53 protein-coding genes (2 of these 53 cut by a window edge) are annotated in these 57,671 nt (G+C 51.2%); 22 read left to right on the top strand and 31 right to left on the bottom strand.

Features of this window, described 5'->3' with window-relative positions:
• Window positions 1–860 carry the beginning of a hypothetical protein gene (locus HY394_00305; protein MBI4052460.1) on the bottom strand. 940 nt of this gene lie to the left of the window's left edge, so 860 of the gene's 1,800 nt are visible here — the first part of the coding sequence; its start codon is at window positions 858–860; the stop codon falls past the left edge of the window.
• Entirely contained in the window at window positions 850–5,379 is a 4,530-nt protein-coding gene (locus HY394_00310) for a carboxypeptidase regulatory-like domain-containing protein (protein ID MBI4052461.1), read from the bottom strand. The genes HY394_00305 and HY394_00310 overlap by 11 nt, the downstream gene beginning before the upstream one ends.
• A gap of 124 nt (window positions 5,380–5,503) precedes the next feature.
• On the opposite strand from HY394_00310, the gene HY394_00315 reads away from it, so the two are divergent.
• Entirely contained in the window at window positions 5,504–5,758 is a 255-nt protein-coding gene (locus tag HY394_00315; protein ID MBI4052462.1) for a ferredoxin, read from the top strand.
• A gap of 55 nt (window positions 5,759–5,813) precedes the next feature.
• Here HY394_00315 and HY394_00320 read toward each other — a convergent pair whose 3' ends face one another.
• The 4 genes from HY394_00320 to HY394_00335 form a co-directional block, all read right to left on the bottom strand.
• Window positions 5,814–7,928, bottom strand: coding sequence for a DEAD/DEAH box helicase (locus HY394_00320; protein ID MBI4052463.1), 2,115 nt, complete (start codon window positions 7,926–7,928; stop codon window positions 5,814–5,816).
• A gap of 67 nt (window positions 7,929–7,995) precedes the next feature.
• Window positions 7,996–8,154: a hypothetical protein gene (locus HY394_00325; protein ID MBI4052464.1), complete on the bottom strand. Its 159-nt coding sequence runs from the start codon at window positions 8,152–8,154 to the stop codon at window positions 7,996–7,998.
• 16 nt (window positions 8,155–8,170) lie between these two features.
• Entirely contained in the window at window positions 8,171–8,413 is a 243-nt protein-coding gene (locus HY394_00330) for a hypothetical protein (GenBank protein ID MBI4052465.1), read from the bottom strand.
• 529 nt (window positions 8,414–8,942) lie between these two features.
• Complete coding sequence (locus HY394_00335) at window positions 8,943–9,590, bottom strand: hypothetical protein (protein ID MBI4052466.1); 648 nt, start codon at window positions 9,588–9,590, stop codon at window positions 8,943–8,945.
• A 95-nt stretch (window positions 9,591–9,685) separates the two neighbouring features.
• On the opposite strand from HY394_00335, the gene HY394_00340 reads away from it, so the two are divergent.
• The gene (locus HY394_00340; GenBank protein ID MBI4052467.1) at window positions 9,686–10,033 is read left to right on the top strand and encodes a nascent polypeptide-associated complex protein; all 348 of its coding nucleotides are present in this window, start codon (window positions 9,686–9,688) and stop codon (window positions 10,031–10,033) included.
• A 20-nt stretch (window positions 10,034–10,053) separates the two neighbouring features.
• Here the strand turns inward: HY394_00340 and HY394_00345 are convergent, their stop codons facing one another.
• Window positions 10,054–10,521 carry a hypothetical protein gene (locus tag HY394_00345; GenBank protein MBI4052468.1) on the bottom strand — a complete coding sequence of 156 codons (468 nt, stop codon included), beginning with the start codon at window positions 10,519–10,521 and terminating at the stop codon, window positions 10,054–10,056.
• 95 nt (window positions 10,522–10,616) lie between these two features.
• On the opposite strand from HY394_00345, the gene HY394_00350 reads away from it, so the two are divergent.
• Genes HY394_00350 through HY394_00360 form a run of 3 tightly spaced genes read left to right on the top strand, consistent with a single transcriptional unit; the run spans window position 10,617 to window position 12,973 of the window.
• The gene (locus HY394_00350; protein ID MBI4052469.1) at window positions 10,617–11,231 is read left to right on the top strand and encodes a hypothetical protein; all 615 of its coding nucleotides are present in this window, start codon (window positions 10,617–10,619) and stop codon (window positions 11,229–11,231) included.
• A gap of 5 nt (window positions 11,232–11,236) precedes the next feature.
• On the top strand, window positions 11,237–11,743 hold the full coding sequence (locus HY394_00355; protein ID MBI4052470.1) for an AAA family ATPase: 507 nt from the start codon (window positions 11,237–11,239) through the stop codon (window positions 11,741–11,743).
• 6 nt (window positions 11,744–11,749) lie between these two features.
• Window positions 11,750–12,973: a DUF11 domain-containing protein gene (locus HY394_00360; protein MBI4052471.1), complete on the top strand. Its 1,224-nt coding sequence runs from the start codon at window positions 11,750–11,752 to the stop codon at window positions 12,971–12,973.
• A gap of 66 nt (window positions 12,974–13,039) precedes the next feature.
• Here HY394_00360 and HY394_00365 read toward each other — a convergent pair whose 3' ends face one another.
• The 3 genes from HY394_00365 to HY394_00375 are packed head-to-tail and all read right to left on the bottom strand — an operon-like array spanning window position 13,040 to window position 17,788.
• Entirely contained in the window at window positions 13,040–17,209 is a 4,170-nt protein-coding gene (locus tag HY394_00365; protein ID MBI4052472.1) for a hypothetical protein, read from the bottom strand.
• A gap of 60 nt (window positions 17,210–17,269) precedes the next feature.
• Window positions 17,270–17,533, bottom strand: coding sequence for a type II toxin-antitoxin system RelE/ParE family toxin (locus tag HY394_00370; protein MBI4052473.1), 264 nt, complete (start codon window positions 17,531–17,533; stop codon window positions 17,270–17,272).
• Entirely contained in the window at window positions 17,534–17,788 is a 255-nt protein-coding gene (locus HY394_00375; GenBank protein MBI4052474.1) for a hypothetical protein, read from the bottom strand. It abuts the gene before it with no gap.
• A 266-nt stretch (window positions 17,789–18,054) separates the two neighbouring features.
• Here HY394_00375 and HY394_00380 point away from each other — a divergent pair, with 266 nt between their 5' ends.
• Window positions 18,055–18,399 (top strand): hypothetical protein, encoded by a 345-nt coding sequence (locus tag HY394_00380; protein ID MBI4052475.1) that lies wholly within the window; start codon window positions 18,055–18,057, stop codon window positions 18,397–18,399.
• A 1-nt stretch (window position 18,400) separates the two neighbouring features.
• Here the strand turns inward: HY394_00380 and HY394_00385 are convergent, their stop codons facing one another.
• Window positions 18,401–18,697 (bottom strand): hypothetical protein, encoded by a 297-nt coding sequence (locus tag HY394_00385; GenBank protein ID MBI4052476.1) that lies wholly within the window; start codon window positions 18,695–18,697, stop codon window positions 18,401–18,403.
• Window positions 18,698–18,810: 113 nt separating this feature from the next.
• Window positions 18,811–20,007, bottom strand: a complete 1,197-nt coding sequence (locus tag HY394_00390; protein MBI4052477.1) for a 4-demethylwyosine synthase TYW1 — start codon at window positions 20,005–20,007, stop codon at window positions 18,811–18,813.
• 181 nt (window positions 20,008–20,188) lie between these two features.
• Here HY394_00390 and HY394_00395 point away from each other — a divergent pair, with 181 nt between their 5' ends.
• Window positions 20,189–20,512, top strand: coding sequence for a PRC-barrel domain-containing protein (locus HY394_00395; GenBank protein MBI4052478.1), 324 nt, complete (start codon window positions 20,189–20,191; stop codon window positions 20,510–20,512).
• 54 nt (window positions 20,513–20,566) lie between these two features.
• Here HY394_00395 and HY394_00400 read toward each other — a convergent pair whose 3' ends face one another.
• The 8 genes from HY394_00400 to gcvT form a co-directional block, all read right to left on the bottom strand.
• The gene (locus HY394_00400) at window positions 20,567–21,733 is read right to left on the bottom strand and encodes an NFACT family protein (protein ID MBI4052479.1); all 1,167 of its coding nucleotides are present in this window, start codon (window positions 21,731–21,733) and stop codon (window positions 20,567–20,569) included.
• 64 nt (window positions 21,734–21,797) lie between these two features.
• Window positions 21,798–22,379 carry a hypothetical protein gene (locus HY394_00405; protein ID MBI4052480.1) on the bottom strand — a complete coding sequence of 194 codons (582 nt, stop codon included), beginning with the start codon at window positions 22,377–22,379 and terminating at the stop codon, window positions 21,798–21,800.
• Window positions 22,380–22,527: 148 nt separating this feature from the next.
• Window positions 22,528–23,289, bottom strand: coding sequence for a lipoate--protein ligase family protein (locus HY394_00410; GenBank protein MBI4052481.1), 762 nt, complete (start codon window positions 23,287–23,289; stop codon window positions 22,528–22,530).
• A gap of 1 nt (window position 23,290) precedes the next feature.
• Window positions 23,291–23,587 (bottom strand): biotin--protein ligase, encoded by a 297-nt coding sequence (locus tag HY394_00415; protein ID MBI4052482.1) that lies wholly within the window; start codon window positions 23,585–23,587, stop codon window positions 23,291–23,293.
• A gap of 4 nt (window positions 23,588–23,591) precedes the next feature.
• Entirely contained in the window at window positions 23,592–25,043 is a 1,452-nt protein-coding gene (gcvPB, locus tag HY394_00420; protein MBI4052483.1) for an aminomethyl-transferring glycine dehydrogenase subunit GcvPB, read from the bottom strand.
• Entirely contained in the window at window positions 25,040–26,386 is a 1,347-nt protein-coding gene (gene gcvPA, locus HY394_00425) for an aminomethyl-transferring glycine dehydrogenase subunit GcvPA (GenBank protein MBI4052484.1), read from the bottom strand. The genes gcvPB and gcvPA overlap by 4 nt, the downstream gene beginning before the upstream one ends.
• A gap of 62 nt (window positions 26,387–26,448) precedes the next feature.
• A complete protein-coding gene (gene gcvH / locus HY394_00430; protein MBI4052485.1) occupies window positions 26,449–26,829 on the bottom strand; it encodes a glycine cleavage system protein GcvH in 381 nt (126 codons plus the stop codon).
• Window positions 26,830–26,866: 37 nt separating this feature from the next.
• Window positions 26,867–27,961 carry a glycine cleavage system aminomethyltransferase GcvT gene (gcvT, locus tag HY394_00435; protein MBI4052486.1) on the bottom strand — a complete coding sequence of 365 codons (1,095 nt, stop codon included), beginning with the start codon at window positions 27,959–27,961 and terminating at the stop codon, window positions 26,867–26,869.
• 60 nt (window positions 27,962–28,021) lie between these two features.
• Between gcvT and lipA the strand changes: the two genes are divergently transcribed.
• Both lipA and lpdA read left to right on the top strand, forming a co-directional pair.
• Entirely contained in the window at window positions 28,022–28,936 is a 915-nt protein-coding gene (gene lipA / locus HY394_00440; protein MBI4052487.1) for a lipoyl synthase, read from the top strand.
• Window positions 28,923–30,344 carry a dihydrolipoyl dehydrogenase gene (lpdA, locus tag HY394_00445; protein ID MBI4052488.1) on the top strand — a complete coding sequence of 474 codons (1,422 nt, stop codon included), beginning with the start codon at window positions 28,923–28,925 and terminating at the stop codon, window positions 30,342–30,344. Before lipA ends, lpdA begins: the two co-directional genes overlap by 14 nt.
• Window positions 30,345–30,375: 31 nt before the next feature.
• Here the strand turns inward: lpdA and pgk are convergent, their stop codons facing one another.
• The 4 genes from pgk to HY394_00465 form a co-directional block, all read right to left on the bottom strand.
• On the bottom strand, window positions 30,376–31,815 hold the full coding sequence (gene pgk, locus HY394_00450; protein ID MBI4052489.1) for a phosphoglycerate kinase: 1,440 nt from the start codon (window positions 31,813–31,815) through the stop codon (window positions 30,376–30,378).
• A 39-nt stretch (window positions 31,816–31,854) separates the two neighbouring features.
• Window positions 31,855–32,859, bottom strand: coding sequence for a type I glyceraldehyde-3-phosphate dehydrogenase (gene gap / locus HY394_00455; protein MBI4052490.1), 1,005 nt, complete (start codon window positions 32,857–32,859; stop codon window positions 31,855–31,857).
• A 128-nt stretch (window positions 32,860–32,987) separates the two neighbouring features.
• Window positions 32,988–34,337, bottom strand: coding sequence for a phosphomannomutase/phosphoglucomutase (locus tag HY394_00460; protein MBI4052491.1), 1,350 nt, complete (start codon window positions 34,335–34,337; stop codon window positions 32,988–32,990).
• Between the two features lie 51 nt (window positions 34,338–34,388).
• Window positions 34,389–34,814 (bottom strand): NUDIX domain-containing protein, encoded by a 426-nt coding sequence (locus HY394_00465; GenBank protein MBI4052492.1) that lies wholly within the window; start codon window positions 34,812–34,814, stop codon window positions 34,389–34,391.
• A gap of 131 nt (window positions 34,815–34,945) precedes the next feature.
• Here HY394_00465 and HY394_00470 point away from each other — a divergent pair, with 131 nt between their 5' ends.
• On the top strand, window positions 34,946–35,284 hold the full coding sequence (locus tag HY394_00470; protein ID MBI4052493.1) for a hypothetical protein: 339 nt from the start codon (window positions 34,946–34,948) through the stop codon (window positions 35,282–35,284).
• A gap of 14 nt (window positions 35,285–35,298) precedes the next feature.
• Window positions 35,299–35,601, top strand: a complete 303-nt coding sequence (locus HY394_00475) for an hAT transposon family protein (GenBank protein MBI4052494.1) — start codon at window positions 35,299–35,301, stop codon at window positions 35,599–35,601.
• 447 nt (window positions 35,602–36,048) lie between these two features.
• On the opposite strand, the gene coaD is transcribed toward HY394_00475, so the two are convergent.
• The 3 genes from coaD to HY394_00490 are packed head-to-tail and all read right to left on the bottom strand — an operon-like array spanning window position 36,049 to window position 38,448.
• Window positions 36,049–36,528 carry a pantetheine-phosphate adenylyltransferase gene (gene coaD / locus HY394_00480; GenBank protein ID MBI4052495.1) on the bottom strand — a complete coding sequence of 160 codons (480 nt, stop codon included), beginning with the start codon at window positions 36,526–36,528 and terminating at the stop codon, window positions 36,049–36,051.
• Window positions 36,521–37,093 carry a dephospho-CoA kinase gene (locus tag HY394_00485; GenBank protein MBI4052496.1) on the bottom strand — a complete coding sequence of 191 codons (573 nt, stop codon included), beginning with the start codon at window positions 37,091–37,093 and terminating at the stop codon, window positions 36,521–36,523. The genes coaD and HY394_00485 overlap by 8 nt, the downstream gene beginning before the upstream one ends.
• Window positions 37,094–37,128: 35 nt before the next feature.
• Window positions 37,129–38,448, bottom strand: a complete 1,320-nt coding sequence (locus HY394_00490; GenBank protein MBI4052497.1) for a hypothetical protein — start codon at window positions 38,446–38,448, stop codon at window positions 37,129–37,131.
• A 119-nt stretch (window positions 38,449–38,567) separates the two neighbouring features.
• Here HY394_00490 and HY394_00495 point away from each other — a divergent pair, with 119 nt between their 5' ends.
• Both HY394_00495 and HY394_00500 read left to right on the top strand, forming a co-directional pair.
• Window positions 38,568–40,043: a DHH family phosphoesterase gene (locus HY394_00495; protein ID MBI4052498.1), complete on the top strand. Its 1,476-nt coding sequence runs from the start codon at window positions 38,568–38,570 to the stop codon at window positions 40,041–40,043.
• Window positions 40,044–40,062: 19 nt separating this feature from the next.
• Window positions 40,063–40,779 (top strand): hypothetical protein, encoded by a 717-nt coding sequence (locus HY394_00500; GenBank protein ID MBI4052499.1) that lies wholly within the window; start codon window positions 40,063–40,065, stop codon window positions 40,777–40,779.
• Here the strand turns inward: HY394_00500 and HY394_00505 are convergent.
• The gene (locus HY394_00505; GenBank protein MBI4052500.1) at window positions 40,766–41,875 is read right to left on the bottom strand and encodes an MFS transporter; all 1,110 of its coding nucleotides are present in this window, start codon (window positions 41,873–41,875) and stop codon (window positions 40,766–40,768) included. The two genes, HY394_00500 and HY394_00505, sit on opposite strands and share 14 nt — an antisense overlap.
• Window positions 41,876–41,929: 54 nt before the next feature.
• Here HY394_00505 and HY394_00510 point away from each other — a divergent pair, with 54 nt between their 5' ends.
• From HY394_00510 to HY394_00530, 5 genes are all read left to right on the top strand, one after another.
• Complete coding sequence (locus HY394_00510; GenBank protein ID MBI4052501.1) at window positions 41,930–42,988, top strand: polyprenyl synthetase family protein; 1,059 nt, start codon at window positions 41,930–41,932, stop codon at window positions 42,986–42,988.
• Between the two features lie 38 nt (window positions 42,989–43,026).
• Window positions 43,027–45,399: a hypothetical protein gene (locus HY394_00515; GenBank protein ID MBI4052502.1), complete on the top strand. Its 2,373-nt coding sequence runs from the start codon at window positions 43,027–43,029 to the stop codon at window positions 45,397–45,399.
• 204 nt (window positions 45,400–45,603) lie between these two features.
• Entirely contained in the window at window positions 45,604–46,566 is a 963-nt protein-coding gene (locus HY394_00520) for a hypothetical protein (GenBank protein MBI4052503.1), read from the top strand.
• A 158-nt stretch (window positions 46,567–46,724) separates the two neighbouring features.
• Window positions 46,725–47,981 carry an aminotransferase class I/II-fold pyridoxal phosphate-dependent enzyme gene (locus HY394_00525; GenBank protein ID MBI4052504.1) on the top strand — a complete coding sequence of 419 codons (1,257 nt, stop codon included), beginning with the start codon at window positions 46,725–46,727 and terminating at the stop codon, window positions 47,979–47,981.
• 9 nt (window positions 47,982–47,990) lie between these two features.
• Window positions 47,991–48,545 (top strand): hypothetical protein, encoded by a 555-nt coding sequence (locus tag HY394_00530; protein ID MBI4052505.1) that lies wholly within the window; start codon window positions 47,991–47,993, stop codon window positions 48,543–48,545.
• 2 nt (window positions 48,546–48,547) lie between these two features.
• On the opposite strand, the gene HY394_00535 is transcribed toward HY394_00530, so the two are convergent.
• Complete coding sequence (locus HY394_00535) at window positions 48,548–51,208, bottom strand: pyruvate, phosphate dikinase (GenBank protein MBI4052506.1); 2,661 nt, start codon at window positions 51,206–51,208, stop codon at window positions 48,548–48,550.
• A gap of 223 nt (window positions 51,209–51,431) precedes the next feature.
• On the opposite strand from HY394_00535, the gene HY394_00540 reads away from it, so the two are divergent.
• From HY394_00540 to HY394_00555, 4 genes are all read left to right on the top strand, one after another.
• Window positions 51,432–53,042 carry a right-handed parallel beta-helix repeat-containing protein gene (locus HY394_00540; GenBank protein ID MBI4052507.1) on the top strand — a complete coding sequence of 537 codons (1,611 nt, stop codon included), beginning with the start codon at window positions 51,432–51,434 and terminating at the stop codon, window positions 53,040–53,042.
• Window positions 53,043–53,101: 59 nt separating this feature from the next.
• Window positions 53,102–54,649, top strand: a complete 1,548-nt coding sequence (locus tag HY394_00545) for a hypothetical protein (protein ID MBI4052508.1) — start codon at window positions 53,102–53,104, stop codon at window positions 54,647–54,649.
• A 77-nt stretch (window positions 54,650–54,726) separates the two neighbouring features.
• On the top strand, window positions 54,727–54,975 hold the full coding sequence (locus HY394_00550) for a hypothetical protein (protein ID MBI4052509.1): 249 nt from the start codon (window positions 54,727–54,729) through the stop codon (window positions 54,973–54,975).
• On the top strand, window positions 54,972–55,223 hold the full coding sequence (locus tag HY394_00555; protein ID MBI4052510.1) for a type II toxin-antitoxin system RelE/ParE family toxin: 252 nt from the start codon (window positions 54,972–54,974) through the stop codon (window positions 55,221–55,223). Before HY394_00550 ends, HY394_00555 begins: the two co-directional genes overlap by 4 nt.
• Before the next feature lie 38 nt (window positions 55,224–55,261).
• On the opposite strand, the gene HY394_00560 is transcribed toward HY394_00555, so the two are convergent.
• Both HY394_00560 and HY394_00565 read right to left on the bottom strand, forming a co-directional pair.
• Complete coding sequence (locus HY394_00560; protein MBI4052511.1) at window positions 55,262–56,257, bottom strand: dihydrodipicolinate reductase; 996 nt, start codon at window positions 56,255–56,257, stop codon at window positions 55,262–55,264.
• Between the two features lie 26 nt (window positions 56,258–56,283).
• Window positions 56,284–57,671: the 3' portion of an FAD-dependent thymidylate synthase gene (locus tag HY394_00565; protein MBI4052512.1), read on the bottom strand. It continues 232 nt past the right edge of the window; only the last 1,388 of its 1,620 coding nucleotides appear in the window; the start codon falls outside the window, past its right edge — the gene reads right to left on this strand; the stop codon is at window positions 56,284–56,286.

Consider the following 57,671-nt stretch of genomic DNA (forward strand, 5'->3'; position numbering starts at 1 on the left):
ACCACGCTTCTGTTCCTGTAAATGCTCTGCGTCCTTCCGCCGGAATCAACCAGTTCGAGCCTTATTGCATAAGCTGATGGCAGTTCGGGCGCTGCAAGCGAAACGTTCACTTCGGCGGTTTTTCCAGCGGCAACACTGCCGACCGGAATCTTCTTTTCCTCAAGGAACCTGTCGCAGGCAGTGTCGTCCCAGTCGCATATGCCGACTCTTAGTTCCAGGCCCCTCATTTCAGACGCGGAAGCGTTTTCAACAAAAACCGTGCTCTCTATTTTCTGCCCGGCCGCGATTCCCGGCCCGACAGGCCCCGGCTGGTGGTGGAACTCGGTTTTGGTTCGCACGATTTTCGCCTGCGGAAACGCGCCGTTTCCGCTGACCTTGAAGCGCACTGATTTCGGGGCCGCGAAAATATGCGCTATTCCTACGACGGGCGCACGCCTGTTGCGCAGGTACACGTCCATCCGGTAGTTTCCGGGCGCGGCGTCTTTTGGAATGGCGTATTCGAACGAAACTTTTTTCGCGTAATGCGGCGCAATGCTTATGTTTCCGATTTTTTTCTCGAAGAAAATGTTGTCGACGTCGCTCGACTGCGACGGGTAATAGAATCCGTTTCCCTGCACGATTTCCGATATCACGTCCGCGTCGAAAAGCGGCGAGTCGTCAAGGTTCAGCAGGTTTATTTCCGCCCTGATTGTTTCGCCGGCGGAAAATTCTGTTTTGTTGAGCCGCACTGAAAGGTCTCCGCTGAAATTCTGCAGGGGTTCCGCAACCTTCTGCGTTTCCGCGGCAAAGGCAGGGGCGCAAAGCACGATAAGCGCAAATGCAAGAAATGCAAACACCGCATGATGCGTTTTACCTGTCATTGTTTCTCACCTGGCTTGCGAAGTCTTCCACTGAAATGAGGGCATATGCTGTTTCCGACAGGGAAACATTTGAAAGCGAGACAATAAAAGAGCCGCCTAATGCAATGGGTTCGCCCGTGAATTCCGCGAACACTTTGCCGCCTTCAATCCACACCCTCACCTTGTCGGTTTCGGTTGTCGGAACCGCGTCCAGAACCGTGTCCGAATAATACCCGCCATGGTAATCCGGGTGCTCGAAAAGGTTGAGGGCGCCCTCCCCAAGATAGTATTTGACGCCTTTTCTCGGATTTGAAATCGCAGCGGTATGCTCCGTGCTTTCCATGCTCCGTTCGACCGCGCGCTTTTCAACGGTTATTTCCGTCACGGGAATGTCGGCTTTCACGCTTACGAAAAGCCAGTTGGTGTTGCCCTTGTTGTAGAACGAACCTGAAATGTCGTTGACGTTGGCTGTCGCGGCCGGCATGCGCACTTCCGCTGAAATGTGCTTGCAGGGCTGGTTCAGCGGGCATTTTTTGGCGTTGTCGCCTGTCAGGCATTCTTCCACGAGAAGGGGGGAACAGCCGCCGCTGGCGGTTGGGGGAAGGGCGCTGATTGTGCAGGCAATGTTCAGGTTCTGCGAGCCGTTGTTTATTTTGAGGTCCTTTGCGGCGGCAAAGTTTGAACCGGGGCACTGGTCTGAGGAATCCAAAGAGTATGCGTCGAACCGCATGTCCTGCACGTTGTTTATTCCGACCGGAATGCTTTCGCTGGAAAACTCGCTTGAAGTGTTCACTAAAAATTCTTTCCAGCCGTTCTGCGTTGACTGGCTTTGGGTTGATTCAAAGAAATTTTCCGTGCCGGTTGCAATGGCCTTCCATTTGAATGAGATGCTTCCGGGCAGAGCGGGGTTTTGCTGCAACGCAACTCTTGCGGAGTCAATGCCCGTTTCTGGCCTGAAAGCGTCAACAAAGCCCGCGGGGCAGTTCCTTGAAATCACCGCAGACTGCGTGCTTTGTGTGCCAAAGTCAAAGCTTGTCCTGTCGATTCCGAAGCACGAGCCTGAATTGCCGGCAATGAATGCAATGACCCTGCCAGCCGGAATGAACAGTATGTCGGATTCAAATTTTGCCCTCACAAAAACAGGGTATTGCCCCAGATAGACTTCCCCGGAATTCGCAGGATTGTCCGCAAGAACGGAAACGCTTTGCTCCGGATTTCCGGGGTTGAGCACAAAGCTTTTTGGCTGCACGTCAAGCTGTGAGATGATGTCGACCTGCGCAGGTTCCTGGCAGTTTTCAGCCCCGACAATGAAAGCATCTTCCTGTTCCGGCACCATGCTCAAAGATTCTTTGCTGATTGTTATGCAGTCGTACAGCGGGTTGAAGACGTTCGAGTATTGCACCGGAACCGGCGTTGACTCGATTTGCCTGTATCCTGGCTTTGTCGCCCGGAATTTCACGGAATTTTCCGCGGCTGGGCTGATGGTGAAAGAAAACCAGCCGTCAGAGTTTGTCATTGAAATTGCCGGGCCGCGGCTGTCGGCAAGCATTTTCACTGAAGCGTTCGCTATTGCATGCCCGTCAGACTTGTCAGTCAGCCTGCCGGAAACCTGCTGGTTGTCAATGGCGGGAAAAACGTTTTGCGGCAGGTTCTGGAATTGCATTTCCCTGTCGCTTGCGATTCCGAAGAAAAGGGTTTGGCCCGCGCCCCCGATTTCCTGCGCATGCGACTGCACGCCAACTACCAGCTTTGCGGTTGCGGCCTCAACAACCGGCTTGAATTTCAACGGCATTATTTCCGCGCCCGCCCCGATCGAGGTTTTCCTGGAATTTTGCGCAAACACCGCGTTTTCAAGTATTTTTGTCCGGGTGGCATCTGCCTTGTCGGGGAAAACGATTGCGTTGTCCGGGTCCTCTGATGCAACGGAAATGTCGAGATTGTCGAAATTGCGCCCGCTTGAATTCAATGCCTCGGCATACAAAAAGCTTTCCGAAAAAATGTCAATCATCTGCCTGTCGGCCTGCCTGAAATTGTCCAAAGGAATCCTGTCCGCCGAGCCTTCCCTCTGCAGCCAGAAATGCCAGATTATGGGCGGGCAGTCCTGTCCGGGCGTGCATATGGGCTCCGAAACCCCGAATTCCCTTGAAAGCGGCTGGGTCAAAACATCGGAGTCAAGCACCCTCGCTTTTGCCTGCCAGTGCAGTTCGATTTTCGTTCCAGCCACAGCAGTGGGTTCGACAAAAATTTTCACGATTTCCGTGTAGGTCGTCCGGTTTTCCGGATTGTTCCAGTAGGCGTTCGCCTGCTTTGCGTTTGCCTGGGCAATGCAGTTCTGCGGGTCGGAAAAGACGTTTTCCGCTGAGAAACAATTGCTCAGAACAGTCTGCCCGCCGGACGAAACTTCGGCTGATTCAATCCTTGCGACATAGCCCGATGCAGGCAAAGTCTGCATTGAATCCGGGCCGGCCCGCACATGCGAAACAAGATTCGAATAAGGCTTGTTCTGCGGCAAAGCAACCGCGAATTTGGCGAAATAGTAGTGGTTGGGTTCAAGCGAATGCGCTTTCCTGGTTGCCTGGCTGTCCTCATACAGCCCTTCCAATGTTGACAGGATTCCGGCATTCTGGTCTATTGACTGCGACATCAGCCTGATGTCAGAGCGAGTTTCCTGGTTCTGGATGACATCGATCCTTGTCGTTATGGCTGAAATGTAACCATCCTTTTCCGCTTTCAGGTAGATGACGGCGTCGGACCTGAAACTGTTCGCCGCCTCGCCCCCGCTGCCCGTTGCTTTCTGTGCAAGCAGTTCCTGCTGCGGAGACAACGCATTGTAGAATGACACCGACGCGTTTTCAACCGGGCTGCCGGTCTCCCAGTCAGTGACAACCGCCTTGACTGAACCGCTGCCGATTGTTGCAAGTATTCTCACTGAAGTCGTCTGCCCCAATGAAACCGCAATGTTTTCCGCCACGCCATTGAAATCGTCCTTTTCGGCTTCTATCCTGTAAGTTCCGGCCGGCAGGCCCTCAAACAAAACATTGCCGTCGTTGTTTGTCAGGGAATAAGGATTGTTGGCAACCGCGCCAGGGTAAGAGGAATTGTAAAGAAAAATTTTTGCCTCGCTTATTGGCCGGAGGTTTTCCTGATTGAGGACCGAAACCCTGATTTTTCCGGAATTCTGTTCGGTTGCCTGTTCCAAAGCGATTTCTTCCGGCGCATTGTCGTTCCTGCTTTTGAGCGGCAGGGGCTGCACAAACCTTGTCACATAGCCAGGGAAGGAAAAAATGCCCAGGAACGTTCTGTTCTCGACAAACCTTTCAAGCACGCCGTTCTGGTCCGAAGTGTACGAATTGAAAAACGACGCTCCGCCGGTTTCCGAATTCGAATCGAAAACGCTTATCGAAACCCCGGGCAATGCCGCCTTTGTCCGGGAATCTGCTGTGCGCAAAAAAATCTTTTTCCCGTCAACCGCGATTGCGTCAAGCCTGATTGAAACAACCGCGGTTTCATCCGCATTCACATTCACGTTCGCGCTTTTCGACCTGCCGTCCCGCGCTACGACCCTGACAGTATAAGGGCCCGGTCTCACTTTATCAAAGAATGCCTTGCCGCTCGCATCGGTTTCCATGGAATCCGCAACCGAATTGTGCGAGTCAAGCAGCGTCGCCTGTGCCCCGGCAAAAGCCGAGCCATTGAAGTCAAGCACAGTCACTTCAACCGCGCCCTTCTGTTCCGGTTTCGATGCAATCGGCTCAAGCTCCACGTTCGTGGTGTCATTGGCAATCGGCACGGATGATTTCGGTTCAAAGCCGTTTGCCGTGAAGGATGCGAGCAAAGTGCCGCAGTCCCTTTCCGATTTTACCGAAAAGCTTCCACCGCTGAAAACAACCCTGTCATAGCCGGGGTTTCCTGAAATCTCGAATTTTTTCTTTCCGGTCGAGCACCTGAGTTCGGCCATCACTGAGCGGTCGTCGATAATTTTTTTGGTTTCCGAGTTAACAACAACAACGGTTTTTTCGCCTGCCTGAAGTTCGGCTTCCGGGCCGCCTCCAATGTACGACAACACCACCCTGGATGCTTCGCCGCTTTTGAGTTCAAGTTTGCCGGAAAATGCGGCAAAGCCTTCAGCCGAAACCGTGACATCGGCTTCAACGCTTTCCCTGGGCAGGCCAAACGCGGCTTCGCCCCAGGCGTCCGTCGCTTTCTCGCTTTCCAGGCCTTCGCCTGAAACCTTCACGTCCGCGTTTTCGACAAAGTTTCCGAGAGCGTCGGCAACAAGGATTTTTGCGGAAAACGCGTGCGGGAAAAAAGATTCAAGCAGTTTGAAAAAGCCCGGGCCGAACGAGGAAAAAGCGAAGGCCGCAAGAACAAGCAGAATGGCAAACAGCAGTATTGCCAGCGGAAACGACGGCACTATCCTGTCAATGGGGTCGACGACCGCGTAGACCGGCACTCCTTTTCCGTGCAGCCAGTCCAGGAGACTGTAGTATTTGTCCTCAAGCGAATAATACGCTTCCTTAAACGAATCAATGATGCCCAATGCCCGCACCGCCAAAACCGGCTCTTTGATGTAAGAAAGAGTTTATCATATTTAATAGTTTTTGGGGTTCTGGAAAAAAGCTTTTATTCGGCTGGCCTCGACTTCCTATGATAGCATGCCTAAAATCAGGATAGAATACGACCGAGAAAACTGCATCGGGGCTTTCGCCTGCCTGGCAGTGCATCCCGATCTCTGGAAAAAAAACGATTCCGACAACAAGGCAGACCTTGAAGGCGGAAAGGAAAGCTCTGGAAAGTGGGTCAGGGAAATAGAATGCAGCGAGGATGAAAAGGAAAAAATCGTGTCAAGCGCCGAAGTCTGCCCCGTGCGCGTGATAAAAATCATTGACACGGAAACAGGTGCAGTCTTGGTCCAATAACAGCACAGGCCCAAACAGTTCCTGCTGGTGCGAAGGCGGTTTCCAAAGTTTTGCTTCACGCCTGCCCCAGCTGCTTTTTGACCGCCAGCGCGGTCTTTTCCCCGATTATGCGCGACAAATCTTTCACGTCGATGTTTTTCATGTCCGCAATGCCTTTCACATTGGCGCGGAACAGCTTTCTTGCGCGAATCCTGCCTATGCCCCTGAATTCCGTCAAAACAATCAGCTCTTCCTTCACGCCGTGCACTATCCTCTTTCTAAGCTTTGCCAGTGGCATGTAGTGCGGCCTTGCCTCCAGCAGCATTGCAAGCTCCAGCATTGAATAGCAGAGCCAGTCGCAGATTTTGGTTTTCGAGTAAAGCGAGCCCGGATACATGGCATATTTTTTTAACAGCTCTTCCTCGGAAGTTTCCGAAATCCAGTCGTTGAGCAATTGCGCGGAAAGGAATTTTCCAAGCAACTGGTTGTCCTCGAACATTTCAACGTCGACATTGACCGGAAGCAGGGCTTTTTCAGCCTGCAGCTGTTCCCATAATTCAGCCTCGTTCCTTTTTCCCACGCGCGGCAAAGGCATCATTTCAGAACAGCTTGAAACAGTGAAAAGATAGCCTAGTTCTACGGCCTTTCCCGCCTTCAGCGCCTTAATCATGCCGAACGCCGACAAGGGGTCCAAGTAAAGTTCCGACACGCGTCTTCCTATGGGCGTGGCGACAAATTTTTTCGCGTCACTTTCCACAAAACCCATTTCCTGCAATTCGAGGACGATTGACTGGAGTTTTGAGAAAAACACGCGGTTGTTTGAGAACTGCCTGAAATAAAGCGTTTTTGAAAAAAACTCTTCCATCGAAGCCAGATCGAAAACGAAGCCTCCGGCGATCAGCGCCAAAAAATGTGCGCGCAGAATCTGTTGAATGCCGAGTTGCGAGTGAACCGGCTCCACGTCGCCTTTCACGAAATTTTCCAAAAAGTCGTCCGCTTCAATCTCGCTTTTCGCCAGAATCATGGACCTGCCCTCGGAATCGAATTTCGGCCTGCCGGCGCGGCCCGCCATTTGGCGGTATTCTCTGACCGGAATCCTTTCCATGGAAAAAGCGCCGTAACGGTAAACCGATGTTATGGCAACCGTGTGCGCCGGCAAATTTAATCCCGCGCTTAAAGTGGGCGTCGCGCACACGACTTTGACCTCGTTTTTCCTGAACGAATCCTCGACCACTTCGCGCTGTTTCTGCATCAGGCCGGCGTGGTGGAATGCAGCGCCTTTTCCTATCTGGCCGGCAATCTTCCTGCACTGGTCCGTGGGATTTTCAAGCGCATTCAAGGCGCTTTCGGACCGCTTCTGCAGCACCGCCTTTTCGTTTTCGCCAAGCATTTTTGCGGAAATCGCGGACAGCTTTTCCGCCAGGCTTTCCGCCCTTTTGCGGGTGTTCGCGAAAACCAGCAGCTGCTTGCCCTTCTTGTGCAAAGTGTCGAAAGCGATTGTTTCAATCGCGTCATCCGAGCCGGCGACAGGTATTTCCTCAGTGTGTTTTTCCGCCTCGAACCTGCCGTCAACAAAGACGCCTTCAACCAGCTTTACGGGCCTGAAATCGCTTTCAACGAGCTTTGCTTCAAGCCAGCCCGCCAGCTCCTTCGCATTCGGAATCGTTGCCGACAAGGCCAGAACCTGCATTTTCGGGTTCACGAACTTGAATTTTGTCATGACGATTTCAAGGGTCGGGCCGCGGTCGGAATCGATTGAATGCACTTCGTCGACGACTAGCAGGCCCACGGAGTTCAGCCAGCCGGCCTTGTGGCGGAGAAGGGAATCCAATTTTTCATAAGTCGTGAAAACGATGTCATAGTTTTCCAGCCGTTTGCCGCTCGCATCGAGGTCGCCTGTGGACAAAGCAGCCTTCACTGACAACTGTTTCGAGTATTTTTTCTTGAAATCGTTGTAGTGTTCCGCGGCAAGCGCGCGCAAAGGACAGGTGTAAACGGCTTTTTTGCGGTTGTTCAGAATCGAGTTGAGGCCAGCCAGCTCGGCTATAATCGTCTTGCCTGAAGCAGTGGGCGAGCTGATGACAGTGCTTTCGCTGATCGCGCCTTTTGCGATTGCCTGCGCCTGCATTTCATTGAAGGCTTGAAAGCCGTTCGCTTCGAGGACGATTTTTTGGATGTCGGATTCCGGCACTGTGCTCACTCAAAAGATTGGCTGGAAAAGTTGAAAAAGCTGCAGGCGGGCTCCACCCATCGGAACCTTAAATATCAAATGCGGGGCGCAGATGGGTATCGAGCAACGCGAGATGCTCCGGAATCCAAAGATTCCGGGCACGCCGCAAAATCCAGGATTTTGCAAAGTACCCGTCGTCGAACCAGCCGGGCGAAACCGGCTTTGGGGTGGTGTGGGAGGAAGGCATTGCCTTCCCCCCGAAATCACGCGTCCTGGTTTTGTGGTGTTTCTTTTATGGTTAGGTAGTTGAAGGCGCTTTGCATGGCAGCAATTGCCTTTGGCAGGTCTGAAACCTTGAAATAACTGGTTTTCTGCCACCTGTCATCCTTGTCCTTGTAGGACTTGTCAAGCGAAACCGTCGTGAAGGTTTTGCCTTCTTTTGTTTCGTTTTCCCAGATTGCGACTTGCACGCCTCCCGCCGAAAACTTTTTTACCGGTGCGGACATTTTTTTGCCTCCTTTGCCTCAATTGAACAGTCCCCTGAGGGACTGTTTTTTTTCTTTGTAAGTGGGAACGAACCTGATGATCCTGTCTTCAAACATTTGCCTCACCTTCCATGAATTCAGCGCCGTAGCCGGCGTAAATGCTTTTCTGCCTTTTTTCCCCGAAAATGATTCCAAGCATTTTTCCATCACCTGCAATAGCTTTGTTTGAGGCGGTTAAAATGCAGGGGCAAGGGGAGTGGATTTCCCGTGAATTGGTTTTCCAATCTCTCCGCTTTTTATGCTCCCAAGCCATAATATGGTAATGAGGTTTTTGCGGAGGCGACCCCGCGGGCGGCCGCAAGAGCAGGGAGGGCAGGGCAGTCCGGAATCTCCTGGTCCGGATGGCGGGCCAAAACTGGTTGAGTTGCTTCAGTCCAGCGGCAGTCTGGCGGACAGCCGGGATGTTTTGGAGAATCCGCATGGCTTTAAGGCCAAATTTAGGCGATGGTTAGCGCGGTTAAGGCGCAGGAATGGCGGTTGATTTTTCCGTTCAGCTTTTCGCCCATTTCATTATTTCCGCGCCTGCTTCGAGGTTGGCGTCGATTTCCTGGATTTTTTCTTCAAGTTCCTTTATTTTTTTCCCGGCTTCTTCCATGCGGAAGGTTTTCAGGTCCTCCGCGAACTTTCCCACTTTCTGGTCCTTTTTGTAGACTATGCTGCTTTTCACGGTTTCAGTCAGCTGCTTCCTGTATTCAAGGTCCTTGACGAACATCTTCACCATCGGCTTCCAGCGCGGGTCCGCTACAAGATGGGCGGGCAGTTTGACTGTTTCGGTGTCCTGCCTGTAGTCCTTGTCGGTTGCAAGCCTGTAAACGTGCTGCCAGTAAAGCTTTTCCTTGAATTTTTTGATGTTCTGCGTCAAATCGTAATGCTGGGCCTCGGAAAACTTTTTCTTCCAGTCCGAGTGCTTTGACAGCAGGTATTTTTTGGTTTCGTTCAGTTCGGACATGTCCTGCTCTATTTTTGCAGGCGTGGGATAGATGAGCATTGGCCAGTCCCTGTCTTTTCCGGAAACCCTTATGACCGTGCCGTTTGAAAGGTATTGTTTGAGCGCAGTGCCGCGCTTGGATTCCTTTTCCGCTTCAAGATGGGAAAACTTTTCAAGGAATTTGTCAAAGCGCGAAAAAATCTCCGGCATGCAGAACAAGTTTTAACGCAAAGCGGTTAATAAGCCTTCAGTTTTTTTTGGCAAATGATTAAAAAAACAAGCAAGGAAAATTTCACTGTGATTGAATGTTTCCAGGCATGAGGGGCGGCATTGATCCGAAGCAGATGCAGAGGATGCTGAAGCAGTTCGGCATAAAATCGGAAGAGCTTGACGCAAAACGCGTTGTGTTCGAGCTGCCCGGCGGCAAAAACCTTGTCGTCAACAACCCTTCCGTCACGGTTGTCGACATGCAGGGCAAGAAAACTTTCACTGTCATGGGCGAAACCAGCGAAGCCAGCCAGGAACTTCCGAAAGCTGACATTGAAATGGTTGCCAAGCAGGCGAACGTTGACTTGAAAAAAGCCGAAGCCGCCTTGAAGAAAAACGAAGGCGACATTGCCTCGGCCATATTGGAGCTGAAAGGCGAGCAATAAAAAAGATAAAATATTAAATTTTAAGAAAAAGTTTCTTTCCTTTGCTGTCTTCGAATATTCCCATATACATAATCGCCGCTTCTTCTCCCTTGCCTTTGCCCGATTGCCCGCCAGTCCGGCGAATCGTTCTGCCCGCGCATACATAACAAATAAGCTTTTTTTAGGCTTTTTTTCGCCAAAAACGCGTCAAAAAACCCCAGTTTACTAAACAGAGTTAAAAGAGAGGTTTTTTTACCGAAAAGCTTTTTAATGACTTTAAACATCTTTTTGCCGGGGAAGAAAAGTGGAAAATTTTTCTTTAAGCGAGCAAGGTTGTCTTTCTCTCCAAAAAGCCATCGAGCTCGGAAACCTTCTGAGTAAAGGCGGAACATCCCTTCCCGACTCTGAAACAGCCTTCCGGAAAAAATTCCGGTAACGCTTTTCTTCCCGCCCCTTTTTTGTGCCGCGTTACCATCGGGCGCATTTTTGTTCGATTGCACCGAAACCAAGGCTTATCGCTGTTGCAATACGCTGAGTGTGCTGTTCCATTTTTTCGCTTCGCCAAACGCGGATTTTATTAACGTGAACGCCAATTTAATTTGTCATGGCGGTCAGGGGCAACAAGCCGGTTTTGTTTTCGATTGACCATGAACCTGCCCCGATTGAGGCCAGGTTGGCTGAATTTAAAGAAGCAATTAATGGAAAGAGTGTTCTTTTCATAGAACTGCCTGTTCAATTTGTCCGGCAACTGATTGAATTGCAGGAGTCTAATAGAATTTATATGCTGGGCCCGTCTTACCAGCTTCTTGTATTGGTTGCGCATAAGGCCGGTCTTATGATTGTCGGTTTGGATAATAATAAGTATCATGGCAGGTTTTGGCGCACAGTAGAAGATAACGCAAAGCCGGGGGGAACGGCAAACCTTGACAAAAAAAGTGACCTTTTTTATTTGAACCTTAACAAGCGCGAAAAGGATTGGTGCAGACAGCTTGCCGGAGTTGGCTCTAAAGCCATAGTTGTAATGAATCCGGTTCACGCGGCAGAGATTGCAAGGCGTCTGCAAATCCCGCAGGAAAACATATTGGGAACGTTGCGGGAAGAACCACAAAGCAGGGCGTTGGCAGAAAAGCGGGCAGAGGGAATTGAAACCGAACGGTTGGACAGAAGACGCAGAAGAGCCGAACAGCGGAAACGCAGAGGGCCTAACAGGGAACCGTGATTTTTATGGCGCTGAAAATCGTTTTGACCGGCTCGCCCGGCACCGGCAAGTCTTCAGTTGCAAAAATTCTCGCAAAAAAGCTTAACGCGCAGGTCGTCAACGACCTTGATTTCTGCAAAAAGAACCGCATCGGCGCGTTCGACCGCAAGGCAAAGGAACGGGTTGTGCCGGTCGAGCGGCTTGAACGCGCCCTGAAAAAATTCCTCGCCAAAACGCCGGCAAAAAATGCGAAAAGCGTTATTCTTGAAGGCCATTTGCTGTGTGAAATCAGCATTCCCTGCGACGCCGTTGTTGTGTTGCGCCTTGCCCCGGAAAAGCTTGAAAAGCGGCTTGCGAAACGCGGCTATCCTGAAGTGAAAGTTTTGGACAACGTTTTTTGCGAGGAAACCGGCTACTGCAAGACGCGGGTTTTAAGAAACTATCCGGCAAATAAATTAGTTGAAATTGTTTCTTCGGATCCGGCGGAAAAAACCGCCAAAAAAATTTTGGATTGTCCTGCTTTGAGGGGTTGACTTTCTTTGAACGGGCGGCTCGCTTTTCTGGCTTTCGCGCTTGCCATGCTTTTTGCTTCAGTTTCAGCGGAAACGCTTTTCCAGAGGACCTTTGCAGAAATGGGCTATGACTCTGCGGTTGTCGACGGTCCGCAGACCGCGAAGTGCGTTGACTTTTCGGTTGTCTTCCCGCAGGAACTGCTTTCGGACAAAGAGGTTTTTGCGGTCGCGTCAATCAATGCCGAGTTTTTGCCGGTGCTGTCCGATGACGCCAATCTCAGCATTTCATTGAACGGCGAACAGGTCGCCGGCAACCAGTCCACAAAGCTTTATTGTAAAGGGGAGTGCTGGCTGAGGGTTGACCTGGACAAGGCAAAAATCCTTCCGGAGAACACCCTAAGTGTTTGCGTGCAAACCTCGGATTCGACGCCGAAAATAATAGTTTCAAACGATTCCATGGTCGGATTGTACAAGGCGCCGCGTTTTCTGGAATCGGATTTTGTCAAGTCCACAAACAAGGCTTCCTATCTTCTTGGCGAAACCGCGACGGTTTCGATTTCATTGAAAAATTCCGGCAGCGAGCCAGCATTTGTCCAGATCCTGCACATCAAGCCGGCGGCGAAGCTTGCAAGGGAATACCGCACTTTCAACGTTCTTGAAGGTGAAAGCGAGTGGAAGGGCTTCATCAATCCGGGCGAACAGAAAACGGTTTCTTACACAATCAAGCCGGCTGACGCGCTGACAATGACTCTGCCGCCGGCAATAGCCTATTTCAAGAACGAGTTCGGAGACGAACTTTCAATAGTGTCGAACCCGCCGACTTTCACTGTGCGCGAACCGGAAAAGAAACTGAGCGCTATAATAGTGCTGTCAAACCCGCGCGTTCAGCTCGGCGAAAACGCCAAGGCTGACGTCCTGGTCAAGAACAGCGGCAAGGACGCATTGTACGGCCTTTCATTTGAGCTTGTCCTGCCCGAAGGCGTTGAAGCGGTTTCCGGCGAAACGCAGTCTGAAATCGGTTTCCTGGCATCCGGCGAATCCGAAAAGCTTTCATTCAGGCTGGCTGCAAAAAAAAGCGGAACCTTCTCGCTGGGCTGTGCAATAACTTTTTCCGGCTCTCCGGAAAAAACCGAATGCGAGCCGAACTCGGTTGAGTTCTCGGAAGCCGGCCTGAATCCTGCAATCATTGTCGGCGCAGTCCTGCTTGCAATCGGCGCGGGCGTGTACTTTTACCTGAAACGCGAAGGCTAAACCGGCATGCGTGGTGCTCCGCAATAGCGCGAGCACCACAAACCGCACCAGCCGGGCGTTCGGCTCTTACCAGTTCTTTAGTATCCTGTTTTCGGTTTCCTTTTTTTCCGCTTCGCCTTTTTCCCTTTTTTTTCTCACAGCAAACAGCAGGGCCGCGGCAATTGCTATTGGTGCCAGGATTGCCGGAACGGGGAGGTTTTGCATTCCAGCAAAGCCGGTCGCATTCTGCCCGGAACCGGAATTCAGCAGGACAATCGCCTTGAGGTAGTGGCCTTTTTCGAATTCCTTTTTTGCAAGGACTATTGCTTCGGGGTTTTGCCTGCCGGAGTTCGCGTTTTCCGCGGCTGAATTGAACTGCACTGTCGCGTCTTCTTTCATCAATGCGAGCGCCTTGCCGGTTTCCTTTTCAATGGCGTCAAGCCTGTCAACGGAGCGGAGGAATTTCGCTTTCTGCTTTTCAAATAGTTCAACCGCGTCCCTGAAATCGCGTTTGCGGTTTTCATTGAAAATTCCTTCAAGCCCCGCTTTCAACACCTCGGAGTCCAAAGCTTCTAGTTCCAGTTCAAGCTGGCCAAGCCTTTCGGATGTCATCGGCGGAACGTATGCGATTGCAGCCAGCTCTTCCATTGTGACGCCGGACAAGGCGTTTGCGACCAAGGCGAATTTTTCGGGAACGGTTTTTTCAATTTTCTCCAGGAATTCCTTTGCCCTGGTTTCGTTTTCAAGCGACTTTTTTTCAACCGCCTTTTCCAGTGCAATGTTCAGGTCGAACAGGTTTTCCGCGAGGCTGTCCGTCAGTTTCTTCGCCCCCGCCAGGTTGCCTTTGAACGTTTCCCTTTCCGCGTCCGAGGCAATGGCAAGCGCGTTCTCCGCGTTCGCGTCAAGGGCATTCGCGCGCAGTTCCGGAAGCATTTTTTCAAGGCTTTCCTTGAGCAGCAATTGCTTTTCATGCAGCGCCTGGTTTAAGCCGTTGGGCGTTTCCGCCAGCCTTGCCTTTGCCGCATACAATGAACTGATGCCTTTTTCCGGCCCGGATTTTTTGGATTCGCTTTCTGCAGCAAGCAAGAGTTGTTCCGCCCCGGAAATGCTTTGCCGTGCCTGGCCGGCTTCTTCCGCAAACCCGTTTTCTTCAAGTTCAGCGGCCGCCGCCTTTTTTTGGTCAATTTCTTTCTGCACGGCTTTTTTCATTTCGGCGAAAAGCATTGCGCTTTCGCTTTCCGCGTTTTCCTTTTGCTGCAATTCCGAGGCTTCTTTTGAAATGTCCGAAATTTTCTGGATGCGTTCCTTTGAGGAAAAGCCGGCCGCGGCGGCTTCCATTTCCTGCACTTCCGCAAGCAGTTCTTCCGCCTTGGCCGCAACAGCCGGGTTCTGTGACACAACAAGCTTTTCAAGCCGGTTTTCGGTTTCCGCCAGCAATGAACTCCAGTACGTCTGCTCGTCGAAGACCGCGAACTCCGCATTGAAGGATTTTTCGCGCAAGGCCGGAAGCAACGGAATCCTGAATGAAATCATTGCGCCGGACTGGCTTGTTTCGATTTTTTTCCCTGTTTCGTCGGTAACGGCCAGGCCCGACACGTTTCCTGCCGCTGGAAACGGCGATTGCACAAAAACGTCTTCGACTTCGATCGGCAGGACGTTGGAAACTTTTATGAGCGCCTTGAGCCTTGACGAGTTCGCCTCAAACGCGGTTTTTTCCAGAACGCTTGTCTGCACGCTGACTGCGTCGCGCACAGTGAAATAAACCATGACGTTTTCCTTTCCGGCAAGGTTTTCCATGTCAAAAGAAATTTTGTTGCCCTCCAGCCAGTGCTTAAGCTCCGCGTTGTTCCTTATGGCGAAAACGTTTGCGGCAGGCTTTGAAAAGTTTTCGCCGAGAAGATAAGTCTGCAACCTGAATTTCGGCGTTCCCGCGTCAGCCGACAAGGCTATTTTTTTCTCGACAAACGCCTGTCCGTTGCCCGCAAAAAACGCCTGTGTTTCCTCTTCGGCCCTGACCGAGAGCACGGCAAAAAATTCTATTCTGGTTGTTCCCTGTGGAATGCTTTTGAACTCTGCCGCAAGGCTTTTGCCTTCCTGGCTTAATCCGGAAACGTTTGCGGGCAGGCTTTCAAAGCGCGCAAAGTTGGATGAAAAAGGGAAATCAATTTCAACCGGCCGGTCAAAGCCGCCGAACGGGTTTGTGATTGCAAGCACAAACCTTGCCTCGGCCGGCTTTCCGGCTTCAACCGGCTGTTCCGCAAAAGCCTCAAGCGAAAACCTTTCGGCAAAAAATGCCCTGATGGCGTCTGCAAGGCTTTCCTCGGCATCAGACTTCAAGTCAGCGGCTTCATTTTCCAGTTCGTCCAGTTCAAGGGCGCCTTTTTCCGTCAGCTTCCCGTTTGAAATCTTTTGCCCGAGCCTTTGCAGTTCTTCCTCAAATGCCTGCGCGTTTTCCGGTGCTAACGCCTTTGGCGAGACCGAGGAAATGGCGAGCAGCGACGCAACCGTTTCTCTCGCCCCAGACAGGTTTGCGGCCGCGTTTCTTGCCTCATCCGAATCAGAAAGAGCCCGCAGCGCATCCTCTCTGAGGCTTTCGCACGCGTTCCTAACCATCAGCATCTGCTGTTCAGAGAATTCAACGCTTTCCAGAATTTCAAGCCTTGGCAGGAATCCTGACAGTTTTTCCCTGAGGCTTTTTTCCGAGAACGCCTTTTTCAGGAAGCCATGGCAATCCGAAAGCAGTTCCTCCTGCCCGGCCCGGAAAGCCGCAAAGTTTTTTTTCGCCGCCTCAAAGTCCTTGAAAGAACTGAACGCTTTCCCGCAAAACCTTATTTTTTCCGCACCGCTTTTTTCGGCCGCAAATTTTTTGGAATAGAACAATGCCCTTTCCTTGAGGCCGGCAATGCCTTCCGGCAAATTCTTTTCCTTTTCGAGGCTGTCAGAAATTTCCTCGGTTTTTCTTTCGCACAGGAATTCCGCCTGCCTGCCGAAACTGTCTTCAAAAAACGCGATTTCGGTTTCAATCGACTTCAGGCTGTTGAGGGTTTCCTTGAGTTTGCCTGCGGTTCCGCCGAGCGAAAGCCTTTTCAGGCCTGATTTGAGTTCAAGCATTTCCTGTTTTGCGGCAATGATTTTGGGCAGGGCTTTTTCCGCGAGTTCCTTTGCCGAGGTTATTTCAAGGCTTCCGGAGGAAATGCCGTGCGTCTGCCTTGTCATGCCAAGTTCGGCCAGAAAACCGTTGTCTTCCGGCAGGCTGTCTGAAATGTTTTGCGACCTCTCCAAAAGTTTGTCCGCCATGCCGAGGTTTTCTTCCAGTATTTCGGAATTGCGCTGCACGAGTTCGGCTTTGTGGCTTTGCTCGGCTTTCAGGATCTGCGAGAATTTTTCCGCCGCCGAGTTCCGTTCGCCGAGAAAATCGTTGTAGGATTCGAAGAAACCGAACGCGGGAAAATTTTTCATGGTCTCGATTGCCGACCTGAACTTCGCCTGCCTTGAAAGCGCGTCGATGACGTTGCCCACAAAATCCGAGATGATTGGCAGGTAAAGCCCGTTTCCGACGGCTTTTTTTTCGAGCGCGGAATCGTGCCTTCCGAGAAAATCGAGCAGGGAAAACTCGCGCTGTGCCACGGGCGAAAAGCCGTTTTGTTCCGCCAACGCGCTGAACTTTTGCGCCTGCAACGCAACAAATCCTGAAAATGACGAGTTGTTCGCTTTTCCTTCCTGCAGGTCGTTGGCGTTCTGGGCCAGCAAAACATGGTCCGCGAAAAGCGGCTCTTCCTTGGCAAGGCCGATGCCTTCGCCTTCAAGGAAAGATTTTTCCAGCAGGAGCACGGCTTCCGCTTTCTGCAACGCGTTTTGCGCCTCGTCAAAAGCCCTTTCAAGGTTGTGCGAAAAGCTGTTGATCTGGAATGAAAGGTCAGCCGGGTTGGAGGCATTGCGGCACGCCTCGTTCATTGCCTTCAGGTTTTTCTGGGCAAAGTTCAGGTAAAGCCAGCTCAAGGCGGCATGGTTTTTGTAGTAATAGAGTTCCTGGCTGATTTCCGGCGCAAAGTCCTGTTCGAAGCCGAAAAAGCTTTTTTCAACGCTTTCAAAGCACTTTTCCTGCGTCGAACATTCCGGCACCAGGGCAAAGCTTTTCGAAGTCAAATCGACGCACAGCTGCCTTTCCCCGATTGAAACCCTGTCATTGACGCAGCCGGCAAGGAAAAGCAATGCCGCAATGAAAAGTGCCGAAAAGCCTTTTCGCACCAAAACCACGAAAAATTTCGGCAAGGCGAAGGAATAAATGGCTTTGCGATTTTTCGGCGGAAGACGAAGTTAATATCTGGGCTGTTTGTAAACGTTTTTTCTGTGCCCTATTTTATGGATTGACAATATGTTATTTGTTGGGAATTTTTCCAGAATCAGCCGGTAATGGCCTATTCTTATCTTGTAAAATCTGGTGCCCTTTACCTTTTCAAGGGCCATGCCATCACTGCCCTCCATTTCGGAAATTTTTTTCAACGCTCTTTCGATAACCGGTTTTTCCAGTTTTAGAAGCTCTTTCTTGGCATCTTCATTCCAAATTATTTTTGACGGCATTCAAAGACCAAGCTCTTTTTTTATCTGTTCAGTGGTATAAAACCTGCCTTTCCGGATGTTTTTCCTGGACTTTTTTATATCCCTGATTGTTTCTTCGCTGAGTTCGAGTTCAGCTTCCCCGTCCTCTTTTGCAATGATGACCAGCCTGCCCAGGACTTCCTCATAAGTTTCCCTCGGATGGTCTTTAAATGAATCAAGTTCCATTTTCATTTTCTTTGAAATCTGGATGGTTGTCGAATCACTCACTATAATCACCTATATTATATTATAGCACACTATATTTTAAATTACTGGATAACGTCGATTTCTTCGGCGCAGTTGGTTTTCGGTCCCCTGAAAGTGGCCTTTTCGAGTTTGTCCCAGGCATTCCCGTCTTTTTTCATTTAGCCGTCAAGTATTTCCTTTAGGCCTTGGAATTTAATCCTTTCTTTGTCTGCGGCAAACGCCGAATTCCGGCACAATTAATCTATTTATATAACTTTGATCACATTCCTTGCAATCAGCTTGTTTTTGGTGTCATCATGTCGTTCGGCTTTGGCAGGAAAGGAGTCATTTTTTCGACTGACGCTTTGTTCGGAGTCTTCTTTGTCGCGCTCATCGCGTCTGTAATGCTTTTGAACAACCAGTCCAATGCCTTCGAGAACAGGGTGTTTGAAAACCTGGGCAGGAAAACCTCTGACGCGGCAATGGTTGGCTTCCAGACCGGCCAAAACGTGTCTGCTCCGGCCTTCACGGCCTTGGGCTTGTCTGATTCCATGCCGGCGTTGAAGGGCTTCGGAAAATGCTCTTACTCTTATTCTTACGCACCGGCCGCAGACACTATCCAGTCAAATGTCGTAATCCAAAAGTTTTGCGCAAGCGAATGACTCATTGCCCGGATTGGCTGAAGCATTCCTGTGCAGTGCTTCCGGTTTTTGTGAGGCAGGAAATGCACCGGCTTACCTGCTGTTCGGACAAATCATAGCGCTTTTCGCAGTCGGCAAGCTTTTTGTTGCCCGCGTTGAGCATTGGCTGTACAACCTGGCTGTCAAGGGCAATGCCGATTATCATGCCGGCAACGAACAGCACGACCATTATCGTGGCGGTTGACGACCAGAAGCCCTTCTTTTCGGCAGGCTTTCTCGGATTGTGGTCATCGCGTTCTTCGCGCTTTTTGAATGCCATGGAAGAGAATTAGCTTAACTTGTTTTTATTTATTGCTTTGCGCTTCTTTTGGCATGAGTTTTGCATTCATTTCATGAGCCGGTTTCGTCCGGCTGGTTCGACGTTGAGGGTTCTCACTGCTGTTCGAACCCTCTGCCTGCCTTCATTAGTTTTGCATTCATTTCATGCGACGGGTCAATTCGGGTTTCAAATTCTCTGTGCTGTTCCGTTTTCACGCCCTTTGTTTTGTGCGCTTTCGCCCAGGCCTTGAAGTCGATCCAGCGCGGGGTTTTCCCGTCCCAGAGCAATGCAACCCTGCTTGGCAGATGCTCGTCCGCGTAAACGAATCCAAGCTCTTCGTTGAATTCGCGCGCAAACTCCCTGACTTCTTCCATTTCAAGCATTCCTTTCAGGCCCACACGCTTGCGCGAAAAGCCGACAGCAACATAACTTTTGAGTTCCACGAAATTCGGCTTCGCGGTTTCCTTGACAATCTGCGCGAATTTTTTCGCGTCCTTCGCATTCACGCCTTTTGTCAGGGTCAGCCTTATCACGCTGCGGTTGAAGTGCCTGAGCAGGGAAAGCGTTTCCATAATTCTCTGCCACGCGTCCTTTTCAAGCGGGTGGCAGGCGCGTTTGAATGTTTCCTCATCCGGTGCCGGCATCGTTACATAAATCTGCGTGGGCTGGTGCTTTATCAGTTTACGTACCATTTCCGGCTGCGTGCCGTTCGAAACCAAAAAAGTCGAGCAGCCATGAGCGTTGATTTCGTCTATGAGTTCCGGCAAGTGCTTGAACAGTGTAGGCTCGCCTGTCAGGGAAATTGCGAAGTGCATCGGCACGTCCATTTCCGAAACGCGTTGTTCCACTGCCGTCCTGTTGCCCTTGAAGCCGACAAGCAGTTTCTTGTGCGCTTCAACCGAGTTGCCGAAAATCGTGTCGACCGGGTCCTCTTCTATGCTCAACTTCGTTTCGCGCTTGCTTATGTCTCTCCAACACCACTCGCATGCCAAATTGCAGGTGTCCAAAACCGGGGACATTTGCACGCAGCGCCAGCTTTCAATGCCGTAAAACCTGTGCTTGTAACATGTGCCATCGCCGCGCAAAGCCTTTTTCGTCCACTCGCAGACCTTCACGGCAGTGTGGTTGCCTGCCAGGCGGTAGCCTTGGCCTAAAAGCTTTTCCAGTCTTGCCGGGGACATCCAAGCATTTTCAGCATCGTCTTCGGGGTTTGCGCCTGCACCTGCTTTTGCGTCCGCCGATTGCCCGGCTTCTTTGTACATCGGCAGTTCGTCAGGTGAATCCTGCAGTACTGTAAGTTCTTCGCTCATGCAGAATTTTAGGGGCGCAAAATTTAAAAATTCAAGGCGCCTTTGTTTAAAATGGCGCCATTGAAGCGCGGCGGAATTCGGCAAAAAGGCGTTTTATGTATTAAGAAGTAAGTTTTATAAATTGCAAAGCCATTTATACAATAAATCATTTCATAATCTTCAATGATTAGTTGGTGAAAGCATGTATAAGTACACTATTGCGAGACAGTTGGCCACTAAAAGGGTCATCACCAATAGGGGCGAAGAGGTCGGCAAGCTGATTGACCTGCTTATCGACGAGCGCAGCGGAGACATAGAGCATTTGCTCATAGAGGTTGACAGGGGCAGCAAATTCGTCAAGAAAATCGGGAAAGAAGACAGGATAATAGAAATCCCGTATTCGGCTGTCACGGCTGTGAGCGATGTTTTCATTGTCGACGAGCGCGAAGTCACAGGCCAGGGCGAGCATGCTCCGGTGCATCCGCACGCGCACCCGTTGGCGCAGCAGACAAGACGCAGGATTTAAGCAAATCCAATTCGACATAATTTTTTTGCCTGCTGGGACGTTTAGCTAACGCAATTAGATTTCGATCTCGACAGTCTTTTCCTTCAGGCTGATGTCCTTCACAGCCAGCGGCAATGATTTGGCACTATACATAATTTCCTCTTTTGTTTTGCCGCCTTCAACAAGCCTTTTCAATAACTCAACTTCTTCACTCAATTTCGTGAAATTTTCGTAGATGGCTTCGCCTTTCTTCCGGTTCTCTTCAGCCTCTTCTTCCAGCCTTTTTTTCGCTTCCCCCTGCTCGCCGAGAGAGTGTTTCAGGGCAAGTATTTCGCGCTCCAGCTTTACTTTTTCCCCGGAAATCCTGCCTTTTTCCTGTCCTGCAAAGGCCGCGATTATTTCGGCTTTTTTCGCCGGCACCTTGAGCGTATGCCTGCCGGTTGTGAGGCCTTCGGAAACAAGCGCCTTGTCCAGGAAACCGCTTATTGACTCGATTTTTTCGCATTCTTCTTCCGGTATGCCCGAAATTTTGAACGGCAGAAGCACAATTTCTTCGCCTTTTTTCCTTGCAACCGGCGCGGCCTTTTTTGCGTCGACTGCAAAAATTTCCCTCGCCTTTTCAAGCAGGCCCTGTGCTTCCACGCCTTTTTGTGCCTCGTTTTTGCCTCCAAGCAGGGCTTCCGCCACGATCGGGGGAATGGCTGTCTGTTTCACCATTTCCGAAACAGGTTTTTCCGAGGAAACGATTTTCTGCATCTGTTCAAGGCTTATGTCTGCCGGGCCGGGCTTGGAAGCAGGATACTTGTAATCATAGCCTTTCCTGAGCGTCCTGTCCTTCCATTTTTCCGTGCGCTTTACGGCAATGATCTTGCCGTCCCCGTCCACAAGCAAAGCGTTGCCTTTTGCGAAAAACTCCAATACAAGCCTGCCGCCTTCAAAGCAGATTTCGGCAATCCTTTCAGTGCCATGCTGCCTCACTTCCGCTATTCTTTTGTTGTACAAGTGCTTTTTGAGCACAGCTGAAAAGCCTGAAGCATTGTGGATTGCCGGCAGGGAATAGTCTGTGAAAAACATGCAGCTGTCCGCTATGATGAGGCTTTTGCCGCCTTCTTTCGTGTGCACCCTGATTTTGAGCCAGCCGTTCTGCAATTGCTGGACCTTGTTGACAAAGCTTCCTTCCAGGCCGGGCTTCAGCTCAAGCACGAGGTAAGCCATGGTAATGTTTGACAGTTCAACGTTCATGCAGATTTTTTTGTCAAAACAGTAATTAAAGGTTGGTAGTCAGTGTTGCTAAAGGTTGGTTTTGTCAGCGTTGCGGCACTGGCCTGGTTTGCGGCTGTTTTAGCTTGTACTGTTCCTTTGCAACAAGCATTCTTTCATTGACAATGATTGCAATCTGCTGCAACTGCTGCCAGTTTGTTTGCGGGTCATGCACTGCCTGCCAGATTTTCCCGATTTCCTCTTCCTCGAACAGGCCGTGTTCCGCCAAAAAGAGCAGGTCCTTGAAAAGGCCTCTCCGCACCCTCTCAGTGCGTTGAACAACCTTATAACGTTCTTCGATGAATTTCTGCACTTCTTGGAATTGCGCCGGCGTTGCGTCTTCGCCACGCGTTTTCAGCATCTGTTCAAGATGTTCTTTTTCCTGCCTTGTGACCAGGCCCAAGCTTTCAAGCCTGCGGATTTCCTCAAACGCCCTTTGCGGCCCGTGCCTGCTGCCCGCCATTGGGCCATGCAAAGCCCAGTCGAGCCCGCGCTCTAAAAAGCCCTTTGCAAATGCTCCGGCCCGGCTGACGGCATTGCCGGTGTTTTCATCCCGTTCGGCTTCGTGGGCCTGCCTTTGAGAATAAGCTTCCGCCCGCGGGTTTCCCCGGATTCTTTGTTCCGGCATATGTGACAAATGTTATGGTTAAGGCTGTTAAAAAACCTTTATTGGCAGCCGCGGCAGAAAAACCTACAAAACTACAAAGTCTTAATAAAAGAAAAAGTTTCTTTCTAAATAGTAAATTTTCTTGATTTTCCTTAATTTTTCTGTCTTTTTATCTTTTGTAGTTCCAATCTTTTCCCGAAAACTTTTCCTTTGCGATTTTTTCCGCCAAAGCCATTTCGTTTTCAAGCAGTCCGCCTTCTTCCAGTTCAACGCCGAAGTTTTCTGCAAAGCCTTTTTGCATTGCCTTTTGGCATTCCGCAAAGCTGACGTTTTTGCCAAGCTCTTTTTCCACTGACGTTACCCTCTGCTTCACGTCTTCTATGAGCTTGCCTTTCAGCTTTTCGTTCGGCACTTTCAGCAGGGAAAACATTTTTTCCACGTCAACTTTCAGCAAAACCGTTCCGTGCTGTAAAATGACCCCGTTCCTGCGCGTCTGCGCATTCCCGGAAATCTTTTTCCCATTAACCGCGATGTCGTTCAATGGCACGAACCGGCAGTTCAGGCCCAGTCCAGCCAGGCCCAGGACAACGGCATTGCAGATTTTCGCGTAAGATTCAAGTATGTTCTGCGGCACAACGCCTTTTTCGGGCAGGGCAATGCTGTAAGTCAGTTCGTGCTCGTGGAATACCGCGCCCCCTCCCGTTACGCGCCTGACAACGCCAACGCCCTGTTTTTCGCACTGCGAAACGTCAACTTCTTCCGGCAGGCTCTGGAAATAGCCTATGCTTACTGCAGCCGGCTTCCAGGCATACAATCGCACGGTCGGAATTTTGTTTTCGGGCAGCAGGCGCATGATTGCTTCATCGGTGGCCATGTTGTGGAAAGCGGTGTTTTCATTGTCGAGGATAACTCTCCATTTTTTTCCGGACATTTTATTCACCGCCTTTCGCGTTTTCCGAAGCCATTTTTATGGCAAGCGCGATGCTTGCGGGGTCCGCGCCGAAAAACTGCAAATCGTTTTCTTTTACTGCCAGCGCGATAACGCTTTCCGCTTCCTCAATGCTTTTGCCTTTCAGGTTTTTTTCAACCAGTTCAATCCCGTTTTCCGGGTGCAAAAAAAAGTCGCCCGTGATTTTCACGGAAATTATCCTGTTCGCAGCAGGCTCAAAATCCAGGAAGACTTTCAGCAGTTTGCCCTGCGGAACCTTGAAAACGGATTTGCCCTGCACAGCATCACGCCTGTTTCCGCCATCTCAGCACCGGCTCTTTTGCCGCCCTGACCGCGTCAAGCTTTTTCACCGGCAGGTTGTGGGGCGCGCTTTTAACGAAATCGGGTTTTTCCTGCGCGTCTCTTTTGATTTGCAGCATTGCCTCGACGAATTCGTCAAGGGTTTCCCTGCTTTCGGTTTCAGTCGGCTCGATCATGATTGCGCCGTGCACTATGAGGGGAAAGTAAATAGTGGGCGCGTGATAGCCCATGTCAAGAAGCATTTTCGCGACATCGCTTGTGGTTACGCCGTTCGGGAGTTTTTCGTCATTCAAAACGAATTCGTGCATGCAAATCCTGTCGTGTGGCAGGTTATACTCGTGTTTCAGTTTTTCCTTCAGATAGTTTGCGTTCAGCACGGCTGTTTCGCCTGCCCTGCGCATTCCTTTTGCGCCCAATGCGCGTATGTAGGTGTAGGCGCGCACCATCATCCCGAAGTTCCCGTAAAACGATTTCACCTTGCCAATGGATTTGGGCAGGTTGTGGTTCAAATGGTGAACGCCGTTTTTTTCCTCGACCATCGGAGTGGGCAAAAATTCGACCAAATGCTTTTTCACTCCCACCGGCCCGCAGCCCGGCCCTCCTCCACCATGCGGAGTCGAAAAAGATTTGTGCAGGTTAAGGTGCATGACATCGAATCCGAGTTCGCCCGGCCTGCAGATTCCAAGCAATGCGTTCATGTTCGCGCCGTCCATGTAGACGAGGCCGCCTTTTTCGTGCACGATTTCGCAAATCTTAACAATGTCTTTTTCGAACAGGCCGAGGGTGTTCGGGTTTGTAATCATTATGCCTGCAACTTCTTCGGACATTTTTTCTTTCAGCACGGAGAGGTCAATCATTCCTTCCGCATTCGATTTGATTTCTTCGGCAATGAAGCCGCATTGCGTCACTGAAGCCGGGTTTGTGCCGTGGCTTGAATCCGGAATCAGGATTTTCCTTCTCTTTGCGCCTTCGCCCCTGCTTTCATGGTATGCCCTTACAATGCGAATGCCCGTGAATTCGCCGCATGCCCCTGCAGGCGGCTGAAGTGAAAACCTTTCGAAACCGCAGATTTCGCACAGCATTTTTTCAAGTTCAAACATGAGTTTGAGCGCGCCCTGCGTCGTGATTTCCGGCTGCAATGGATGAAGTTGCGCGAAGCCCGGAAGCTTTGCCATTTCCTCGTTGACTTTCGGATTGTATTTCATTGTGCAGCTTCCCAACGGATAGAATCCGTTGTCGACCCCGTAATTGCGCCTGCTCAAACCCGTGTAATGCCTTACAACCTCGATTTCGCTCAGTTCCGGCAGTTCCGCAGGTTTTTCGCGCAGGAATTCTTTCGGAACAAGGCCTTCAACGCCAATGCTTTCATCCGCGGCTGGCTTGGGCAGTTCAACGCCTCTCTTGCCTTCCACGCTTTTTTCAAAAACCGTTTTCATGCGAATTTCACTTCCGCCAGGGCCTTTGCCAGCGCGTCAATCTCCGCTTTGGAATTCATTTCGGTTGCGCACACAAGCAAATGGTTTTTGAATTCGGGATAATATTTTCCAAGGTTAATGCCCGCAAGAATGCCTTTCTTTTCCAGTTCAAACAATGACTTTTCCGCGTCCGGGCATTTTACGACAAACTCGTTGAAGAACGGCGCCCTAAACGCCAATTCAAACCCGCGCACTCCGCCAATCTTCTTTGCCGCGTAATGCGCGTTTTTCAGATTCAGTTCTGCCAGTTCCTGCAGTCCTTTTTTGCCCAGCAATGACAGGTGAATCGTTGCCGCGAGAGCGCATAATGCCTGGTTCGTGCAGATGTTTGAAGTTGCCTTCTCCCTGCGGATGTGCTGTTCGCGGGCCTGCAAAGTGAGAATGAATCCCTCTTTTCCTTCGGTGTCAATGGTTTTCCCGCAGATCCTGCCGGGAAGCCTCCTGACAAATTCCATTTTGGTTGCAATCATGCCGACGTATGGCCCGCCGAAGCTCATCGGAATGCCGAAGCTCTGGCCTTCCCCGCAGACGATGTCAGCGTTGCATTCTCCCGGCGCCTTCAGCATGCCCAGTGAAACCGGTTCGGAAACGCTTACAGCGAACAACGCGCCTTTCGCGTGCACGATTTTTTCAATCGCCTTCAAATCCTCAACACAGCCGAAAAAATTCGGGTTCTGCACCAGGACAGTGGCAGTGTTTTCATTCACTTTTTTTTCAAGTTCAGAAATGCCTGTCGTTCCGCCTTCAAAGTCCGCTTCAACCAGTTTTATGTTGTGCGCGCCCGCATAGGTTTTCGCGATTGCAAGATGGTCGGGGTTGATTGCCTTGGAATAAACAACTTCTTTGCGCCCGGTCTGGTAGACGCCCATCATCATCGCCTCTGCAAGTGCGGAACCCCCGTCGTAAAGCGATGCGTTCGCAACATCCATTCCGAACAGTTCGCAGACCATTGTCTGGTATTCGAAGATTGCCTGCAGCATGCCCTGGCTTATTTCGGGCTGGTATGGCGTGTAAGCGGTGTAAAATTCGGCCCTTCCCGCAAGGTGCCAGACAGCGCTTGGAATGAAATGGTTGTAGCAACCCGCACCCAAAAAGCCTGAAACCTTTCCGATGTGATGGTTTTGTTCGGCCAACGACCGGACATGCGAGACAAGGTCCTGTTCGGGCATGCCATCGGGCAGTTTGAGTTTTTCTTTGAGCAGTTTGTCTTGCGGAATGTCTTTGAACAGGCCTTCAACAGAGGAAACGCCTGCAACGCGCAGCATTTCCTTTGCCTGCTTTTCCGTGTGCGGAACGAAGTCCAATGCAACCCCACCAAAAATAATTTAAAAAAATAAAATTGCCTTGGCAAAATTCTCTTCGCTGTTCAGTGCGCCTGCTCTGCCAAATATTTTTTGTACGCCTGCGCATCCATGAGCTTGCCCAATTCGCTTGCATCCCTGACCTTGATTTTGAACAGCCAGCCTTCGCCGTAAGGGTCCCTGTTGATGATGCCGGAATCCTTTCCGGCTTTTTCGTTCACTTCGACGATTTCGCCTGAAACCGGCGCGAAAACGTCTGAAACGCTTTTCACGGATTCGACGACCATCGCTGTCTTGCCCTGCTCGACCTGCCTGCCTTTCTGCGGCAGTTCCGCGAAAACTATGTCTGTGAGGGAATGCTGCGCGAAATCGGTTATTCCGATAATGCCGAGGCTTCCCTCGACCTTAACCCACTCGTGGTCCTTGGTGTATTTCAATCCGTCCAAAACCTTGCTGTCCGACACAACCTCACCTTTTTTTCGTTCAACTTTTCTTGTAAAAAGGTATTTTAACGGTTTTCGCAGGCAAAAACCTGTCCCTCACCTTGATCTTGAACTCCGAGCCTTCCGCAGCGAACTCTTCCGGCACGTAAGCCAGGCCGATGTTTTTCTTCAGTGTCGGTGAAAGCGTGCCGGATGTGACAACGCCGATTTTTTCTTTTTCATCCTTGCCGTAGACTTCGTAGCCGTGCCTTGCGATTCCGCCGGAAACCTCAAAGCCTACAAGAACTTCGGCAAGGCCGTTTTCCTTCTGCGCAAGAAGCGCTTCCTTTCCGACAAAGCCCTTGTTGAATGAAACGAACTTTGAATAGACGTTCTGCAGGGGCGTATGCGCTTCGTCGATGTCGTTGCCGTAAAGCATGAAAGCGCATTCCAGCCGCAGGGTATCCCGGCAGCCGAGGCCGCATGGCTTCAGGCTGAATTCTTTTCCCGCCTGCCAGGCCGCGTTCCACATTTCTTGCGCCCTGTTCCAGGGAAAATAAACTTCAAATCCGTCTTCGCCCGTGTAGCCGGAGCGTGAAATGATTGAATCGAGGCCAGCAACCTTGCCTTCCGTGCCGTGGTAAAACTTTATTGCGTCGAGGTCAATGTCCGTGAGCTTTTTTGTCAATGCATTCGCGTTCGGCCCCTGCACGTCAAGCTTTGCCGTCTGCATTGAAATGTTTTCCAGTTTAACCTTTGCGTTCATTTCTTTTTTCTGCTTTTCAAACCAGGCGAAGTCTTTCGGCATTGTTCCCGCATTCACGACGAAAAAGTATTTCTGCTCGCCAAGCCTGTAAACCGTGAGGTCGTCGATGATGCCGCCCTGCTCGTTGCACATGACGGTTATTTTCATCTGCCCAAGCTTTTGGCCGGCAATGTCCCTCGTCACAATGCGCTGGATGAGGGCTTCCGCGTCAGGGCCTTCCATCATGAATTCGCCCATGTGCGAAACATCGAACAGGCCGACGTTGTTGCGCACGGCATTGTGCTCGTCCATCAGGGTTGAATAGTATACGGGCAGTTCCCACCCGCCGAATTCGACCATCACGCCGTTCAAGGCTTTGTGCTGTTCGAAAAAAGGAGTCTTCAAACCCATTAGTGTCATAGCATACTGTCCGCAAAATCATTAAAAATTGCTTTTCTCCCAAATAGCTGCATGGAATTGCCGGTATTGCAGCAGAGGAAACCGGATTGGCTGAAGGTGAAACTGCCAAAGGGAACTGATTTGCACAAGTTTGCGCGTGTGCGGCAGACTCTTGAACAAAACGGCTTGCACACGATCTGCGAGGAAGGCAGATGCCCGAACATCCACGAATGCTGGTCCGGCGGAACAGCAACTTTTCTTGCGATGGGTGACGTGTGCACGCGCGGCTGCAGGTTCTGCAGCGTGAAAACTGCTGCAAGGGGCATTGCATTGGACGAACGAGAGCCTGACAAAATCGCGCTCGCCGTAAAGGACTGGGGCCTGAAATGCGTTGTCATAACCTCTGTTGACAGGGACGATTTGCCGGACCAGGGCAGTGCGCACTTCGCAAAAATCATCCGCGCAGTGAAACAGGAATCGCCTGAAACCATTGTCGAAGTGCTCATTCCGGATTTCCGCGCGGACATCGATTGCCTGACACGAATCGTTGACGCAAAGCCCGATGTAATTTCGCACAACATTGAAGTCGTGGAACGCCTGCAGTTCAAGGCGCGCGACGCAAGGGCAAACTACAGGAATTCGCTTGCGGTCCTGGAAAACGTGAAAAAGCTTGATTCGAAAATTTTCACAAAATCCTCGCTTATGGTTGGGCTGGGCGAAACGTTCGAGGAAATGCTCGGGGCAATGGATGATTTGCGGAATGCGCAGGTCGATTTTCTGACAATCGGCCAGTACTTGCAGCCGACGCGAAAGCAATTGGCGGTTGAGGAGTTCGTTCCGCCTGAACGGTTTGAACAATGGAAGCGCGTGGGCGAGCAAAAAGGCTTTTTGTACGTTGCGTCCGGTCCTTTCGTGCGCAGTTCCTACAAGGCAGGCGAACTTTTCATTGAAAGCGTCGTAAAAGCTGGGCGTGATGCGTTTGGCTGAAAACGAATTGAAAACCGATGTCCTTGTCATAGGCGCCGGCCCGGGAGGGTATGTCTGCGCAATCCGTTTGGCGCAGCTTGGCAAAAAGGTCGTCGTTGTGGAAAAGGCGGGCATCGGCGGTGTCTGCCTGAATGAGGGCTGCATTCCCTCCAAAGCGTTGATTCACGCTTCGGAATTTTTTTTCGAGGCGAAGAAGGCGGAGCGCTTCGGCTTCAAGTGCGAAAACGTTTCCATTGACGCAAAAAAGCTGCAGGACTGGAAGAACGGCATTGTCAGCCGGCTGACGCGCGGCATAGGGTTTTTGTTCAAAAAATACGGCATTGTCATGGTGAAAGGCTCTGCTTCGTTTGATTCGAAGCAAAGCGTTGCAGTGCAAACCGAAATCGGAACGCAGCGCATCACCTTCAAGAATGCGGTGATTGCAACCGGCTCTTATCCGATTGAAATTCCCGGCTTTGAGTTTTCTAAGGAAATTGTCTTTTCCGCGAAAGAAACTTTGGACCTGGATTTTATACCAAAAAACCTTGTCGTTGTCGGCGGCGGCTACATTGGAATAGAGCTTGGCACGGTTTTCGCGAACTACGGCGGCAAAGTCAGCATAATCGAGTCCTGCCAGCACATACTGCCAAGCGTTGACGCGGATGTCGTTGAGGTTGTCTTGAAGCGCCTGAAAGAGTTGAATGTCGATGTTTTTGCCGGCGCCAAGGCAAAGCGGCTCATTGAAGAAAAAGGAAAGGCGCGCGTCCTGGTTGAGGGAAGCGACGGCAAAACCTTCGAGGTTGACGCGGACAGGGTTCTTGTTTCGGTTGGCAGAAAGCCTTTGACGCAGAGTCTTGCATTGGAAAATGCGGGGGTCGAGCTGAATGAAAAGGGCTTTGTTGTGGTTGATGAAACGCTTTGCACTTCAAACAAAAGCGTTTTCGCCATCGGCGACGTCATCGGCGGGTTGATGCTGGCGCACAAGGCTTCCGCAGAAGGGAAAGTGGTTGCTGAAATAATCTGCGGCGAAAAGGCCCGGGTTCCGAAAATAATTCCTGCAGTGATTTACGGCAACCCCGAAATTGCAATGGCCGGCCTTACCGGGCGCGAGGCGCAGGAAAAGAAAATCGATTGCCTGATTGGAAAGTTTCCGATGATTGCCAGCGGAAGGGCGCTCACGGCAAACAGCTATTCCGGCTTTGTCAAGGTTTTGGCTGACAAAAAATCGCACAAGCTTTTGGGAGTGCAAATAGTCTGCTCGCAGGCGTCTGAGATAATCGGCGAGGCGTGCCTTGCATTGGAGAAAGGCCTGAAACTCGAAGACGTCGCGGAAACAGTGCATCCCCATCCCTCGCTTTCGGAAGCCTTGATGGAAGCGTGCGAGAACGCCATGGGAAAAGCGGTTCATGTGCCGAATGAAAATAAATAGGCTCGGCGGCAATCCTTTAATTCTTTTTTTTTTAGGAAATTTTTTCCAGCTTTCCTGTTGAATGCATCCAGATTGCCTTGATTGCGGGCAATGGCGTGTTTGACATTCCCAGAACGGATGTTCCGCCGCCGATGAGCACAGTCGCCTTTGGCGCAATCTGCCTGCCCTCGCCTCCACCCACTACGATGTGGAAGCCGGCTTCTTCAAGGCATTTCAGTTCTTTCGCCCAAGCCTCGGTTCCCTGCGCGAATTCTTTTCTTTCAAACACCCCGAACACGCCGTTGTGGAAAACAGTCGGCTTGTCATTGCCATGGGCGGAAGAATATTTTCGCATGAATTCCTGCACGGCATTTGCATTGAGTGCGATGCTTTTCGGGCCGATGTCAAACACGTACCTGTCCTTTGGAATGATTGTGCCTTCAACGAATGTTTCATCGTCAAGCTTGAAGTCGACGGGCAAAACAAGTTTTATGTTCCGCTTTTTAGCTTCGAGCACAACGCCTTTCGCCTGCTCCAGGATTTTCGCGTCAACAAAACTTTCCCTGTCGATTTTTTCCTGCGCCGCTGTTTCAACCATTCCTATGCAGCATTCCTTTCCGTCAATTTCGGCCTGCGCTTTGATTAAAGCCATTGCAACGAGGCCGCCGCACACCACTGTTTCAACATGGCCCCTTTCAAGCACTGCCCTGAGTTGTTTGACCTTGTCGAGTTTAGAACCGGAAAACGAGATGAGTTTTGCCTTTCGCGCCTCGCGGATTTTGTGCAATTCGCTTTCAAGCTGCTCGCCCATGACAACGTTTTCCATGAACGGGACAATGCCGACCGTCGAGAAGTTCACGTTTTTTGCATCCGAGACAGCGTTGTTTATGAGCGTTGCCGAAAGGTTTTGGCGGATGTTTTTTCCAAGCGTGAAGAATTTTTGGGCCAAAGGCCTGAGCTTTTCCTCGTCGGCTTCCCACAGATTTATCCACAAGTCGTCCCAAAAGCGCTTGTTTTCAAGGACAAGAACGCCGCCGTTCGGCATTTCCTGCACGAAATCGATTGTTTCCCGGGTCAGCGCTGTCGCGTCCCTGTTAAGCCAGTTGCGGATGTAATGCACTTCAATGCCGAGGAGTTTTGAAAGATGGTCCGTAACCTGCGGGTAAAAATAGAGCGTCTGGTCGGCTTCCCTGCTCTGCTCCCAGAAATGCTTTTGGTCTATGGCTGTCGGCCTGTTCCTGTGGCCAATCACAACAGCCTTCCAGCCTTTTTTGATGCAGTATTCCAGTGTTGCCTTCTGGCTGTCAAGCTTTTCAGCGTCGAGCTTTTTTTTGCTGTCGATGTCGCCGCGCACAATGACAACGCTGCCTTCGGGCAGGTCGAGGTCTGAAAGTTTTTTCGATTCCGCTATGAGGGTTTCCAGCGGGACGTCCGCGAATTCTTTTGAGAATCCCTTTATTTCGTGGAGGAACCTGTAAACCCTTTCAGGCAAGCCATTCACCTTCTTCCGGCATTCGTTTGGTTGTCTGGTTTATTTTTCGACAAACTTGAACAGATCTATGAGCCTGTTGCTGAATCCGTATTCGTTGTCGTACCATGAAAGGACTTTTGCGAGCTTTCCGTGCGTGATTGTCTGCTTCGAGTCGAAAATGCTTGAATGTGCATTCCCTATGATGTCGGAGCTCACGATTTCGTCTTCCGTGTATTCGAGTATGCCCTTCATTTTGCCTTCCGCGGCCTTTTTCATTTCCGCGTTGATTTCGCCAGGACTTGCATCCCTGTTCAGGTAAACCACGAGGTCGGTTACGCTTCCGACCGGAACCGGAACGCGCAACGCAAAACCATCCATCTTTCCCTGCAATGCGGGAATCACTGCACCAAGGGCCTTTGCCGCGCCGGTTGTTGTCGGCACGATGTTTATCGGCGCAGCCCTGCTTCTGCGCAGGTCCTTGTGCGGCAAATCGAGCAGGTGCTGGTCGTTGGTGTAAGCGTGCACAGTGGTCATGAATCCTTTTTCTATGCCGAAGCTGTCGTTGAGGACCTTTGCGATCGGCGCAAGGCAGTTTGTAGTGCATGATGCCATGGAAATTATTTTGTCGTTGCCGTGGTCGAACTGGTCCTGGTTGACGCCTAAAACAATCTGCTTCATGTTGTCCTTCGGAGGCGCGCTGAGGATAACGCGTTTTGCGCCGGCAGTGAGGTGCTTTTGCGAGTCCTCGATGCTCCTGAACACGCCGGTGCTTTCAAGCACTATGTCGACGCCAAGCTTTCCCCACGGCAGGGCTTCCGGGTTCTTTTCGCTTAAAACCGCTATTTCCTTTCCGTTGACGTGAAGGGAATTTCCTGACAGCTTGACTTCGCCGGGGAACCTGCCGTAAACCGAATCGTATTTGAGCAGGTATTCCAGGGTGTTCGGCGGGGCAAGGTCGTTTATTGCCACGATTTCAACGTTTTTTTCGTGCCTTTCGTGCAATGCCCTTGCAACTACTCTCCCGATCCTGCCGAAACCGTTGATTGCGATTCTCACCAAGAACATCCCCCCGGAAAACGATATTATTTTTTGGAATGGCAACGGTTTAAAAACGATGGGCTTAACCGTGTATGAAAAAGTATGATGTGGTGTGATATTTTGTTTTCGTCTCTTTTCCGCCGGATGTTTGCGGCCTAAGCCTTGCCATTGGCGATGGCGGATGCGAGTTCCGCGAGCTTTTCGTCCAGCAGGCTTTTGGATTCGGCTTCGACGTTCAGGCGCAGGAACGGCTCCGTGTTCGAGGGCCTCGCATTGAACCACCATGACCCGAAATCGATTGTCATGCCGTCAACGTTATCCTCCTTTCCGCCGGAAAACCTTTCTCGGAGCATTGCAAGCACCTTTTCCTTGTCGTTGACGTGGAAATTCTTTTCCCCGGAATCAAAGTATTTTCCGAATTTTTTCAGGCACTCCGAGAGCGGCCTGTTCTGCAGTGAAACCGCTTCCATCGCCAGCAAGGCGGTTATCATTCCGGAGTCCGCGAAAAAATTGTCCTTGTAATAGTAGTGGCCCGAGTGCTCGCATCCGAACACGGCGTTTTCCTCGCGCATTTTCGCCTTGATGAATGCGTGGCCGGTCACGGTCCTTATGGCGGAGCCGCCGTTCGCCTCAATGGTTTCCGGCACGGCCTTCGACATGGGCGTGTTGTAAAGGATTTTCGACTTGGGGTGCTTTTTGAGGATTGCCTCGCACAGCAACGCCGAAATGCCCGATGAGGGAACGGCGTTTCCCTTTTCGTCCACGAAGAAAACCCTGTCGGCGTCGCCGTCGAACGCCATGCCCAAATCAGCCTTGTAGTCGACCACGTTTTTCTGCAATTCCATTATGTTCTGCGGCTCAATCGGCGAGGGCGCGTGGTTGGGAAAACTGCCGTCCGGCTCGAAGTAAAGCGGAATCAGCTTTATGGGCAGCCTTTTCGCGATTTCCGCGAAGATTTTTCCGCCCATGCCGTTGCCGGCGTCCACAACAACCGTGAGCGGCTTCATTTTCGGCGTTTCAATGAATGAAAATATTTTTGTGAGATAATCCGGGAGAACGTTTTTTTCCACGCGCTCGCCTTTTTCAATCGGGTCCTGGTAGTCTTCTTCAAGGCAGATGCGCCTTATTTCGCAGAGGCCTGTGTCGGAACTCAACGGAATGGCCTTTTCCCTGCAGATCTTGAAGCCGTTGAATTCCTTCGGGTTGTGCGATGCAGTTACCATCACGCCCGCGTCATATCCGTAATGGCCGACGGCGAAGTAGAGGACATCCGTGCTTACAAGGCCTATGTCCGAAACATTGGCGCCCTGCTCGAGGATGCCTTTTATGAGCGCCCTTGAAAGGCTTTCGGAGCCGAGGCGTGCGTCCCTGGCAATGGCAACGTTGACCGGCCTGAGGTGTGAAACTATTGCCCTGCCAATTGTTCTCGCGGCCTTTTCATCCAGTTCCCTGGGATAAACGCCTCTTATGTCGTATGCCTTGAATATTTTCTGGTCTAATGGCATGAAAATCGGTGAGCCTTGATTTAAGAATTACGATTTTTGCCGAAAAAAAGGTTAAATACCTAATTGTTTCAGGCTGGCGGCGGCCTTTTCGAGCACGCGCTTCGAATTTGCGAAGGAAATCCTGGCAAGGCAGTCCTTGAACGCAAGCCATTCAAAGCCCTTGTGCTCGTGTGACAATTTGACTTCAACGCTTTTTGTTTCAGCCAAATCGAAGGAAACTTCCTTGAAATACGTGGCGCCTGCCTGCGTATGGTAATAGGAAATGTTTTCCCTGAAGCCGGGCACGAATTCAATGTCCGAAATGCCGGTTTCTTCCATGACTTCGCGCCGGATGGTCTGCTCCTCGGTTTCGTTTGCCTCGACATGGCCTTTTGGGAAATCCCAGTGGCCCTTGATGTAATGCAGGAGCAGGAACAGTGTTTCGCCTTTCGCGCCTTTCCTGAAAACCACGGCGCCGGCAGACTTTTCCTTGGGCATGACAGACAAAGAAAGCGAAATTGTTTTAAGCGACAACGCCCTTCGATTTTTTTTTTGGATTTATCTGATGAGGGAATGCCGCGCAAGGTCCGGATGGGCGCGTTTATTAACTTCAGCGCGGTTATTTTTTTATGCGAAAGAGGCCTTCCAGGAATGCGCCAAGGCCGGTGAGGCGCCCCAAGGGTGTTGGGGCTGTCGGTTTTGGAAGGCGCCGCATACTGGCAGACGCGGCTCAGGAAAACAGGCCGCTCCTGCAGGGTTATGACCTGCGGGAACCGCCAGTGGAATTGATATCAGCTTTTAGAACGCTTTATGACCTGCATCGCAAGGAATATGACGGTCTTATGGCCGACCCTTCGCTGCACCAGCTCTTTGACTTTTATCTCGGCCAGGGCTTGAATCCGGGGCAGGCTGCAAGAAAGGCGCTCGGATGGAAGCGGAAAACTTCCGGGGCGGCGGCCGTCAAATGAACTGCTCATAATTCTTGCTGTTGAACTTGTACAGGAAGCCCTTTATTTTGGCCCCGTTGCACGAGTATTCCGCCAAAACCTTTTCCTTTTCGCCGGAAAATTTTTCGAATTCGTGTTTCTGGCTCGGGTCGAACAAAAAGAATTTTCCGCTGATTTCGGTTATGGCGAACGCATGCGTTTCAAGGTTGTCCAGTTCCGCGATTACGACTTCGGCTTTTTCGTCGCCCAGGCCTGCAAGCAGCGAACACAGGAACACTGCGAGGTCCTCGTCGTCGCCGAGCCTTTCAGACATTATTTCCGCGGGGGTCAGCCAGTAGTTGAGGCTCAGCTTTGGACTGACAAATCTTATTTCGCTGCACACGAATGCGAACGCCTTTTTCGCGGCTTCGGCGTAATTTTTTTCGAATTCGAAGCCTTCGGGCTTTATCTGTTCGAGCGCGGACTGGATTGTCAGGTCATCGCCTGAAACCATGGACTTGATTTCGCCGATTGTGCGCTTTTCCCTTTCGTTGATGATGTCCGCGTATTTTTCAAGCAGCATGCGGAAAAGCCTCAGCTCGAGTTTTTCCATTGGGTCCGCGTTTTCCTGTCCGGTGTTTGGCGGGGCAGTTTCCGCTTTTTTCGCGGTTTCCGCATCCGCGGCGCTTTCCGATAGCTTTGTCTGCTTTTCAACGGGCATACAAATGAAAGCCGTAGAAAATGCTTTTTAAGCAATGGAAATTGCAAGGCAGACGCTTTTTTCGTCAGTTGACGTGGCATGCAGTTCATGCCAGTTTTTTCTTGAGCCTTTTTTCAACGCCTTCCGGCACGAAGCCTGAAACGCTGCCCTTGAGTTTGGCGATTTCCTTGACGGTGCTTGAGCTCAGGTAAAAGTATTCCGCGCTTGTGACAATGAAAACCGTTTCGGTCTGCGGCGACAGCTGCCTGTTCACTGTCGCCTGCTGGAATTCGAATTCGAAATCCGAGAGTTCGCGCATTCCCCTCAGTATTACAGAGCATTTTTTTGCCCTCACATAGTCTACGAGCAGGCCTTTGAAGGAATCGACTTCTATGTCCAGGCCTTTCGCCGCGTTCTGAATCATTTCCTTTCTTTCCTGGACCGAAAAAAGCGGTTTCTTGTTCGGGTTGTCGGTCACTGCAACGATTATTTTGTCGAAAATCTTGAGGCCGCGTTTTATGACATCAAGGTGCCCGAGTGTTATCGGATCAAAGGTTCCGGGATAGACCGCGGTTTTTTCAGACATTTTTTATTCCCGCCTTTTCAAGGAATCTGCGCACCCCGGCTTCCAGGCTTTTTTCCGCGCCCGCATTATTTATGCTGAAATCCGCCTTTTTAACCTTCTGTGAAAGCGGCATCTGCGCCCTGACGCGCTGGAGGGCCTGCTTTTCCGTCAGGCCTTTTTTTTCCAGCCTCGCGACCTGCTGGGTTTGCCTGCAGTAGACCGCAACGCTTTTGGAGAAGCAGTTTTCAAGCCTTGCCTCGAAAAGCAGTGGAACGTCGACAAAGATTATGGCGCATTTCCTGCGTTCCAGGGCGGAAAATTTTTTGAGCAGTTCCCTGAGCACGAGCGGGTGGAGTATGCGTTCAAGCCTTTCCCTCGCCTTTGCGTCGGAAAAGATTTTTTCGGCCAGCTTTTTCCTGTCATTCGAGCCGAACTCTTTTTTCACGCGCTTTTTGACTTCCGGCTTTTTGTGCAGCTGCGCGACTATTTCGTCGCAGTCAACGGTTTCAAAGCCCCTGCGTTGCAGGATTTTGAGTACGGTCGACTTGCCGCACGCTATGCCGCCCGTCAGCGCGATTGTCTGCATGCAAGAATTGTTTTTGCGGAAAAAAGAAAAAGGCGCTAGTCGGAGGAAATGACGACTTCCTTTCCGCTGATTTTTTTGGCAATCGCCTGAAGGCTTTCACGCTTTTGCTCAACCGATGATTTGAGCCTGAACTGCTCTGACTTGAGCTGGGCCAGTCCATTGGTGGTTTTGGCGATGTCCTTTTCGTGGTCTGAGGCCTTTCTTTCGGCGTAAGCCATTTCCCTGGCTGTTTCGCTGTCGTTCAACTGCTTTTCCGCGGCTGCAAGCCCGACTTTCAGCCTGTTCATTTCCCAGAAAATGTTTTCGAAAAAATCGAATGCTTCAAGCTGCCTCAGTTCAAGCAGCCTCTTCTCCTTTTCCGCTTCGGCCTTGAACGAAATGCTTCCCTCTTCTATGGATTTCCTTGCCTGTGCGGCTATTTTTTTGAGGTGCTCGCCTTTCGGGTCGCGCTGCAAGGCATTGAAGGGCCTGGCCACGTACATTTCCGCGAGTTCAAGCATTTCGCCCGCAAGCAAATGCTTTGCCTTCGCGAGCTTTGTGAATTTGCGCAAAGGCTTTTCAGCGGAAAGAATTTTTGCCGTAGCCTTTTCTTTGAGCGCTTCCATTCCCGCTTCGAGCTCCGCTTTCTTTTCCCTCACTGATGCCAGGGCGGAGAACTCCTCCGACTTTTGCAGGGCATTCACTTTCGCGAGGTTTTCGGAGTGCGAGTCCTCGATTTCCTTCAGTTCAATCATAAGCTTCTGCTGCTGCGCAATGCTTTCCCTGTGGCTTTGTTCGGCCGAGAGCAGGTCTTCAACGGCTTTTTTCGCGCTTCCAGCCAGAAAAACGTTTTCATTTTTAGCGAACTCCGCGTTCAGGCCTGAAAAAATGTCCTGCAGTTCCGCGACGTGCGAGCCGATTTCCTTGAGCTCGTCCTTCAGGTAAACAGTCGAATACGCTATGTTCTTGCCCGCCGAAAAAATCTCCCGGTTCACAAGGCTGAATGATTCGCGCGAGTATGCCGCGGCTTCCTCCATGGAATAGATTTTGGGCGGCTCAAGCCTTTTGGCGAGGCTCCCGATTTTTGCCATTGCGAGCCTGCTGCTCGTCGAAACGATTTTTTTGAGCTGTTCGTTCTGTTTTTCCTCGAGTGAAACAGACTTTGCGCCCTCGACGCCCGATTCAATGGCCCTGAGCAGGTGCTTTATCTCCGCGAAACGCATGGCGACTCTTTTTTGCAGTTCTTCTTTGCGCGGCGCGGTTTCGCTTTCAAGGAATTCAGCAACGTCCCCTGCTTTCAGCGAAACTTTCTTTTCTGCAGGAGTTTCCCCCGCCCTGCCCCTGAACAGGCCTGAAAAAAAGTCCTTCAACGCCATTCAAACCGAGGCAATTGTGCGGGAAAGGTTTTGAAAACCTATTCTTCCTAAAACGCTTTTCTTTCACCGGCAGCCCGCCCGCCAAACCATTAAAATAACGCCTTTGCAGGAATGTTTTCATGCCTGGAAACGCCAATGATAATGCCTTGACCCAGGTGCACAGCCCGCCCGCGCGCGATTTCAATGCGATGCAGTCGCGCCTTTCGGCAATGTCCGTGGAAGTGAAAAAGTGGAAGGAATGCGTTGTAGTGCACCACCATGACGCCGACGGGATTTCAGCAGGCTCGATTGCTGTGCAGGCCCTGCTGCGCAAAGGCATTGCAGTGAAGCACAAGGCGATAAAGCAGTTGTACAGGGAAGACTTTGAAATGCTCCTCGCATTGGGCGAAAACTTTGTCTTTGTCGACTTCGGTTCCGGCCAGCTCTCGGATTTGAAAAAACATTTTCCGGAAAATTTTCTAGTTTTGGACCATCATGCGCCGCAGGAAGACGAAAGCGGCAGGATTGTCGAACACGCATTCCATGCAAACCCCCTGCTTTTCGGCTTTGACGGCGGAAACGAGCTGTCGGGGGCGGGCATGGCGTACATTTTTGCGAAAACGCTTGATGCAAACAACAATGATTTGGCGGCATTGGCTGTTGTCGGGGCTGTGGGAGACATGCAGGACCTCGCATCCGGAAAGCTTGTCGGCCTGAATTCGGAAATCGTTTTGAAGGATGCGGTCGAAGCAGGCGTTCTTGGAGTGAAAAACGATTTGCGCCTGTACGGAAGGATTTCAAGGCCCCTGGTGCAGATGCTGTTGTTTTCAACCTCGCCCGTGTTGCCCGACCTCACTGCGCGCGAGGAGAACTGCAAGTCGTTCCTGCACGGCGCGGGCATCACCCTGTCGGATGAACACAATGCTTTCAGGAGCTATGAGGATTTGGCCATTGAGGAAAAGAAAAGGCTTTCAACAGCGCTTGTATTGCACATGAATTCCTTCAATGTTCCCGAGTGGAAGATCCAGGAATTGTTCGGCGAAGTCTACACGCTTTTGCATGAAGGCAGAAAAAGCCCTCTGCGCGACGCAAAAGAATTTTCGACATTGCTGAACGCAGTCGGAAGGCACGGCGAACCCGATCTTGGCCTGGCCGTCTGCCTCGGGAACCGTGAAGAAGCGTATGGCAATGCGCTTGCATTGCTTGCCGAGCACCGCAGGCAACTCGCGCAAGGAATCGAGCTTGTTTCCGGAAACGGTCTGCAGGAATTCGAATCGTTTTATTTTTTTGACGCGGGCGAAAAAATCAGGGACTCGATTGTCGGCATCGTTGCAGGCATGCTTTATTCAAGCGGAATCATCGGCACAGACAGGCCGATAATCGCGATGGCAAGGTATGACGACGGCACAATCAAGGTGAGCGCGCGCGCAACCAAAGACCTGGTGAGAAAAGGCCTGCATCTCGGAAAGGCTTTGCGAAGCGTCTGCGACAAATTGGGGGGCATTGCCGAAGGAGGGGGGCATGCGATTGCGGCAGGCTGCAAGATCGGGGAAAACGAAAAGGAAAGGTTTCTTGAACTGATGAATGAAGAGGTAAAGAATTATTTACGCGGCTGAACCTATACTTTTTTGTGAAATGATGCCGCTGAGAATTTTGCGTGAAAGGCGTGTCCCGGAGGAACGGCTCAAGGCGTTCTGGTGCGATTATGACAAGGGAAAAAGGCGTTCCACGACAAGAAGCAGGAGCAATGATCCCCGTGAACTGCCAAAGGCGTGGTTCGACCAGACCGGCGAAAGAAAACACGAGCCCATGGCGGTTTCGCTTGCCCCGCCATTGCCCGGAAGGGTCAGGAGCTTTTACGGCCAATCGCATCTGACGGCTTATCTTGCCGCGGCGGAGTTCTGCAACAGCGTCGGGAAAACCGGCGATTTGAAGTTTGCGGTTTTGCAGCCAACCCACATTCTCGGCGTCGACAGGCCGAATTTCAGGCTTGTTGAAAGGGTTTTTCACGCGCCCACGGTGGACAACGTTTTGTCTAATTCCGGCGGAAGCCTTTCGGGCGTTTCATTGTATGGCAAGGCCTTCGAGGACAAAATGAAACGGAAAGGATTCGGCCTTTCCGGCAGGGAAAACTTTGAGAAACTGCGGTCCGACGTCCGGCGCGCTTATTCCGAACTTCGTGAAGCGCTTGTCGGCACTTTTGTGATGAAGCACAAAGGCGACCCGACAGTATTCGACTTCAAGGAACACAATTTCCTGGTCTTGGATTATGCGCCGGAAACCGGAAAGGTTTTGCTGGCGGTCGTAGATTACCTCAGCGACACCGCATTTTTGGGCATTAACCCGTTTTGATTTCAGGGCTGATTTTTTCCGCTATTACAAGTGAAACAACCGAGCCTGCCGCCGCGAACAGGAAAACGCTTTGCATTCCGAAAGCCTGCGCTATCGCCCCGCCGAGCAGGGGGCCGATGATGAGAGCGAGGCTTTGTATGCTTCCAAGCAGGCCGGTCGCGGTCGCCTTTTCCGCGTTGTTTTCGGATAAGTTTATGAGGCAGCCCACGAATAGCAGGCTGAAAGACGCGGCGATTATCATCTGGATCGGGATGATGTGGAAGTAGTCTGATACGAAGCCGAGGGCGAGGAAAGCGATTGCGGTTGCAATCGTTCCCGCCTTGATGAGTTTCCTGCTGTCCGTTGAATGCTTTTCCGCATAGCCGCCTATCGCGTGCATGAGAATGAACTGCGTCAGGGGGTTGACCGCCCATATTATGCCGAGCCAGAAGTTGCTTGCGCCGAGGCTTTTGAAAAACAATGGATAGACGACCCAGACCGAGTTCGCGGAAGTGTGCCTAACGAGGAATGTGAGGTAAACGGGCCAGTTTTTTTTCAACAGCTGTTTGGGAAATTTCGGCACCGACATTTTTTGCGACCCGATTTCGGGCAGGAACAGGGAAACGATGAACGCGAGGAAAAAGAACAAAGCGCTTGCAGTGAAAATCTGCCCGCTTCCGGCAAGGAACGCGAAGATTATTCCACCAAAAAACCAGCCGAAACTTCCCCAAGCCGAAATGCCTGAAAGAGATTTTCTGGCTTTTTCGTGCCTTGAAGCCGCGGCCATGAGGGGAAAGGAGAAAATGCCGACGGCAAGGCCGGCGAAAAAGCGGATGACTGCCATTGAATAAAAGTCTGTAATGAACAATTGCGCCAGGAATGCGAGTGAACTGGCAAGCAGGCCGGCCTTGATGAACGTATCGCGCCTGCCGGAGATGTCCGACCACCTGCCGAAAGCGTAGTATGAAAGGAAACTGCCCAAACCGAAAGCCGTGCCCGCCAGGCCGATTTCAAACAGCGAGAGGCCCAGGTCTTTTCCGAACAACGGGATGAAAAGATAGCAGAGCGCGTAGGCAACGTATGCCAGGAAGTATGATGCGCGCAGCCGCTTGTCCATGAATTGCTTGCAGGGCGTTAACAATTTAAAACACTTGCCGCAATCTTTGTTTGCATGTCCGTTGAAGACGCATTGAAGCAGAACAAGCCGAAAATCGACCGGGAACTTGAAAAAATTCTGCCGCGCAAAATCGGCAAAGCCTGGGTCGAATGGTTTCTGGGCAGAAGCGCCTACGACTGTGATTATGAAACACTGACAAAATCCGTTTCGGAACCGATTTGGGATTTTTTGGACCGCGGCGGGAAAAGATGGCGCCCTACCCTGATGCTCTGGAGCCTTGAAGCCGTGGGCGGAAAACCGGAACAATTCTACGAGTTCACGGCGATGCCCGAATTCATTCACACTGGCACCATTGTCGCCGATGATTTGGAGGACAATTCAACCGAAAGAAGGGGAAAGCCCTGCATGCATCTCTTATACGGTCTTGACATAGCATTGAACGATTCCAACATAATGTACTTTTTGCCTGCCGTGCTCTTGTACCGCAACAAAAAGCTTTCTCCGGGCCAGAAGGAAAAAATTTACGATTTGTTTGCCGAGGAAATGATGCGCGTTTCCATCGGCCAGGCCATGGACATATACTGGCACAGGCACCAGTCAGTGAAAGTTTCAGAGGCGAACTACCTGCAGATGTGCGCCTACAAGACGGGTGTTTTGGCAAGGTTTTCAGCCAGGCTCGGCGCGATTCTCGGCAACGCTTCCGAAAAGCAGGTTGAAGCTTTGGGCAAGTTCGGCGAAAGCCTTGGAGTTGCCTTCCAGATACAGGATGACATTCTCAACCTGAAGCCGGAGTCCGGAGAGTGGGGCAAGGAAGTGGGCGACGACATCCAGGAAGGCAAGAAGACTTTGCTTGTGATCCACGCCCTTGCAAACGCGCCCAGGGAAAAGGCAAAGCGCCTGGCGGAAATTCTTGAAAAGCACAGTTCCGGCAAAAAGGATATTGCAGAGGCCATTGCAATAATGGATGAAGCCGGCTCTTTCGCCTACGCGGCAAAAATGGCTCTCGGAATAGTCGAAAAAAGCTGGGCGGAAGCCGAAAAGGTTTTGCCTGAAAGCATGGCGAAGGGAAAACTGCGCGAGTTCGCGTTCTTTGCCGTGAAAAGAAAGGTATAAAAACAACGGAGCCGTTTTTTGATTGAACGGTCTTTTTTATGAACGCACGCCTTGTTTTTGTCCTGCTGCTTGCGTTGCTTGCATTGGCTGGCTGTGCCGCGGTCGACAAGAAGACAATCGAGGCGTTCAAGGCAATTCCTGAAGTGCAGTCTTTTCTCGCGCAGAACCCCGATGCGCAGGTAACAGGCTATTCGCTTGACAAGCTGACGGTTGAAGGGTCCAAAAAGGAGCTCCTGAAGCAGTGCCCTGACCTGGAAATCAAGGACTATTTCCTGGTTTCGGCGAAATCCAAGGACGAAAGGCTTGAGGCATTGCTTGACAGGAAGTCAAGGGAAGTTGCCTGCATTTTGCGCACTAAAACCGCGAGGTGCGCCCTGGACGACTTCAAGTGCAGTGAAAGCGCCGGTCAGGGACAGGCAAAGCCGAAGTGCGTGGAAGGCGAGGTTTTGTGCAGCAACCAGTGCGTTGTCCCGTTGTGCGCATCTAACAGCGAATGCAACGACAATGACGCCAAAACCACTGACACGTGCAGCAGCGCGGGCAAATGCAATGCGAAATGCTCCAACAAGGAGGTGACCTGCAGGCCCAACCAGCTTTTGTGCAACGGCGCGTGCAAGAATGTTGCGTGCAGGGAGGACAAGGACTGCAATGACAGGGAAAGCCTTACAACTGACAAGTGCAGGAAACCGGCGTCATGCGAATCCTTCTGCGAAAACACGCCTTCAAGATACCCGGTAAAAGTAAGCGTGCTGTCCGTTGACGATTTTTCGCCCAAGGTTGACGGCCCAATCAGCATTTTTGTCGGAGTAGCCAATCCTGACAACCACCAGTTGCAGTATACCCTGTTTGCCGGCAAGAAGGCGTTTTCAAACGTTGCCGCCATCAAGACGACAATCCTTGATTCAGGAAAGCAGAAAATCAAGGCGGTAATCCACGACGTTGAAGCGGACGAGAACGTTTCCAAGGAAATCGAAATCAATGTGCGGCCGGCAACCGCAACTTCCCTGTGCGCGATTGACGAGAACTGCGACGACGGCATAGACGGATCAGTCGACAAGTGCGAGAAGGCAGGCACCTGGGATGCACTGTGCAGGAACACTTACGCTGATTCTTCGCAAAAAGCGCTTCCATCGATAGCGGGCTTTTCAAAGGCAAAAACCGAAAGCCTGAAATGGATTGAAGGCGGAACAAAAACCGTTTACTCGAAAGGCGGCGTGTCGGTTGAAGTGCTTGTCCTGCCGCTCAAAAACCATTTCCTGGCACTGGATTTTGCTTCAAAAAGCCTTGACACGTTCCAGAAAAAAACCTTTGTCGACGAAAACGGCGGCTATTTCACTGCAAGCTATTTCACCTATTCAAAGGTTTTCTGGGTATCCGGCAACAACGCTGTAGCAGTAATGGCCCTGAACAAGGAAAAAGTCGACCTGGAGCAGTTCAGGAGCGCGCTCTTTGAAGTGCTTCCAAGCAATTCTGCTGCGCAGGGCATCTGCAGGCGCGGCGAGATTGCCTGCAACAACGAGTGCATCAAGCCTGTCTGCGTTAAGGATCTGGACTGCAATGACAAGAACACTGGCACTGATGACAGGTGCGAGAAGTCAAACAGCTGTGAAGCGGAGTGCAAGCATTCTGATTTCGCTTTGCCTCCCGCCATAGACTATGTTTCATCGGATGTTTTCCGGCCAAATGCCGGGCAGAACTTTTCAGTCGCAATGTCCGCTGTCAGCGTTTCCGGCAACGCCCTGGATTACTCGATTGCCTTCGGGTTGAACGAGTTCAAGGGCAAGCCATCCGCAACGAATTGGTTTTCAAAAGCAGGCAAGCAGAAAGTGAAGCTGACTGCAAGAGACGTTGTTTCGGGAAAAACAGCAGTCAAGGAGCTTGAATTCAATATCCTTGCCACCACCGCGGCGCCGAGGTGCACTGCGGATGCCAACTGCTCCGACGGCATAGCAACGACAATCGATTACTGCCAGGGTTCAGGCACCGCCGGCTCGTTCTGCAAGAACATCCCTGAGACCAGCGAGGAAAAGCAGTTTGCCCCGAAGCTCGGCGGTTTCAAGCTTTCGGTTTTGCCGGACGTCGTTTTCCCGGTCCCGGCAAGAAAAGCGGTTTACGAGAACAACGGCCTGAAGGCGGAGGTTTTCATAGCTGAATTTGAAAGCCACGAGCGCGCTCTCGATTTTGTTTACAACGGCCTGAAGACCTTCCCGAAAGAGGGAACCGAAACTTTCAAGCAGAGTTTCGGCGGCTACTTCCAGCGCAGTTACCTGTCTTACCGCAAGGTTGCATGGGTTTCCGAGAACAAGGCAGTGCAGGTTTCGTCCTACAACGCGGAAGCGCTTGACCTCAACGCCTTGTCCGACTATTACATGATAAATTATCCGAGCAAGACAGCCCAGCCGGCAAGCTAAGCTTGGTTGAAGCAGCGGTTCGTTCGCCTATGCATGGGAAATGCCAAAAGGCTTTGATGCTTGAGTTGCGTGCGGACATCTTCACCAGTTGCCGAAAAACAGCATGCGGACGCTCCATTGCATTTATGAAACCATAAATATAAATATGCGGAATGCCTTTAACCGTATAAAATTAACCAAGATTTTTTTTTTGGAGGCGGAAAAGTGAAAAAAACAAGGACGATTTTTATTCCACTAATACTGTTTGCCGCATTGGTCTTTGCGGGCTGCACACAGGCAAACGAAAAAACGGGTTTGCTGACACTCAGCGCCAACGAACGCGTAAACATTCTTGACGGTGACAGGTACTGGTCATTAGGAGCAGGAAAAGCCGACGGCATAACAGGACAACCGTTGCAGGACACTTCAACAATCTACCCCGGCTCATTTTCAATAAGAGACCTCTGGGTGCAAAAAGACAGATTATTCATTGACAGAACCGGCAGAATCGGAATCGGAACAACAGCCCCAGAAGTCAAACTTGACATAAAAGAATCCGACCAAACATACCCGCCCTTAAGAATAACCAACACGAAAAACGATGGTTACGCAGGCATCGTCTTTGGCACAGATAGCGGCATACAAGGGCACATGGGAGCCGCAGGTTATTATGCTGCCAATCAAAAGCTGAGAAACTCCGTTTATTTCGGGTCGACAGGGGACAAAAGAGTGGTAATAACCGCAAACGGGATTCCCAGGATGTTCATTGAGCCGACATACTTTCAAAGCTTTATAACAAATTCGCCAGATGCAAATGGATCTACATCCTTTTCTGCCTCAACGACCATGACTGCCGGAAACCAAGGAAGAGGAATATATTTTAGGGTAATGGATATTCAGGGAACTCGGACAGCATTGAGCGTCTCATTAGATGCAGGGGGGTCCACCGGAGTTTTCAGCGTAAACGCCCAAAAACTGGAAACAAGTGGCGGTACTTCATTCACGGCACCACAGACCGCCTTGTCTGTAACACCGGAAACAATAAGGTTAACATTACTGAATGGCGCAAGAATAAAGATAGCGTCCTCCGCACCGGCTAACAGGCAGCTTTGTATTACTGGACAGCAAGAATTGGGTTTCTGTTCGAGTGTAAATGCGGATGGTACGTGCACATGCGTGCCAGTTTAAATTAGGCAAAACTTTAAGCCGGTTTACAGCCGGCTTTTCTTTTTTTCTTCCAAAGGTTCCGTGTGTCGCCTGTCCATCTATGGAATTCCTGCGCGGCTGATTTTTTTTCCACAAAAGCGTTAAAATAGTTTCTCCGCTTTTTTTAATCCGGTGAAAGCATGGCGTTTGAACTGAGCGAAACCACCAGGAAATGGCTTCCGTCCGCAACCTTGGGCGTGAAGGAGCAGATAACAAGGACGGAAAAGGAACTGCAGGCACTGCACAGCAAATCCGATTACAAAATAGTCGTGCTTACAGCCGGCCAGCCGCATTTCAAGCCGACCGATGATGTCATTGCCGCGCTCAGCGAAGGCGGAAAGTTCACGCCCTACCAGCCTGTTTCAGGCTATCCTGAACTGAAAAGCCTTGTCGCTGAAATGGTTTCAAAGCAGGCCGGCAATTCTTATTCAGCTGAAAATGTGCAAATTTCCGTTGGAGGAAAGGAAGCGCTCTACAATGTTTTCGGCGCAATCACGAATGAGGGAGACGTTTTTTTTGTGCCCGCGCCTTATTGGGTTAGCATTCCAACGCAGATTGAAAGCTTCGGCGGAAAAGTTGTTGTCGTTGAGCCGGATGACAGCCTGAAGATTTCCGCACACGCACTTGAACAAGCCATAAAAAACGCGCCGCACGGGAAAAAGGTTGCATTGTACCTGAATTCGCCGTCCAATCCGACCGGCATGGTTTACTCGAAAGAAGAGCTTGAAGCAATAGCTGTGGTGTGTAAAAAGCACAGCCTTGACGTGGTTTCCGACGAATGTTACACGTCGCTCACTTTTGACGGCCTGGGCGTTGCTCCAAGCATTGCCTCGCTTGAAGGAATGGCTGAACGCACCGTAATCATTGGCACGATGTCAAAGCAATTCTGCGCGCCAAGCTACCGTGTAGGATGGGCAGTCGGGCCGAAAGACCTGATTTCCGGAATGAACAAAAGGCAGGCTGACATCAGTTCAGGCACTTCAATGCCTGCGCAGTTCGCGTGCTGCGTTGGGTTGAAAAGCGCCGCGGCAAAGGCGCGCACAGAGGAAATGGTTGAATATTACGAGAAGGCGCGTGACAATTTCATTGCAGGATTGTCGAAAATAATGGTCGGAGGAAAGCATGCATTCAAAATAAACCAGAAACCGCAGGGTGCGTTCTATTTGTTTCCGGACGTGAGCGAGATTTACGGAAAAAGCTACGAATTCAACGGCCAGAAATTCAAAATCAACGGCTCCGAGGACTGCCAGCTTTTCTTCATGCGTTCCGGAGTGGCGTGCGTCAACGGAAAGTCTTTCGGCGCTGACAAGTGCGTGCGCTTTTCCTACGCTACAACGAATGAAACGCTTGCGTTGGCGGTTGAAAGGTTCAGGGAAGCGATTGGAGCGCTCAAGTGAGATGATGCAATGCCGGTGAATGAAGCTTTTGACCCTGGCCTGGTGCGCCAGCTTCTTGATTCCGCGCTTGCCCGCATGTCTGAGCAGGAACCGCAGCCTCAAAAGCCCGTTGACTGGAACATGGTTTTTGCCAACGCCGAAGCGGCAATAGCCGGCGGCGACAGAGCGAAAAGGGAGGCGGCCTTGGATTTTTTCCGCCTTGTCGACAAATATGCGTTGATTGCCGGGCATGAAACCGAAATAAGGCGGCTGCGCAAAGGCGCCAAGTATTTGGTGCCGGGAACGAGGATTGTGGATGTTTCCGGCTCTGTACTGCGGAAAATTTCGCTTCAGGCAGACCTCATCCAGCGCAACAGGTTTCCTGCGGCCGAAGAATCGCGCCAGGCACTGGAGTTTGCCGATCGTTGCAGGACAAAAGTTTTGGGAATTCTTGTGCGCGCCTCACCCAACGCCAAAGAAATATTGGCGCGGGGCGGGAGAATAGAACGCGCCTTGAAGGCGGGGCGCAGGCCGCGGGACGCGTTGCCGCGAGCCACGAAATCCATGCGCCGCCCTCTGCAATAAAATCATTTTGCCTTTTTTTCCTTCAAAGCCGCCTGTGCAGCTGCCAGCCTTGCAATCGGAACCCTGTAAGGCGAGCAACTCACGTAATTCAGCCCGATGGTGTGGCAGAATTCCACGCTGGATGGCTCGCCGCCGTGTTCGCCGCAAATCCCGATTTTCAGGTTTTCGCGTTTCGAGCGGCCTTTCTGCACCGCGGTCCTGATTAGCTGGCCCACGCCTTCCTGGTCGAGCACCTGGAATGGATCATGCTTTATGATTTTCTTTTCCATGTAAGCCGGAATGAATTTTGCGGCATCGTCCCTTGAATAGCCCCAGGTCGTCTGCGTCAGATCGTTTGTGCCGAAAGAGAAAAATTCCGCGTACTCCGCGATGTCATCCGCTGTAAGGCATGCCCTCGGCAGTTCCATCATCACGCCAATCAAGAAATCAAGGTCGGCTTTCTTTTCCGACAGCACCTGCTTGGCAGTCGCGTCCACCAATGCCGCCATGTTTTTCATTTCATTGACATGGTTCAGGACCGGAATCATTATTTCGGGCCTGACGTCGACGCCTTTTTCCTTTGCCTCGACCGCTGCCTCGATTATTGCGCGAACTTGCATTTCGTTGATTTCAGGGAAGACGATGCCGAGGCGGCAGCCCCTGAATCCGAGCATCGGATTTATTTCGTGCAATGACGCGATTTTCGCCTTGATTTTTTCCACGCTTACGCCCGTGCTCTGCGCGATTTCCGCGATTTCCTTTTCGCCTTCGGGCAGGAATTCGTGCAGTGGCGGGTCAAGCAGCCTTATCGTTACCGGCAGACCATCCATTGCCTTGAAAATGCCCTTGAAGTCCTCGCGCTGGAATGGAAGCAGTTTGTCCAAGGCCTTGCGCCTCTCCGCGGTTGTTTCCGCCAGAATCATTTCACGCATTGCCTTGATGCGGCTGCCCTCGAAAAACATGTGCTCGGTCCTGCACAAGCCTATGCCTTCGGCGCCGAACTTTCTCGCAACATCGGAGTCATGCGGCGTATCCGCATTCGTCCTCACTTTAAGCTTTCTGACCGCGTCAGCCCATTCCATCAATGTCCCAAAATCGCCTGAAAGCTTTGGCTCGACAAGCGGCAGTTTTCCGAGATAGACCTTGCCAGTGCTTCCGTCCAGGGAAACCCAGTCGTTTTCCTTGACCGCAATTTCCCCTTCCGCGGTCTTCACCGAAAACCTGTTGTCCTTGTATGAAACGTGGATGTCATTGCTTCCGGCAACACAGCATTTGCCCATGCCGCGCGCTACGACTGCAGCATGACTGGTGCTTCCGCCGCGCGCAGTGAGAATGCCCTGCGCAACGTTCATTCCTTCAATGTCTTCGGGCGTTGTCTCGACGCGCACGAGAATAAGTTTTTTGTTTGCGTCCGCGTCATGCAATGCCTTCGCCTTTTCCGCTGTGAAAACAACCTGGCCGACTGCCGCGCCCGGCGAGGCGGCTATGCCGGAGGCAATGGCTTTTGCCTTCTGTGCCTCTTTTTCGTCGAACTGCTTGTGCAATAGCTGGTCGAGCTGTTCCGGCTTGACGCGCATGATCGCGGTTTCCCTGTCAATGAGCTTTTCCTTTTCCATGTCGACCGCAATTTTCACCGCCGCCTTTGCGGTGCGCTTTCCGCTTCTTGTCTGCAAAAGGAACAGCTTTTCATGCTCGAAGGTAAACTCGAAGTCCTGCAAATCGCGGTAATGCTTTTCAAGAATGTCGTAAACCTTCAGCAGTTCAGCGTAAACCTTTGGATGAGATTTTTTCATTTCGTCGACGGGCTGGGGCGTCCTTATGCCCGCAACGACGTCCTCGCCCTGCGCGTTGATCAAAAATTCGCCGTAATGCTCCTTCTCGCCGGTTGCGGGATTGCGCGTGAAGGAAACGCCTGTTCCGCAGTCTTCTCCCATGTTTCCGAAAACCATTACCTGCACGTTCACGCCCGTTCCGGCGTCCTCTTTCAGCTTGTTGATGCGCCTGTATGACACAGCCCTCGGAACGTTCCATGAACTAAAGACGGCGTTGATGCCCATTTTCAGCTGCTCGAACGCTTCATTGGGAAAGCTTTTGCCCGCGTGCTTCTGCACGATTGCTTTGTACTCTTCAACCAAAACCTTGAGGTCTTCGACGGAAAGTTCCGTGTCAAGCTTCACGCCTTTCCCTGCCTTGAGCGCATGAATGGCTTCCTCGAAATGCTCATGCTGGACTCCCATGACAACGTCGCCGAACATGTGTATGAAGCGCCTGTAAGAGTCATACGCGCCCCTTTCATTTTTGGTCGAGTGCGCCAATCCCTTGACGGTTTCGTCGTTCAAACCCAAGTTGAGGACAGTGTCCATCATTCCCGGCATTGAAACGTAAGAGCCGGAGCGCACGGAAAACAGCAATGGATTTTCCGGGTCGCCGAACTTTTTTCCGATTTTGGCTTCGGTTTTGGCAAGGCATTCTTTTACCTGTGATTCAAGGCCTTCCGGCCATTTTTTGCCCGAATCATAGAATTCATTGCAGGCCTCGGTTGAAACGGTGAATCCCGGTGGCACGGGCAGTCCGATTGAAGTCATTTCCGCGAGCTGTGCGCCCTTGTTGCCCAGCCTGAAAATCCATTCTTCCGAATTCGCATTTTTGACCTCATCAAACAAATACACGTACTTCTTTGCCATCCACAAAACACCCCTTAATTGTCGAAGCCGCTTTCGTCCGGCGGTTTCGTCCGCCGGGTCCGAAGCTAAGGCCGTCCACTGTTGTGAACGGCCGAGCCGTTCGGCAAAAGCCAAACAGACAGCCTCAAAAGCCAATGAACCGATTTCCTGCAAAAAAGGGTTTTAAAGGGTTTTGGAAACTTGACCGCGGCAGGCTTTTAACCGCCGAAGCCGTATACTGGTAGTGGATCAAAACCTTCCAAAAGGCCAGTCCGCCATAGAATATCTTTTGCTGTTGGGCGCCGCGATTTTGATTGCCGCGGTTGTCGTTGCCTTGATTATTTTTGTGGGTTCCGGGGGCAAGCAGTCGGCGCAAAGAGGGTCGCAGACTGTTGCTGTAGCGCAGGGGAATCTTTCCAAATCCCTTGGCCTGCCAGGCCCCATCACCGACCGCGGCGGCGGAATTTTTGATTTGAAAAAGGATTTTGGCGCGAAAGGCGACGGGGTTTCCGACGATTATGAATCGTTCATTGCTGCTGCGGCCAAGCTGAGCGGTTCGACTGACGCAACGCTTGTCATTCCTGCAGGGGACTATAAGATTGACCGGTACAAGATTTTGGCTGCGACTTCCGACGGCAGGCTTCCAAATGGCGTAACCGACATCAAGTTTTCCGGATGCAACGGCCTGGAAATTGTCGGCTTGGGAAAGGACGCATCGGGAAACTACAAGGCAAAAGTCGAGGTCAAGGGCGACTTTTACAGGTCGGCGGACCGCAGTGCCGTCAATGCCGCGGGCGTGACGGTGTGGAGTTCCAATTCCGGTTCGGTCACGCCGTTTTATTTCGATCACTGTAACGGATTTTCCATTTCCGGCTTGGAATTGTACGGCAACAACGACAAGATGTCGCACGATCCGCGCGTCAGAGAACACCCGTCAGGAATGGGCATTGCGACTTATGGCTGCAAAAATTATTCGATTTCCGACATTTTTGTGCACAACTTCCAGACGGACGGCATTTACCTTGGCGGCTCGGCAAGCCCCGTGGATTCGGGCGCAACCGTTGACGGCGTGGTTTCAAGCAGCAACGGCAGGCAGGGCCTCAGCATAATTCAGGTGAAAAACTCGACAATAAAAAACAGCGTTTTCAAGGACACCGGCATTACGGGCGGAAGCGACACAGGATATAATCCGAGGGCCGGCGTTGACATCGAGCCGAACGTGAACGTCCCCAACATAACCGAAAATCTTGTTTTTGAAAACGACGAGTTCAGCAACAACCGCGGCTACCAGATTGTTTCAAGCGCTTATGTTGGCGGAATCGTGGTCAGGAATTCAAGGGTTTTTTCGGGAAACCAGCGCAAGCTCGCCTATTTCAGGGTGAACGGCATTACAATCGAGGGCTCCGAATTCAAGACTTCTGCAAGGGAGTTTGCCCAGGACTGGGACAAGAGCGGATTCGGGGTCACTCTCATGGCGGGCGGAACCGCGCTTATAAAAAACAATCTCATAGAGGCATCCTCGTTGGCGTATCCTGTGAAAACCGTTGGAATCCACAGGCCTTACGTGCACTTCTTTTCGGGAAGCGGGATAACCTTTGCGGGCAACAGAATTTCCACCGACTCAAGCTTTTTTTATCCCATTTCAGGGCAGGCTTATGACACCGCAATTTATTTGAACGTCGGCGAATCCTCGAACAACACTTTTTCGACCGGCATGACCGGCTTAAACCATTTCGCAGTCGTTTACGGCCCGGCCACAAAAGTCGTTTCAGACGCGTTTTTGCCGCGGGACAATTTCAGGCCGCAGCCGGGATATGTTTGGACTGGCGCAGGCAACTCTTATTCGCAGAACTGACGTTTGCCTTTTGTGCACTTGGGCGTGCCAAAGGATTTAATTTGTGTGAATGATATTTGATGGTGAAACCGATGTTTTCCCGTGGCCAGTCCGCAATCGAGTATCTGCTGTTGCTTGGCGCCGCGATTTTGATTGCCGCGGTTGTCGTTGCCTTGATTTCTTTTGTGGGTTCGGGCGGAAAGACTTCGGCGCAGGAATCAGGCGTGCAGCAGAGGCTGGCAATGCAGAACCTTGCGGCTGTTGGGGGCATGGGTTTCTCCTATTCCTGTGTTGCTAATGGTGTCTGCGAAGCCGATGAAACAATGCAGTCCTGTTCCGCGGACTGTGCTGGCAAGCCTTTCAGGCAGTACCTGCATTTTTATTCGGCGGAGGCGGGGGGTTCTGAGGTTTCTTCCGTGCCGGCGCCCATGCTTAACGTGCCCGCTTCGGGTTTGCGGCATTATATCTATGTCGAGCTTTCCGAAATGCACGGGCATCTCAGTGTTTACCGTTCCGCCACCGTAAACAATGCGAATAACCGGTCTGTCGCGCTTTCACCCGGCGAAATCGACGCGCTGTTCAATCTTTACGGCGTGGAAACGGGCAATCCTGTTAGAGGGAAGAGCATGAACATGAGCATACTGCAGCGTGCCGACGTGCAGAAAATCCATCATGAACTTGCACAAGGCAATCCTGCGTATAATGCAAAGTACGGCAATGGCGGCCTGGAAACAGGGGTCGGGCTTGACGGTTCCGGAATGCCCGTTCTTGATGCTTCCGACAAGCTTGTGCCGGACAGACCGGTACAGGATTACCAAGACGGCAAAACAATGCTGTGGCCGTTTTACTACAATGCCAGCGGCAAGCATAAGATGAGGGTTCTCTGGAACCTTAACAGCCCGGCGGTCAGGGAATATCTTGTGCGGTACGGCGTGAAAACCGCCTCTTTCAGTCCAAGCGGCGACCTGTTTATTGACAACACTATTTTTCCGGGCCAGGTGCTGGAGGATTATTCATATGTTTTTTCAGGTGCAAGGAACGGCCTTGCGGCGCATCTTTCCGGCATTACATTGGAAATTCGGGCAGAAATCGTGAAACGGCTTGACGGAAAGGGGCTGATAATGAACGCTCTCAGGTTCACAAACTCCGACAATGAGATATTTTCTGATGCTGTTGTTGATTCCGGCCAGTTTGACGGTTTGATGGCCGAAAACCAGTTTTGGCGTGATGGCATTGCCATTGGCGGTTCTCCAAGGGGTGCGACGTCCGTTGCATGGTACCGGGATTTGACGCAGAAAATGAAATCAAAAGGCAAAAAGATTCTTTTTACGGCCTCCGGCTCCGGTTTTACGCGGGCTGATCCCTCAAAGATTTTGCCAGTTTGGTTATGGTTGCACTTGGTTGCTGATGACAGCACGTATTTTCTATTGCCGGGCAATGGAGCCGATGGCGATTCGTTTGATAACCAGTTCCTTCCGTTTGTTTTTCCGCTCGGCTATCCGCTTGACCAAGCACCGGTGCAGGACGGCAGTGTGTGGAGCAGGCGCTATGAGCGCGGCACGATTGTTTTTGACATTTCAAGCGGAAGGCTTGACGCCATAAGGTTCGAGGAAAACCCGCCCGGGTGAATTTTCGCCCAAGTCGGAATTCGGTGGCCCGGAAAGCTTTTTATATGGTTTTACACTATTTTCTATTGTGTTTTAATATGAATTTGACCGTCAATTTTTCCGGCCACGTTGAAGACGTAATTGAACGCCTCGTTGAAAAAGGCGTTGTCAAAACGAAATCCGAAGCGCTTCGGCTTGGCATTCTGAAGCTTGAAGAGCAGTATCTGCGCAGCCTTGACGCAGATGACCTGATTTTGGCTGAAAAGGCATGGGATGATTTCAAAGCAGGCAAGAACAAATCTCTGTCGGAAAGGGAGTTCTACTCTAAAACAGGCCTGAAAAAATGAGTTTTGAAGCGGTTTTTCTTGAATCTTTTGCCGATGACGTGGCAAGGCTTGACGGCAGCCAAAAAACGCTTGTTGAAAAAAGGCTCCGCAGGCTCACTGCAAACCCGTTTTCCGAAAAGCCACTTCACGGCCAGAAACGGTTTTGGGCTTCGAGGATCCTGAACCTGAGAATAATTTACCGCATTGAAGGGCAAAAAATATTTTTTGCCAGGGTTTCAAGCAGGAAAGACGTTTACAAAAACCTGTAGCTGAAATTTTGGCAGGTTTGAAGACCTGCCAAAATTTTTCACGCAAGGATTTTTGGCACGAAGTCCGCCATTGTTTTCAGGCCGGCGCCCGCCGAGAATGCGACCGGAACCATGTTGACCGCGATCGCGGCCGTTGCCCTGTCGCCGTGAGTTCCGCCCGAGATTTTCATGTCGATTGGCGGCACGCCGTGGATTTTGACTGCGTCAAACGATTCCGCTTCCCCGATGCCGGCGCGGAAATTCATGGAAATTATTTCTTTTCCGTTCACTTTCGCCGAGGCAGTCTGCTTCACGCCGCGAACGCTTCCCATACTTATCGTTCCCCAGCTTAACGCAATCTCCTTGTCCGAGATTATCGGGCTGATTGTCTGGCTGAACTCGAAATCCTTAAAGCCAAGGCAGTGCGCTATCATTGAAAGCGATTCAGGCAGGCCGACGTGCCTGATTGTGCCTTCCGCAACCTTTTTGTCGAACTCTTCAACCGAAAGCGTGGAACCGATTTTTTTCTGGAAGGGAACGCGCCTGTTCGAGGCGTCAATCTGCCTCGTGATTTCGATTTTTTCGATTTTCTGGCATGGCGCTGTAAGCATCAATGGCAATGCGTCCATTACAAAGCCGGGGTTGACTCCGACACCAAGCACGCTGACGTTGTTTTTGCCGGCGATTTTGTCCAAGCGCTCCGCGATTTTCCTGTTCTCGCCTATGGGGAAAGAAAGCTCTTCGGTTGTCGAAACCACGTTCAGGCCCGATTCAAGCGCTTCGATGATCTGCGGTTCTGCCTTGGCAAGGCTTGAAACGGTTGTGTGAACAACAACGTCCGCTTTTGCCCCGGAGAAAACTTTTTTCGCGCTGTCAGAAACCGTTACGCCTGCACGTTTTCCATTGCACAGTTCTCCGGCATCCTTTCCGGCTTTTTGCGGGTCGATGTCAATCGCGCCAGCCAATTCAAGTGACTGCTTTTCAAGGCAAAGCCTCGCGGTTTCCATTCCAATAGTTCCCAAACCGTATTGAATGACCCTGATTTTTTTTGCCATGCTTTTTTCCTCCCATTCCAAAAAAATTATTTTTTGCCAATGCGCTCCAGCTTTTCATCCGCCTTCTTTTCCGCTTCCAGCCTTTCCAGGCCCGCGCCTTTCTCGTAGACGAATTTCATGAGTTCGAAGACAAGCGGGGTCGCCTTTTTCGCCTGATGGAACATTTCGATTGAAACCCTTCGGTAGTCGGCGTGTCCCTGCGGCGTCGACCTCAGCTCAACCAAGTGGTACATTTCACGCGCGTTGAGAGTGAAATACCATCTTATTTTGTACGCGAGCGGGACAACGTATTGTGCCTGCAACGGCATTTCCTTCGCGATTTTATCGTAAGTTTCCTTCGCTCCTGCCATTGCCTTTTCAAATTCCTTCAAAACGCCCGCCTTTTCCAGTTCGGGATAAGTGTCATAGCCGAAGTTTGCCGTCAAAAGCTGGCGTTCCTGTGTAAGCTGGCGATGTCGGTGCAAGTCACGGAAGCCGCCGTAATTTGAGAGCAAGTCGAAAGTGTAGTATGCGTTTTCGAAGCTTCGCAAAGGCTTGTGCCTGCGGTTCTGCCTGTGCGCAAGAGATGCATGGATGACTTTGCGCTTTTCCTCTTCGCCCATTGCGGCAACGATTTTTTTGAGCTGGTGCAGGGGCTTGTCGCTGTGCGCGTAAAGCAGCGCGCAAACGATTTTGTTGTCGGCTTCCATGTCAAAGTCGACCAGTTCCACTTCCTTTGCCTGCTCCGCATGTTTGCCTGCAAGCAGTTCTTTTGCGGTTGCGTCAAGGTTTGCGTTCGCCTGCCTGAAAAAATCCTGTGTCGGGCCGCCGTATTTTCCGGCCGCGCGCTTGACGAAAGAAGGAATGTAAGTCAAAAGCTCTTCGTGCAATGAAGAAGCGATGCCGTTGATTTCCTTCAATGGCGAGGCGTGCATTTTGAGTATGAGGTATTCGAACGCCCTGCCATTGCCGTACAGGCCGAGGTTTGTCAGCGTTGAAGCAGGCAGGAGGCCGCGCAGGAGGTCGCAGGTTTTAGCCTTGATTGTCGACTTGTACGCGCGGTCGGTTGTCTCGGAGTCCTGCGGAAACCATTCCTCGGCCTGTGTTCTCACTTTCGGCACGAGTTCGGCGTACGTGCCGAACAGCAAATCGCACGTTTCCACGTAATCCTTTTCGAATGCCGACTGCATTATGCCAGGCTCGAGCAGGTACTGGTATCGGCCGCCCTCTTTCTCGTCAAAGTAAACGTAGCGCGTGCTTTTTTCCAGGGGGGAGAGGCCAATGCGTGAATCCTCGAGGACTTTGCTTGCGATGATTGAAACCTTTTCGCATGCGACGTGCGCTCCGCCTAATTCCGCGACGGAATCGTCGCCGTAGCCGACCAGAACGCGGTCGTAAAACTCTTCGGCTTTCTTGGTTGCGATTGCCTGCTGTT

The sequence above is a fragment of the Candidatus Diapherotrites archaeon genome, assembly GCA_016205145.1.
Taxonomy (GTDB): domain Archaea; phylum Iainarchaeota; class Iainarchaeia; order Iainarchaeales; family JACQJH01; genus JACQJH01.

Bases quoted from the DNA above. Each gene is read 5' to 3' on its own strand.
- HY394_00325 (MBI4052464.1), bottom strand. From the start codon at position 8,154: ATGCCTTCCTCCCACACCACCCCAAAGCCGGTTTCGCCCGGCTGGTTC.
- HY394_00330 (MBI4052465.1), bottom strand. From the start codon at position 8,413: ATGTCCGCACCGGTAAAAAAGTTTTCGGCGGGAGGCGTGCAAGTCGCA.
- HY394_00335 (MBI4052466.1), bottom strand. From the start codon at position 9,590: ATGCCGGAGATTTTTTCGCGCTTTGACAAATTCCTTGAAAAGTTTTCC.
- HY394_00340 (MBI4052467.1), top strand. From the start codon at position 9,686: ATGTTTCCAGGCATGAGGGGCGGCATTGATCCGAAGCAGATGCAGAGG.
- HY394_00350 (MBI4052469.1), top strand. From the start codon at position 10,617: ATGGCGGTCAGGGGCAACAAGCCGGTTTTGTTTTCGATTGACCATGAA.
- HY394_00355 (MBI4052470.1), top strand. From the start codon at position 11,237: ATGGCGCTGAAAATCGTTTTGACCGGCTCGCCCGGCACCGGCAAGTCT.
- HY394_00370 (MBI4052473.1), bottom strand. From the start codon at position 17,533: ATGCCGTCAAAAATAATTTGGAATGAAGATGCCAAGAAAGAGCTTCTA.
- HY394_00380 (MBI4052475.1), top strand. From the start codon at position 18,055: ATGTCGTTCGGCTTTGGCAGGAAAGGAGTCATTTTTTCGACTGACGCT.
- HY394_00385 (MBI4052476.1), bottom strand. From the start codon at position 18,697: ATGGCATTCAAAAAGCGCGAAGAACGCGATGACCACAATCCGAGAAAG.
- HY394_00390 (MBI4052477.1), bottom strand. From the start codon at position 20,007: ATGAGCGAAGAACTTACAGTACTGCAGGATTCACCTGACGAACTGCCG.
- HY394_00395 (MBI4052478.1), top strand. From the start codon at position 20,189: ATGTATAAGTACACTATTGCGAGACAGTTGGCCACTAAAAGGGTCATC.
- HY394_00400 (MBI4052479.1), bottom strand. From the start codon at position 21,733: ATGAACGTTGAACTGTCAAACATTACCATGGCTTACCTCGTGCTTGAG.
- HY394_00405 (MBI4052480.1), bottom strand. From the start codon at position 22,379: ATGCCGGAACAAAGAATCCGGGGAAACCCGCGGGCGGAAGCTTATTCT.
- HY394_00410 (MBI4052481.1), bottom strand. From the start codon at position 23,289: ATGTCCGGAAAAAAATGGAGAGTTATCCTCGACAATGAAAACACCGCT.
- gcvPB (MBI4052483.1), bottom strand. From the start codon at position 25,043: ATGAAAACGGTTTTTGAAAAAAGCGTGGAAGGCAAGAGAGGCGTTGAA.
- gcvT (MBI4052486.1), bottom strand. From the start codon at position 27,961: ATGGGTTTGAAGACTCCTTTTTTCGAACAGCACAAAGCCTTGAACGGC.
- lipA (MBI4052487.1), top strand. From the start codon at position 28,022: ATGGAATTGCCGGTATTGCAGCAGAGGAAACCGGATTGGCTGAAGGTG.
- lpdA (MBI4052488.1), top strand. From the start codon at position 28,923: ATGCGTTTGGCTGAAAACGAATTGAAAACCGATGTCCTTGTCATAGGC.
- gap (MBI4052490.1), bottom strand. From the start codon at position 32,859: ATGTTCTTGGTGAGAATCGCAATCAACGGTTTCGGCAGGATCGGGAGA.
- HY394_00460 (MBI4052491.1), bottom strand. From the start codon at position 34,337: ATGCCATTAGACCAGAAAATATTCAAGGCATACGACATAAGAGGCGTT.
- HY394_00465 (MBI4052492.1), bottom strand. From the start codon at position 34,814: ATGCCCAAGGAAAAGTCTGCCGGCGCCGTGGTTTTCAGGAAAGGCGCG.
- HY394_00470 (MBI4052493.1), top strand. From the start codon at position 34,946: ATGCGAAAGAGGCCTTCCAGGAATGCGCCAAGGCCGGTGAGGCGCCCC.
- coaD (MBI4052495.1), bottom strand. From the start codon at position 36,528: ATGTCTGAAAAAACCGCGGTCTATCCCGGAACCTTTGATCCGATAACA.
- HY394_00485 (MBI4052496.1), bottom strand. From the start codon at position 37,093: ATGCAGACAATCGCGCTGACGGGCGGCATAGCGTGCGGCAAGTCGACC.
- HY394_00490 (MBI4052497.1), bottom strand. From the start codon at position 38,448: ATGGCGTTGAAGGACTTTTTTTCAGGCCTGTTCAGGGGCAGGGCGGGG.
- HY394_00495 (MBI4052498.1), top strand. From the start codon at position 38,568: ATGCCTGGAAACGCCAATGATAATGCCTTGACCCAGGTGCACAGCCCG.
- HY394_00500 (MBI4052499.1), top strand. From the start codon at position 40,063: ATGATGCCGCTGAGAATTTTGCGTGAAAGGCGTGTCCCGGAGGAACGG.
- HY394_00505 (MBI4052500.1), bottom strand. From the start codon at position 41,875: ATGGACAAGCGGCTGCGCGCATCATACTTCCTGGCATACGTTGCCTAC.
- HY394_00510 (MBI4052501.1), top strand. From the start codon at position 41,930: ATGTCCGTTGAAGACGCATTGAAGCAGAACAAGCCGAAAATCGACCGG.
- HY394_00515 (MBI4052502.1), top strand. From the start codon at position 43,027: ATGAACGCACGCCTTGTTTTTGTCCTGCTGCTTGCGTTGCTTGCATTG.
- HY394_00525 (MBI4052504.1), top strand. From the start codon at position 46,725: ATGGCGTTTGAACTGAGCGAAACCACCAGGAAATGGCTTCCGTCCGCA.
- HY394_00530 (MBI4052505.1), top strand. From the start codon at position 47,991: ATGCCGGTGAATGAAGCTTTTGACCCTGGCCTGGTGCGCCAGCTTCTT.
- HY394_00535 (MBI4052506.1), bottom strand. From the start codon at position 51,208: ATGGCAAAGAAGTACGTGTATTTGTTTGATGAGGTCAAAAATGCGAAT.
- HY394_00545 (MBI4052508.1), top strand. From the start codon at position 53,102: ATGGTGAAACCGATGTTTTCCCGTGGCCAGTCCGCAATCGAGTATCTG.
- HY394_00550 (MBI4052509.1), top strand. From the start codon at position 54,727: ATGAATTTGACCGTCAATTTTTCCGGCCACGTTGAAGACGTAATTGAA.
- HY394_00555 (MBI4052510.1), top strand. From the start codon at position 54,972: ATGAGTTTTGAAGCGGTTTTTCTTGAATCTTTTGCCGATGACGTGGCA.
- HY394_00560 (MBI4052511.1), bottom strand. From the start codon at position 56,257: ATGGCAAAAAAAATCAGGGTCATTCAATACGGTTTGGGAACTATTGGA.